The sequence below is a fragment of the Helicobacter pylori genome, assembly GCF_030062585.1.
Lineage (GTDB): Bacteria > Campylobacterota > Campylobacteria > Campylobacterales > Helicobacteraceae > Helicobacter > Helicobacter pylori_CN.
In genome coordinates, this window is the sequence record NZ_CP071935.1 from 519,044 (window position 1) to 576,714 (window position 57,671).

Below are 57,671 nucleotides of genomic sequence, written 5' to 3' on the forward strand. Positions count from 1 at the left end.
AGAAGCCTTACAGCAACTGCGCTCTTAAAAAAAGGTTTTTGGTTTAGCGTGCATAATAGAATAGCCTAATAAGATAAAGTAGGGAGCGAATGAAACAGAAGCCAAAGATTACGCCATAAATGTAATTAAAACGATACCAGAAGTGATTGACAAAGGCGTTAAGGTTGAACAAAACGGCAGAGTAGCTATTGAATACGAAAATATAAGAGTAGGTTTAAAGGATAATTGGAAAGGAGAAAAATTACCTAATCATTGGGTGATAACAGGTTATGAAAAAAGGTTAGAGAATAGTGAAAGTTTATATACATCCCCACTAATTACAAAGAGCGAGATTCTGCCCTTAAACTCCATTGAAAATAACAATACACAAAAACCGCTAACAAGTCAAGAGGATTTATTAAAACGACAAGAAAATTTAAACGAAATCACACAAGAGCCTATAAATTTAAGCCCATTAGCACAAATGCGAGCATAAAAGCACGAGCTAATGCTAAAAACAATGCAAAAAAATGTATAAAACGAAATGATAAGGATAAATCTATAAAAAACATTAGCAAAATCTCAAAAATAGCAATTGACCATCAGTTATGAGCTGAGCGCTAGACATATTTGATAAAGCTAATGTATTTTGAAACTTCACCATAAAAAATTAAACACAAGGAGTAAGAAATAAAAAGGATTAAAAAACCTCACCTTGACCATACACAAGCCCTTTCGTCTTATGTGTCAGGGTCTCTTGGCACACTTAAAGTGTTTTTAGTGTGGGTTAGAAAATTATTCTCCAACCCATGCCTTGATAATATTAGCGCAAAAACATTAAACAATAGAAACAGTGGATTAGTTTTAAAAACAATGTATAAATTAAAGTCTTAAGAATAATACGAAAAGCGTTACAAGACACCAAACCCTCTAAGGGGCAACCATAGGTTGAGTTCCTATAGCGATGTCTGTAAGAATGCTACCATAAAAACCCCAACAAAGTCAAATAACGACCTAAATCTTTTCAAGGAGAACGCAAAGAGAATAAATGAAAAACAAAAAACAATACTAAAGCAGAGATTGACAAGGCGGACATTATCCACTCTTTCATTCCGCAGGATAGCTAAAAATGCTAAAAAGCAATGAGTGGGCTACCATTGAAACTATAAAAAAACTTGAAAAAGTCAAGGAAGTCAGGAAATGAAAACTAACGAAGAGTATAGCTACAATCAAATCATAGGAGAAGCGAGAAGGATAATGGATAAGGCGAATCATTAAAGAGTGAGTGGGTTATTATAGGGTTTGAAAAGAAAGCAGGAAATCTTAGAGAACAAGCTAAGTTTATAGACCCTAGCTTAATTACAAAAGATGGGGAGCGTTTAGCTTCTTCTTTAAACTCTAATAACCCTAATCCTACCACAAAAGAATAAGCAAGGCAATAAACTACCCAACCCAGTCAGTATGAGAAAAATAAGCCTAAAAACCCCTTTAAAAATTCTGGCTTTGTTCTGATCAAATGCCAATAATTGAGTTTTTAAAAAATGATTTTTTAAACTCTATAAAAATGAAATAACCCTTTTTATGGTTTAGTTTAAAGCCCAGTTGGTTTTAGTGAGATTTTCTCTGATGGAAAAAAGCTTGTCTTTGACTTCGTTACTGCTCAATTTCCTCACTTTATCAGAATTGTATTTCAAATCCTGGCTAAGAAGAGACAATCTGTTAGACAAATCGGCAATATCCACCCGTAACCCCTCATCTCTGGCTAATTTGAGCGCGGGGATTAGATCCGTATCTTTTGAAAATATCAAAATCCTATCAGCTATTTTTTTAAAGGCTATTCTTTGAATGTCAAGACCCATGAGCATATCCACCTGCTTTTGTTCCAATAACGCTCTATAACTCCCATCAAACTCCACCCTTATTGCGTTTAACTTAGTCCTCCCTAACCTTAATTCCACTTGATCCAATGAAGCCAGATCGTGTTGGAAATTTTCCACATCGCTATAAATCTTCTCCCATTTAGTCGCTTCACTGCTTTGTAAGATTTCTTCAATGTCGCTACTGGTGAAGATTTTCATTTCTGTTCCCGGATTTTTTTCATTTTGGAGGGTGTCGTTCCTCTTATCCCATAACGCATGTTCAAAATCAAAGGGTGGGGTGGTATAAAAGTAAATACGACTGATCCATTCATCATCCAGTAAAAAGCCCTGATAGTAACGATCACATCTAAAGCGATATTATAATTAACGCATTTTGTTTGTTTAATATCGCGCCTGAAATTCTCCCAATCCACTAGTATGATTGTGTTTGCTTTCATTTATTGCTCCCTTATTTATTATACGCTAAATTTTTTAAAATTCTTAATGCAATCTTGTATTTTGCACTAACAAGAAACATGGATATAATAATAGCATTTTTAAACCTTGCAATTAAATAATAGGAATGATTGATGCGTATTTTAGGAATAGACCCAGGCAGCAGGAAATGCGGGTATGCTATCATTTCTCACGCTTCCAACAAGCTTTCTTTAATCACGGCCGGGTTCATCAATATCACCACGACATGCTTGCAAGAACAAATTTTAGATTTGATAGAAGCCTTAGATTGCTTATTGGATCGTTACGAAGTTAATGAAGTGGCGATTGAAGATATTTTCTTTGGGTATAACCCAAAAAGCGTGATCAAGCTCGCGCAATTCAGGGGGGCGTTGTCTTTAAAGATTTTAGAAAGGATCGGTAATTTTAGCGAATACACGCCCCTACAAGTCAAAAAAGCCCTAACCGGTAACGGGAAAGCCGCTAAAGAGCAAGTGGCCTTTATGGTCAAACGCTTGCTTAACATCACAAGCGAAATCAAGCCTTTGGATATTAGCGATGCGATAGCCGTTGCTATCACGCATGCGCAACGCTTAAAGCCCCGCTAACTACCATTTGTAAGCCACTTCAAAACGCGCGTTAAAACCAGGCTCTGCGATCGCTCTTTTAATAGCGTCAGTGCCTGGCATATCCGGGCTCATGACATAGGGGCTTGTTTGATCCACATAGAATTTGTTGAAAACGTTATTAAACACGGCTGAAAGCAACAAACCCTTCCAGCGGCTTTTGGTTTTAGGGCTCCAATTGATATAAAAATTACTCACGCCATAACCCGGTTTATGCATATGCACTAACCCCAATTGGGATCCGCATTTGGCTAAATCGGTAGGGGTTTTGGGTTTTTCAGCTGTCCCGTAATCAGGCAAGTAAATATCAAACCCGCAATAATCTAAACCGGTAACAAAGCGGCTAAGCCATGCAAGATTGATCCCTGTTTTTGGAATGGTGTAATCCAATTTAATGATAAAAACATTACCGGTGCTTGCGGCAAGCTCATAGCTATCCGCCATTAAATACCCCCTAGTGGTGGGCCAAGTGCGCGAGATCCCTATGTTCAAACTCACGCCCTTGTATCTAAAAGTCCCACCCACTTCATAGCCATAAATCCTAATCGCTTGATTTAAATTGGTTACAATCAAATTTTGCGCGTATTGGGAGATGAAATTATCTAAAGCTTGATAGAACGCCGCAGCCCTCCCGCTAAAATACTGGCTTGAATAGTCAATATTAAATTCAGCGTTAGAGCCCACTTCAGGCTTGATATTTTTAGCGTATCGTAAATCGTTTTGGCGCATATACACGCCATCTCCTGGCATAACCCCCCTTGTAACTTGAGAATAAGTGATTTTTAAAGATAAAGGCTCAATGGGGCTTAGCACAAGAGCCGCGCTAGGGCTAAAGCCTTGAGTGTAGCGGTGGTTCCAATCCTTATCATAAAGCGTGTATGCATCCCACCTTACCCCGGCTCCAAAAGTGATGATTTTATGAGGCGAGTAATTCGCTTGCACATAGCCTCCATAAATATTCCCGTTCGCTTTCCCTCTTTGGCATAGCGTAGGGTCATTGGGGTTATTATCCACAAGAGAGCAAGCGATTTGTTTTTGCCCTTTATCATCAGTATAGACTTGATTAGGCCTGTATAATTCTGATTTGGGGATACGAGCGTCAAAAACGCTTAAATTTTGGTAGTTGAATCCGTATTCAAAAAGGCTGTCTGTGGCTTCATCAATCACATGCGCGACTTTAAGGTTTAAGCCGGTGTTGTTTAAAAACAGATTTCTAGGTTGTGAGCTTGGTTTATCCACATCAGAAAAGCTTGGGGTGCAATAAGCGCCTTCAACGCATGGGTAATTTTCTTTTTCCCATTCGCTCGCTAAAGAAGTGGGGAATTTGGCATAAACGCCATTAGGATCAAATAGGGGATCAAACTGAGCGTTCCTGATGCTTGTATAAAGGGTAAAATCTAATCGTGGGTCGCCAAAAGAATTTCCCGCTTCCCTTTTGTATTGTAAGGAAAGATTGTTAGCGCTATTAACAGAGTGATACAAATACCTAGTGAAACTATCTAGCACATTAGGACACCCTTGAGCGCCATCAGGACTAAAAGGGGCTTCACAAGGATAGGCTAACCCTATAGCGTTACTCCTTAAAGGGCGTGTAGCGTTATCTCGTGTCATGTTCCAGCTGAAAGTGAGCGTATCCCTATCGCTCAAATAACCATTCATTTTAATCAAAGCGTTGTTTTGTTCGCTAGGGGTTCCTGGCTCTTTATCGGCTTGTGTGGGATTGAAAAGGTTTTTCATCGCTGTAGCACCGCTCCTATAATAGAAAATATTTTGGTGCGTGTAGTAAGCGATAATGTCAAAATGTGCATTTTGATAAGCCGATCTAAAAGTCTCCCTGTCCCCAAAATTAGTATAAAAACTCACCGCCCCACTCGCTGCATAATTTTTCCCCCTAGGGATAAAATCAGCCGCTCCTTTAGTCTCCATTTTAATCACTCCCGCAATCGCTCCTGGTCCTGCACTCGCATTCGCCGCGCCTTTGGTAACTTCCACGCTTTTGAGCATGCCAGGGTCAATCACGGTGTTGCCTTGGTGGTGGTAGATATTGCCATTTTGCGCAGCCCCATCCACCGTAACCCTTAAAAGCCTGTCTTCAACGCCCCGCACATAGATTTTCTGCCCCATCACGCTCCCTCCGCCCACATTCACATCAGGGTTAGTCCTAAACAAGTCTTTGACTTCATTGCTTTGGCGTTGATCCAATTCTTTAGAAGTTACCTTAAACTCATTGTTATAAGTGAAAATCCTTTTGGCTTGGGTGGTAACCTTATTTAAAGTGCGCTCCTCACTATAGCAAGTCTCAGTGAGTAGGGGTAAACATAAAGCGTATCTAAGCTTTGGGTATGATCTTAAAAACATCCAACAATTCTCCTTAATCTAAAAATTCAAAAATAAAAATCAAAAAAAAAAAAAAAACAAAATCCGTCAATGCATTGAGATAGAATAGTATGATAATTATTATTAAAACCAGATTAAAAATAAAATTTTGTTTTTAATCTTTCTTATTTTCATTAATTGTTACGAATAGAAATACTTAAGGGGGTTTTTTATTCTTAAAAAAAAGATTTTTTAAGGAAATTGAATCTTGTTAGTCTTTGTATAACAAGTTATGTAATAATCACCACAAGTAATTGGCTTAGTGCTAGATTACGAAGATTTAAGATCAAATAAAGGAAAAAAGATGGTTAATAAAGATGTGAAACAAACCACTGCTTTTGGTGCTCCTATTTGGGATGACAACAATGTGATTACGGCTGGCCCTAGAGGTCCTGTTTTATTACAAAGCACTTGGTTTTTGGAAAAGTTAGCGGCGTTTGACAGAGAAAGAATCCCTGAAAGGGTAGTGCATGCTAAAGGAAGCGGGGCTTATGGCACTTTCACCGTGACTAAAGACATCACTAAATACACTAAAGCGAAAATTTTCTCTAAAGTGGGCAAAAAAACAGAATGCTTTTTCAGATTTTCTACTGTGGCTGGTGAAAGAGGCAGTGCGGATGCGGTAAGAGACCCTAGAGGTTTTGCGATGAAGTATTACACTGAAGAAGGTAACTGGGATTTAGTAGGGAACAACACGCCTGTTTTCTTTATCCGTGATGCGATCAAATTCCCTGATTTCATCCACACTCAAAAACGAGATCCTCAAACCAATTTACCTAACCACGACATGGTATGGGATTTTTGGAGTAATGTTCCTGAAAGTTTGTATCAAGTAACATGGGTTATGAGCGATAGAGGTATCCCTAAATCTTTCCGCCATATGGATGGTTTTGGCAGCCACACTTTCAGCCTTATCAACGCAAAAGGCGAACGCTTTTGGGTGAAATTCCACTTTCACACCATGCAAGGCGTTAAGCACTTGACTAATGAAGAAGCTGCAGAAATCAGAAAATACGATCCAGATTCCAATCAAAGGGATTTATTCAATGCGATCGCTAGAGGGGATTTCCCAAAATGGAAATTAAGCATTCAAGTGATGCCAGAAGAAGATGCTAAGAAGTATCGATTCCATCCGTTTGATGTTACTAAAATTTGGTATCTCCAAGATTATCCATTGATGGAAGTGGGCATCGTAGAGTTGAATAAAAATCCTGAAAACTATTTCGCAGAAGTGGAGCAAGCGGCATTCAGTCCGGCTAATGTCGTTCCTGGAATTGGCTATAGCCCTGATAGGATGTTACAAGGGCGCTTGTTCTCTTATGGAGACACACACCGCTACCGCTTAGGGGTTAATTATCCTCAAATACCGGTTAATAAACCAAGATGCCCGTTCCACTCTTCTAGCAGAGATGGTTACATGCAAAACGGGTATTACGGCTCTTTACAAAACTATACGCCTAGCTCATTGCCTGGCTATAAAGAAGATAAGAGTGCAAGGGATCCTAAGTTCAACTTAGCTCATATTGAGAAAGAGTTTGAAGTGTGGAATTGGGATTACAGGGCTGAGGATAGCGATTACTACACCCAACCAGGTGATTACTACCGCTCATTGCCAGCTGATGAAAAAGAAAGGTTGCATGACACTATTGGAGAGTCTTTAGCTCATGTTACCCATAAGGAAATTGTGGATAAGCAATTGGAGCATTTCAAGAAAGCTGACCCCAAATACGCTGAGGGAGTTAAAAAAGCTCTTGAAAAACACCAAAAAATGATGAAAGACATGCATGGAAAAGACATGCATCACACAAAAAAGAAAAAGTAACCCTTTTCTTTAAGCGTTCTTATTTTTTAGGAACGCTTTGTCTTTCAAAATTTAGGTTTTTGGATACTCATCAATCCTTTGGTGGTGTGTCCTACTTTTTCATTCATTCAACGAGTTTAAAAATTACAATAAAGAGTTATAGTTATGAAACGAAGGGATTTTATTAAAACGACTGCTTTAGGCGCTACAGGTGCTGTTTTAGGAGCACAGATTTTGCAGGCAGAAGAAAGCAAAGGGAGTGCTGCAAAATATAAAATAGAAGCTCAATACAGCATTGATTTTGATTCTGCAGAACACACTTCACTTTTCATTCCCATGCCGAGTGTTGTAGCGAGCAATGTGCATTTACAAGGCAATCATGCTAGCTATGAAAGCATGCTCAATTTTGGAGTGCCTTATTTGCAAGTGGATTTTTTAAAAAGCACTCAAAAAAAGCAAGTCCATTTGTCTTATGAGATCGCTAGCTATCAATTGAATGAGCGTTTGTTTGAAACGAGCGATTTTGTAGCAATGGGGCGTTATGAAAGAGACGATGCGAGCGTGGCTAACATTGCCAACCAGCTCAAGGGAACAACCCCTAAAGAAAGCGTCCGTAACTTTTATGCGTTCATCAAGCATGACATGCCTAAGAGACAGAAGGCTTTAGAGGGTAAAGAAAATTTACCTAAACGAGAGAGTTTGCCTTGGTTTGCAACCATTTCACAAGAGAGCATGTTTGTGTCCTTATGCCATGCGTGCGGGATTAAAAGCGCTGAAGTGCAAGGCTTGAAACTGGCTCAAAACAGCGTGGTGAAAAACGCTCCTAGAGTGGAAGTGTATTTGAAAGATTCATTTCTAGCGTTTGATTTTCAAAATAATCACAAGGAAGTCTTTATCCCGTTGAATCGTCATAAAGACATGCAGTTAGATTCTGCCTTATTGGCGACTTTTGGCGATGCCTTTGCCCTTGTGGATGGTAGGGATTTAGGCAATTACGAGAGCAAACTTTTTGAAAAAAGAGTGTCCTATACGATTGTCTAAAGGCATGAAATTTAGGAATATTCCTTGATAGCGGGCTTTCCTTTTTAGGGAGAGTTTGCAAAAAGGGTTTAAAGGGTTGTCTTTATGCGAGAATTTTTTAAGAAACTTGGCACAGAATACGCTTCCAAGCTGTTTTTAATTTATTGGCTTAGATGGATGTTGAGTGCGTTGGTGATGCTGCCTTTTATGGAGATTTTTTATTATTTTAATTTTCCGTTGTGGCTCAATCTTTTCTTGGGGCAAACCATTGGAGCGGTGATTTTTTTCAAGCTGGATAAGTTGATTTTTTCTAAAAAATGACTTTATAAGCTCAAAAAGCCACTAAGCTTTTCTTAAGCTTTTGTATTTTCCTAAGCTTTTTTGAGGAATTCAGATTTTAAAGACAGGTTCTGCCCTTCTATTTTACAATCCACATTGTGATCGCTATTGACAAGCTTGATATTTTTGATTTTGGTGCCTTTTTTAAGCACTAAAGATGAACCTTTAACCTTTAAATCCTTAATGAGAATGACCGAGTCCCCATTTTGTAAAAGATTATTGTGGCAATCTTTAACGATCAATTCTTCATCATTAGCTTCATTTTTATTCCATTCATACAAACAGCTAGGGCAAATTAGTTGCACGCCATCATGGTAGGTGTAGGCGTCGTTGCATTTAGGGCATGGGGGTAAATCTTGCATGATAATCGTCCTTATTGTGGTATCAGGTTGATGATATTACCTAAATCAAGGTTATAAAACGCTTTATTTTGACAAGTATCAACCCCCTAAGATCGCATGACGAAAAATTACCACCTGCTTAGTGCAAGCTATTTAATATTTTAAAAAATTCTTTTAGCTTTTTTAATGTTATCAATTTAAATTTTTTCTAGTTAGTATTCAAAAAGCTCTTTTTAAAAATAGGTTACTAAATGTTACCAATAAGTTAAAATTTGTTAAAATAATCATAATAATTAAAGATTTTAACCACTGTTGTAGAAAAATAACAAGAGGGTTTGTAAAAACTCCCATTAAAAACAAGGAGCAAAAAAGATGAAAAAAGCGGGCTTTCTTTTTTTAGCGGTGGTAGCTATCGCTGTTATGAGTTTAAACGCTAAAGATCCGAATGTGTTGCGTAAGATTGTTTTTGAGAAATGTTTGCCCAATTATGAGAAAAATCAAAATCCTTCGCCATGCATAGAAGTCAAACCCGATGCCGGCTATGTGGTTTTAAAAGATATTAACGGCCCGTTGCAATATTTGTTGATGCCAACAACTCACATTAGCGGTATTGAAAGCCCTTTGCTGCTTGATCCCTCTACGCCTAACTTTTTTTATTTATCCTGGCAAGCGCGCGATTTTATGAGTAAAAAATACGGCAAACCTATTCCTGATTATGCGATTTCTTTGACGATCAACTCTAAAAAAGGGCGATCGCAAAACCATTTTCACATCCATATCTCTTGCATTAGCCTTGATGCGCGCAAACAGCTGGATAATAATTTAAAAAAAATCAACAGCCGTTGGTCGCCATTATCAGGGGGCTTGAATGGGCATAAATATTTGGCGCGTCGGGTAACAGAGAGCGAACTAGCGCAAAAAAGCCCGTTTGTCATGCTTAATAAAGAAGTGCCTAATGCGCACAAACGCATGGGAGACTATGGCTTGGCGGTGGTGCAACAAAGCGATAACTCCTTTGTTTTGCTAGCGACACAATTTAACCCATTGACTTTAAATCGCGCTTCAGCCGAAGAGATTCAAGATCATGAATGCGCGATTTTGCGTTAAGGTGGGTTAGATTTTGAGCGATGACCTTTAAAAAGCGTTGTGGGGGTAGTGTTACAAAACTCCCTATCCCCTTATGAATTTGACCGATCTTTTTGATTAACAAAACTTTAAAATCCGCAACCAATCATTCTAAAAAGCTATTTAGGAACAACTTTTGCTTTATTTTGCATAGATTGAATTTCTTTAAATTAAAGGATAACCATGCTTAGGTCTTTATGGTCTGGTGTCAATGGGATGCAAGCCCACCAAATCGCTTTGGATATTGAGAGTAACAATATTGCGAACGTGAATACCACTGGGTTTAAATATTCTAGGGCTTCTTTTGTGGATATGCTCTCTCAAGTCAAACTCATCGCTACTGCGCCCTATAAAAACGGGTTAGCAGGGCAGAATGACTTTTCTGTGGGGCTTGGGGTAGGCGTGGATGCGACGACTAAAATCTTTTCACAAGGCAATATCCAAAACACAGATGTTAAAACCGATCTAGCGATTCAAGGCGATGGCTTTTTTATTATTAGCCCTGATAGGGGGATCACGCGCAATTTCACTAGAGATGGGGAGTTTCTTTTTGACTCGCAAGGGAGTTTGGTTACCACCGGCGGGCTTGTGGTGCAAGGGTGGGTGAGAAACGGGAGCGATACCGGCAATAAAGGGAGCGATACAGACGCTTTAAAAGTGGATAACACAGGCCCTTTAGAAAACATTAGAATTGATCCAGGAATGGTGATGCCAGCCAGAGCGAGTAACCGCATTTCTATGAGGGCGAATTTAAACGCTGGAAGGCATGCCGATCAAACAGCGGCGATATTCGCTTTGGATTCTTCAGCCAAAACCCCTTCAGATGGCATTAATCCGGTGTATGATTCAGGCACGAATCTTGCTCAAGTCGCCGAAGACATGGGATCTTTATACAATGAAGATGGCGACGCTCTTTTATTGAATGAAAACCAAGGGATTTGGGTGAGCTATAAGAGCGCGAAAATGGTCAAAGACATCCTCCCTTCTGCAGAAAACAGCACGCTTGAATTGAATGGGGTTAAGATTTCTTTCACGAACGATTCAGCGGTGAGCCGGACTTCAAGCTTAGTAGCGGCTAAAAATGCGATCAATGCGGTCAAAAGCCAAACAGGCATTGAAGCTTATTTGGACGGCAAGCAATTGCGTTTGGAAAACACCAATGAATTGGACGGCGATGAAAAGCTTAAAAACATTGTGGTTACTCAAGCCGGGACCGGGGCGTTCGCTAACTTTTTAGACGGCGATAAAGATGTAACGGCTTTCAAATACAGCTACACGCATTCTATCAGCCCTAATGCGGATATTGGGCAGTTTAGGACCACTGAAGACTTGCGCGCCTTAATCCAGCATGACGCTAATATCGTTAAAGATCCTAGTTTAGCGGACAATTACCAAGACTCAGCCGCTTCTATAGGGGTTACAATCAACCAATACGGCATGTTTGAAATCAATAATAAAGACAATAAAAATGTCATTAAAGAAAATCTTAATATCTTTGTGAGCGGGTATTCTTCAGACAGCGTAACGAACAATGTTTTGTTTAAAAACGCCATGAAAGGGCTTAATACCGCTTCTTTAATTGAAGGGGGAGCGTCAGCGAGCAGTTCTAAATTCACCCACGCTACCCATGCGACAAGCATTGATGTGATAGACAGCTTAGGCACTAAACACGCCATGCGCATTGAGTTTTATAGGAGTGGGGGAGCGGAATGGAATTTTAGAGTGATCGTGCCTGAGCCTGGGGAATTAGTAGGGGGGTCAGCGGCTAGGCCTAATGTGTTTGAAGGAGGCCGTTTGCATTTTAATAACGATGGATCGCTTGCAGGCATGAACCCGCCTCTTTTGCAATTTGACCCTAAAAATGGCGCTGATGCCCCCCAACGCATCAATTTAGCCTTTGGTTCTTCAGGGAGCTTTGATGGGCTAACGAGCGTGGATAAGATTTCTGAAACTTATGCGATTGAACAAAACGGCTATCAAGCAGGCGATTTGATGGATGTCCGCTTTGATTCAGACGGGGTGCTTTTAGGAGCGTTCAGTAATGGCAGGACTTTAGCGCTCGCTCAAGTGGCTTTAGCGAATTTCGCTAACGATGCGGGCTTACAGGCTTTAGGCGGGAATGTCTTTTCTCAAACCGGAAACTCAGGGCAAGCCTTAATCGGTGCGGCTAATACGGGGCGTAGGGGTTCAATTTCAGGATCTAAACTAGAGTCTAGTAATGTGGATTTGAGCCGGAGTTTAACGAATTTGATTGTGGTTCAAAGGGGGTTTCAAGCGAACTCTAAAGCGGTAACCACATCCGATCAAATCCTTAATACCCTATTGAATCTTAAGCAATAAACCAAAGGATTACTCTAATACAATATAATAGGGTCTAATTTAAAGATTAAGGTTTAGTATGCATGAATACTCGGTCGTTTCTTCTTTAATCGCTCTTTGCGAAGAGCATGCGAAGAAAAATCAAGCCCATAAGATTGAAAGAGTCGTGGTCGGTATTGGCGAAAGAAGCGCTATGGATAAGAGCTTGTTTGTGAGCGCGTTTGAGACTTTTAGAGAAGAATCTTTGGTGTGTAAAGACGCTATTTTAGACATTGTAGATGAAAAGGTTGAATTAGAGTGTAGGGATTGTTCGCATGTTTTTAAGCCTAACGCCCTAGATTATGGGGTGTGTGAGAAATGCCACAGCAAGAATGTCGTTATCACTCAAGGCAATGAAATGCGTTTGTTGTCTTTAGAAATGTTAGCGGAATAAAAACCGATGCAAGAAGAATTGAGTGCTTACCAGCAAGAAATTGAAGACACTAGAGGAGTTTTAAAAAAAATCCGTTTGGAATTGAAGCAAGTCCAAGAAATCTTGCGTAAGAAAAAGAACACTTTAAAAGGTTTGAAGCAAGAAATCTATCAAAAAAAATTAGAAAAAGAAAACTCCCACTTAAACAAAGAAGCGCAAAATACAGGAGAGGATGTAATTTTCCCTAAAGCCCTTGAAGAAGTGGAGGTTTTCACTAGTGATAATCAGGTTATCATGGCAAAACCAAGCAAGCGCGTGTTTGATGAAGGGATTTACTTGCAATACCGCAGCGTTTTGCGCGAAAACAGGCTTTTAAAAAACCATCTCTCTAAGAAAGATTTTGAAAATTCGTTGCTCAAAATTGAATTGAGGGATTTGCACAAAGAAATCAAGCTCTATCAAGTCCAAAACCTTTTGAAGGACAAATAATGCCCACGATTTTAGTGAGCGCTTTAGAAGCGAGCTCTAATATGCATTTAGAGGAGTTACGGCGCAATTTGCCTAAAGATTATCGTTTCATTGGCGTGTTTGAAAGCAAAGACGCGCTCTATAGCCCTAGAGAATTTTCTGTCATGGGTTTTAGAGACGTGATAGGCCGTTTGGGGTTTTTACTCAAAGCCCATAAAGAAATGGTCCAATTAGCTAAACAAGCGGACATGGTGCTTTTAATGGATTCTTCTTCTTTCAATATCCCCTTAGCCAAAAAAATCAAAAAACAAGATCCGCATAAAAAAATCATGTATTATATTTTACCGCAAGTTTGGGCATGGAAAAAATGGCGCGCTAAAAGCCTTGAAAAATACTGCGATTTTTTGGGAGCGATTTTGCCTTTTGAAGTGAGCTATTACCAAAAAAAAGCCCAATATGTAGGACACCCTTTATTAGATGAAATTAAATATTATAAAAAAGATATTAAGGGCGAAACTCTAGTGTTTATGCCAGGAAGTCGAAAAAGCGAAATCGCTAAAATGTTCCCTTTGTTTGTCAAAGTGGCTCAAATTTTAGAACAAAACGAAGGGTTTAAAAGGCGTGTGTTAGTGGTGCCGAGTTTCTTTAAGGGGTTGGATTTGAAAGCCCTTTATGGAGAAGACATTCAATTATTTGAAATTTCTTATGATGCGCATAAGAGTTTGTTTGAAGCGGAGTTTGCGTTCATTTGCAGCGGCACAGCGACTTTAGAGGCCGCTTTGATTGGCACGCCTTTTGTGTTAGCGTATAGGGCTAAAACGATGGATTTTTTGATCGCTAGAATGCTTGTCAATTTGCATTACATAGGTTTAGCGAACATCTTTTATAACGCCTTAAATAATGAAACTCCAGGGCTTGGGGAGAGCCAATTGCACCCAGAATTGATCCAGCATTTTTTGAGCGTAGAGGGTTTGTTAAAAGCGTATAAAGAAATGGACAGAGAGCGCTATTTTAAAGAAAGTTTGAGATTAAGGGAATATTTAGCCAGTGGGAGCGCGAGAAAAATCGCTAATGAAATGGCTTTTTTGCTGAATTTAACTTAATTTTTACTATAATCTCTACTGAATAAGCTTAGGAGATTAAATGAATAAAGAACCTATGAGTATGCATGGATACAATAAGATTTGCGCGGAATTAAAGCAATTAAAAGAGGTGGAACGGCCTAATATTGTGAAAGAAATTGATATTGCTAGAGGGCATGGGGATTTGAAAGAAAACGCTGAATACCATGCCGCTAAAGAAAAACAACGCTTCATTGAAGCGAGGATCGTGGATTTAAGCGAAATTATCGCTAACGCTCAAGTGATTGATCCGAGCGCTTTAGCCCATAATAAAGTGAGTTTTGGGAGCACGATTAAAATCCTTAATTTGGATAACGATAAAGAGTTTTCTTACACGATAGTAGGAAGCGTGGAGAGTGATCCGGATAAAGGGTTAATTTCTTTTGGTTCGCCGATCGCTAAGAGTTTGATAGGCAAGAGCAAGGGCGATGCGGTGAGCATTCAATTGCCTAATGGCGAAAGCGATTTTGAAATTTTAGACATTTATTATAAAGAGATTTGTTTTGATGAAAATTAAAATCCAAAAAATCCACCCAAACGCCCTTATCCCTAAATACCAAACCGATGGTTCTTCAGGCTTTGATTTGCATGCTGTAGAAGAAGTAATGATCAAACCTCATAGCGTGGGGTTGGTGAAAATAGGGATTTGTTTGTCTTTAGAAGTGGGGTATGAATTGCAAGTGCGCACCCGTAGCGGTTTGGCTTTGAACCATCAGGTGATGGTATTAAATTCTCCTGGCACGGTGGATAATGATTATAGGGGCGAAATTAAGGTCATTTTAGCGAATTTGAGCGATAAAGATTTTAAAGTCCAAGTAGGGGATAGGATCGCTCAAGGGGTGGTTCAAAAAACTTATAAAGCCGAATTTATAGAATGCGAACAATTAGATGAAACTTCAAGGGGTAGTGGGGGGTTTGGCAGCACAGGAGTGAGCAAGGCATGAATATTAAGGAAAATTTAGAGCAAGTTAGAAACGAATTTAAAAGCGATGAAAAGCTTTTAGAGGGGGCGTTTAGATTAGAAAAGTTTTTCAAACGCTACAAGTGGGTGTTGTTGTTTATCGTGGTGGCTTTTATCGCTTATTTAGGGGATACAAAATTACAAGATTATAAGCATGAGCAAACGAGGGAGCGGATCACTCAAATTTATAATGAAGTGCTAGAGAGTCCTAATAATATAGCTTTGCAAAAAAGATTGAAAGAAGTCGCCCCAGAGCTGTATGATTTGTATCAATTCGCCAGAGCGAGTGAAAGAAACGATGCAAACGAGTTTAAAAAACTTTCGCAATCTTCTAATGAAGTTGTTAAAGCGTTCGCCCAATATTCTTACGCATCGCTTTCTAGAGATAAAAACCTACTTGAAAAAAGCCCCGTTCTTAAAGAAATGAGCGCTTTACAAGAAGTGAACTTGTTGTATGAAGAAAATTCTAAAGACGCAATCAAAAAAGCACATCAAAGTTTATCCACTATCCCTATAAGTTCTTCACTCTATGCTATAATCTCTGTTTTAAAACACTATGGAATGTTAGAAGATATTCAGCAAAACCCTTCCAAACCAACTAATCTAAAAAAAGAAACTATTCAAGGAACGCATTGATTTGATGAATAAACCATTTTTAATCTTACTCATAGCCCTAATTGTCTTTAGCGGCTGTAACATGAGAAAATATTTCAAACCCGCTAAACACCAGGTTAAAGGCGAAGCGTATTTCCCTAACCATTTGCAAGAAAGTATCGTTTCGTCTAATCGTTATGGAGCCATTTTGAAAAATGGAGCGGTTATAGGCGATAAAGGTTTAACGCAGCTAAGAATCGGTAAGAATTTCAATTACGAAAGCAGTTTTTTAAATGAGAGTCAAGGGTTTTTCATCCTTGCGCAAGATTGTTTGAACAAGATTGATAAAAAAACAAGCAAAAGCAAGGTGGCTAAGACTGAAGAAACGGAATTGAAATTAAAGGGTGTTGAAGCGGAAGTCCAAGATAAAGTCTGTCATCAAGTGGAATTGATTAGTAATAACCCTAACGCCAGCCAACAATCTATCGTTATCCCTTTGGAAACTTTTGCCTTGAGCGCGAGCGTTAAAGGGAATCTTTTAGCGGTGGTGTTAGCGGACAATTCAGCGAATTTATACGACATCACTTCTCAAAAATTGCTTTTTAGCGAGAAAGGTTCCCCAAGCACCACGATCAATTCTTTAATGGCGATGCCTATTTTTATGGATACGGTCGTGGTGTTTCCCATGCTAGATGGGCGTTTGTTGGTCGTGGATTATGTGCATGGAAACCCTACGCCTATTAGAAACATTGTTATCAGCAGCGATAAGTTTTTTAACAATATCACTTACCTTATCGTAGATGGCAATAACATGATCGCTTCTACAGGGAAAAGGATACTCTCAGTCGTGAGCGGTCAAGAGTTCAACTATGATGGGGATATTGTGGATTTGCTTTATGATAAGGGGACTTTATATGTGCTCACGCTAGACGGGCAGATTTTGCAAATGGATAAGAGTTTGAGGGAATTAAACAGCGTGAAACTACCCTTTGCTTCGCTCAACACGATTGTATTAAACCACAATAAATTGTATTCTTTAGAAAAGCGTGGGTATGTGATAGAGGTGGATTTGAATGATTTTGATTCGTATAATGTCTATAAAACGCCGTCTATAGGCAGTTTTAAGTTTTTTTCATCTAATCGTTTGGATAAAGGGGTGTTTTATGATAAAAATCGGGTGTATTATGATCGCTACTATTTAGATTATAATGATTTTAAACCAAAACTTTATCCCGTTGTGGAAAAATCTGCATCTAAAAAATCTCAAAAAGGCGAAAAAGGGAACGCTCCTATTTATTTGCAAGAAAGGCATAAAGCTAAAGAAAAGCCTTTAGAAGAAAACAAAGTTAAGCCAAGAAATAGCGGGTTTGAAGAAGAAGAAGTTAAAACCAGAAGGCCTGAGCCTATTAACAATCAAAATAACGCTATCCAAAAAGGCATAAAAGAAAATCAAGAAAACAAAAACGCTCCTGTTTCAAAAGAGGATAACGAAAAAGGCGCAGAAAACGCTCCTGTTTCAAAAGAGAATAACGCTATTAAAGAAGCGCCAAAACTCAGCCCTAAAGAAGAAAAACGCCGCTTGAAAGAAGAAAAGAAAAAAGCCAAAGCCGAACAAAGGGCTAGAGAATTTGAACAAAGAGCGAGAGAGCATCAAGAAAGAGATGAAAAAGAGCTTGAAGAAAGAAGAAAAGCTTTAGAAATGAATAAGAAGTGAGTCTATGTCAGCTGGGCGATCTTTTACAGATTTGAAAAACCTGGTTTTATGCGATATAGGCAATACGCGCATCCATTTCGCGCAAAATTATCAGCTCTTTTCAAGCGCTAAAGAAGATTTAAAGCGTTTGGGTATTCAAAAGGAAATTTTTTACATTAGCGTGAATGAAGAAAATGAAAAAGCCCTTTTAAATTGTTACCCTAACGCTAAAAATATTGCAGGATTTTTTCATTTAGAAACCGACTATGTAGGGCTTGGGATAGACCGGCAAATGGCGTGTTTAGCGCTAAATAATGGCGTGGTGGTGGATGCGGGGAGCGCGATTACGATTGATTTAGTCAAAGAGGGCAAGCATTTAGGAGGGTGTATTTTGCCCGGTTTAGCCCAATATATTCATGCGTATAAAAAAAGCGCTAAAATTTTAGAGCAACCTTTCAAGGCCTTAGATTCTTTAGAAGTTTTACCTAAAAACACCAGAGACGCTGTGAATTACGGCATGATTTTGAGCGTCATTTCTTGCATCCAGCATTTAGCCAAAAATCAAAAAATCTATCTTTGTGGGGGCGATGCGAAGTATTTGAGCGCGTTTTTACCCCATTCTGTTTGCAAGGAGCGTTTGGTTTTTGATGGGATGGAAATCGCTCTTAAAAAAGCAGGGATACTAGAATGCAAATGATGCAGAATTTGAGTTTTTTGGGCATGTTTTTAGCCGCTTTGAGCATGTCTTTAGGGCATTGTGTGGGCATGTGTGGGGGGATTGTGAGCGCGTTTAGTCAAATAAGATTTTCTAAAGTTACAAGCTTTTCTTACCAGCTCACTTGCCATGCCCTTTATAATGTGGGGAGGATCAGCACCTACATGCTTTTAGGGGCTATAACGGCAGGTTTAGGGCATAGTCTTAGCGTGAGCATGGGTTTTAGAGGTGTTTTATTGATGAGCATGGGAGTTGTTTTAATCCTTTTAGCGCTCTTGGGAGCTAAAGTGGAAAAATTAAGCTTTCAAGTCCCTTTCATCTCTTTTTTGATGAAAAAAACCTTGCAATCTCAAAACATTCTAGGGCTGTATTTCTTAGGCGTGTTGAACGGATTTTTACCCTGCATGATGGTGTATTCGTTTTTAGCGAGCGTGATTCTCAGTCATAGCGCGCTTATGGGAGCGATGCTAGGCCTTTCTTTTGGGCTTGGCACTAGCGTGCCGTTGTTTTTAATGGGGATTTTTTTAAGCAAAATTTCCATTTCTTACAGGAAATTTTTCAATCTTTTGTCTAAAGGTTTAATGGGGGTTTTTGGGCTTTATGTCCTTTATATGGGGATCATGCTCATTAATCATAAAATGCCTCATGCTATGCATCATCAAAACAACACCACTCAGCATGATCATAAAGGAGTGCATTCGCATGAACACTAACAAAGCCCTTTTTTTGGACAGAGACGGCATTATCAATATTGATAAAGGCTATGTGAGTCAAAAAGAAGATTTTGAGTTTCAAAAAGGGATTTTTGAATTGCTAAAGCATGCGAAATCTTTAGGCTACAAACTGCTTTTAATCACCAACCAATCCGGGATCAACCGAGGCTATTACACCCTTAAAGATTTTGAACAACTCACCCAATACCTCCAAGAAAGCTTGCTCAAAGAATTGGGTTTTAATTTGGATGGCATCTATTTTTGCAGGCACGTCCCAGAAGAAAATTGCGCTTGCAGGAAGCCAAAACCCTCTTTGATTTTACAAGCCGCTAAAGAGCATCAAATTTGTTTGGAGCGATCTTTTATGATAGGCGATAAAGAGAGCGACATGCTAGCCGGCTTGAACGCTAAAGTTAAAAATAACCTTTTGCTCACTCAAAACCATTTAAAAACTCCTCATTCTTGGATACAATGCAAAAATCTTAAAGAGATGATTGATTGGATTAAATAAGGACAAGAATGCGTTATATTGATGATGGATTAGAAAATCAAACGATTTTAATCACCGGTGGGGCTGGCTTTGTAGGCAGTAATCTGGCCTTTTATTTTCAAGAGAACCACCCTAAAGCTAAAGTAATCATTTTGGATAAGTTTCGCAGTAACACGCTTTTCAGTAATAACCGCCCGAGTTCTTTAGGGCATTTTAAGAATTTAATCGGTTTTAAGGGTGAAGTGATCACGGCTGACATTAATAACCCCTTAGATTTAAGGCATTTAGAAAAATTGCATTTTGATTATTTGTTCCACCAAGCGGCTGTTTCTGATACGACCATGCTGGATCAAGAATTAGTGATGAAAACCAATTATCAGGCTTTTTTAAACCTTTTAGAAATCGCTCGCTCAAAAAAAGCTAAAGTGATTTACGCTTCTTCAGCGGGCGTTTATGGCAACACCAAAGCCCCCAATGTGGTAGGCAAAAACGAAAGCCCTGAAAATGTCTATGGCTTTTCCAAGCTTTGCATGGACGAATTTGTCCTTTCTCATTCAAGCGATAACATTGTGGGCTTAAGGTATTTCAATGTCTATGGGCCTAGGGAATTTTATAAAGAAAAAACCGCCTCCATGGTTTTGCAACTCGCTTTAAGCGCGATGGCGTTTAAGGAAGTCAAGCTTTTTGAATTTGGCGAGCAATTAAGGGATTTTGTCTATATTGAAGATGTGATCCAAGCGAATGTGAAAGCGATGAAGGCTCAAAAAAGCGGGGTTTATAATGTGGGTTATTCGCAAGCCAGAAGTTATAATGAAATCGTTAGCATTTTAAAAGAGCATTTAGGGGATTTTAAAGTGAGCTATATTAAAAACCCTTACGCTTTTTTCCAAAAGCACACCCAAGCGCATATTGAACCTGCTATTTTGGATTTGGATTACACCCCTTTATACGATTTAGAAAGCGGTATTAAAGATTATTTGCCCCATATCCATGCGATTTTTAAAGAACAATGCGCATGAAAAAAATCTTAGTCATAGGCGATCTGATCGCTGATTATTATTTGTGGGGGAAGAGCGAACGCCTTTCTCCTGAAGCCCCTGTGCCTGTTTTAGAAGTCAAAAAAGAGAGCAAGAATTTAGGCGGAGCGGCCAATGTGGCTAATAACCTTATCTCTTTAAAAGCTAAAGTCTTTTTATGTGGGGTAGTGGGCGATGATTTAGAGGGCAAGCATTTTATTAGCGCTTTAAAAGCAAGAGGGATTGACACTTCAGGCGTCTTAATAGATAAAACCCGTTGCACCACGCTTAAGACGCGCATCATCGCACAAAACCAGCAAATCGCGCGCGTGGATAAGGAAATCAAAGATCCCTTAAGCGCTGATTTAAGAAAAAAACTTTTAGATTTTTTCATAGAAAAAATCCAAGAAATAGACGGCGTGATCCTTTCAGATTACAATAAGGGCGTGTTGGATTTTGAACTCACTCAAACCATCATCACGCTAGCTAACCAACACCACAAGCTCATTTTATGCGACCCTAAAGGGAAAGATTATAGCAAATATTCTCATGCGAGTTTGATCACGCCTAATCGTTTTGAATTAGAGCAAGCCCTCCATTTAAAATTAGACAGTCATGCGAATTTATCAAAAGCGCTCCAAATCTTAAAAGAAACTTATCAAATCGCTATGCCTTTAGTAACTTTGAGCGAACAAGGCATCGCTTTTTTAGAAAAAGGCGAGCTAGTCAATTGCCCCACTATCGCTAAAGAGGTTTATGATGTAACTGGGGCAGGCGATACGGTGATCGCGTCTTTAATGCTCTCTTTATTAGAATCAAAGAGCCTAAAAGATGCTTGCGAGTTTGCCAATGCGGCTGCGGCGGTGGTGGTGGGTAAAATGGGGAGCGCATTAGCGAGTTTAGAAGAAATCGCTTTGATTTTAAACCAAACGCACCCCAAAATCCTCCCTTTAGAAAAGCTGTTAGAAACTTTAGAACACCATCAGCAAAAAATCGTTTTCACCAATGGCTGTTTTGATCTCCTCCATAAAGGGCATGCGAGTTATTTGCAAAAGGCTAAAGCTTTAGGGGATATTCTCATTGTAGGGTTAAATAGCGACGCTTCCGTTAAAAGGCTTAAGGGGGATAAACGCCCCATAGTGAGCGAAAAAGACAGAGCGTTTCTTTTAGCGAGTTTGTCTTGCGTGGATTATGTCGTGGTGTTTGAAGAAGATGCGCCCATCAAATTAATTCAAGCCCTAAAGCCTGATATTTTAGTCAAGGGAGCGGACTATCTCAATAAAGAAATCATAGGGAGCGAGTTTGCTAAAGAAACCCGTTTGATGGAGTTTGAAGAAGGTTATTCCACAAGCGCTATCATAGAAAAAATTAAAAGGACATGCAATGATTGATGGTTTAATTAAAAAAGAATTTTTAGCCCATAAGGAAGCGTTAGAAAAAAGTTTAGAAAGTTTGCAAGAAGCGTTAAAACAAAGCGTTTATCTTTTGATAGAAACTTTAGAAAATCAAGGGAAAATCCTTATTTGCGGTAACGGGGGGAGCGCGAGCGATGCGCAGCATTTTGCCGCTGAATTGACCGGGCGCTATAAATTGGAAAGGAAAGGCTTGAGCGCGATAAGTCTTAATACCGATACCTCAGCCCTTACCGCCATTGCGAACGATTATGGTTATGAAGAAGTGTTTGCCAGACAAGTAGAAGCGTTAGGGGTAAAAAACGATGTTTTGATAGGGATTTCTACAAGCGGTAATTCCAAAAATGTCCTAAAAGCTTATGAAAAAGCCAAAGATTTAGGGATGAAAACGCTTAGTTTAGCGGGGCGTGATGGGGGGAAAATGAAGCCTTTAAGCGATATGGCTTTGATTGTCCCTAGTGATGATACCCCACGAATCCAAGAAATGCACATTCTTATGATCCACATCTTATGCGATTGCATTGAAAGGCATTTCGCTCATAAAAATTAGCCCTAATTTTGAATTTCTTTAGGGATTTGATAGTCTTCTATCGTTTGGATGAGTTTTTGCTTGAAGGAATCAATGTTATTGGGATTGAGTAGGTATTTCTTGCTCGCTATGGCTTGCAAGACTTCTTTGGAACCTATGGGATCATAATGCCCTATATCCTTATAGCGTTTTATCTCTTTAGCTAATGGCATGGTGCGCAAGTCATGGATTTCTACATTAGGGTATTTTAAAAGCGCCTTTAAGGCATTGTGGATGGTGTTTAAATTGCGCGTTAAAATGGCATGATTACAAACCTTATATTTTAAAAGCGAGTCCGTTCTTGTCCATAAAATAAAATGTTTATCGCTGTGTTTTTGAATAAAATCCCCTAGCTGTTTGGTGATTTTATAAGCATTTTCTTCATCTATGGCTAATTGATTAGGATTTTTTAACGCTGATAAATAGGATCTTTTCACATTATCCAGCGTATAGTCATAGGGGTTATTATGACCAAACATGAAATTATAATCATAACGATTTAAAACGCTATTGCAAAAATCATATAATTGGAACCAAGAATTGAGTTTGCAAAAAGATTTTTCTTTAATTTTGAGGTAATCTTTAGAAAAGTAGAAAAACGCGTTTTTAAAGACTCTAAAGTTATATAAATACACAAAACCTCCAGTAAAATAGGGGTATTCAAAAAAGTATTTGGATTCCTTGTTCAAAATAAATTCAAAAAAAGCCAAATCCATGGCAACGGTATTGACTGGTTGGTGCTTGAAAGCAAAAGGAAGCAATGATAATATTTCTCCAATATTCATACCAGAGACGGTTAGTTTGATAGGATCTTTCAACCCCAGCAAGTCATGGATGTCTTTTAAGCTAAAATTCAAACTGATGCTTGTTCCTATCAAGATATTGTTATAAGGGTAATGCTTGATCACCCCCTCAAAAGACAATAAAGTTCCCCCAACTCTTTCATGCCAATCAATGGGGTATTTTGCTTTCCTGAAATACTCAAAAGGATCGATTAGGTAATTAAACAATCCAACGCTTATAAGAAGAGAGAGGCAAAAAGAAACAACGATTAAAGTCTGTTTTTTATAAAACTCCATGCTAGTGTCCTAAAAATTAAAATACAAAAAGACGGATTGAGAACTGGCAAAAATAAATAAAAAACCTACAGAGAGCAACAAACAAGCGCTTGTTGTTTTAATCCAATCCATTTGATTGGATTGGTATAAATGGGAACTATTTTTTAAACAAAAAGAGATGATTACCATCAAAACACACATTTTAAATGTGGGGGATGCATACATCATGGTGTGCATGATCATGTTATCATTGACACGATTTAAAAACTCTGATGCCTCTTTTGAAAGATGACAAAGCGAAACGCCATTCAAACCAACCATCCCCTTTAAAACCTTCAAAGCGCTTTCTAAATTTTTGGCTCTAAAAAACACCCATGCAAGATTGATGAAATTAAAAGTGATGAGCCATGCTAGAATCTTTGGCATAGTGAAATGAAATTTTCTAGCGGTATGAGAATACGCTCTATGAACGCTCAAAGCAATCCCATGCAATAGCCCCCAAATGATAAAAGTCCAACCAGCCCCATGCCAAAACCCCCCAATCAAAAACACTAAAATTAAATTCCTATACACGATTAATTCTTTCACCCTATTACCCCCTAAAGGGATATACAAATACTCTTTTAAGAATCGGCTCAAAGTGATATGCCATCTCCTCCAAAAATCTTGGATATTCAAAGCCTTATAGGGGCTATTAAAATTGATAGGGAGTTTGATATTAAAAAAGAGGGCAATGCCTATAGCCATATCGCAATAACCGCTAAAATCAAAATACAGCTGGAACGAATAAGATAAAGACGCCATCCATGCTTGAATAAAACTTAAGCTAGCCGCCTTATCAAATCCAAAATCGGCAAAATGAGCGATATTATCCGCAATCACGACCTTTTTAAACAAACCGATAGAAAAGATAAATAAGCCTAAAGCGATATTTCTGTAATTCAAAAATTGATTATTTTTATCTTTAAATTGAGGCATCATCTCGATATGATGCACAATGGGTCCTGCAATGAGTTGAGGGAAGAAACTCACAAATAAAGCGTAATCTAAAAAATGCGAAAATGAAAAAAATGAAGGAGGGGGGTTTAATAAAAAATAGGAGCGTTTTCTCTCTCTCTCTCTCGTTTTGGGCTGCATGATTTGATTTTGCTTATAAGTGTCCATCAAGTAAGCGATTTGTTGCAAAGTGAAAAAGCTGATCGCTAAAGGCAAGATTAAATGCAAGGTTTCAAAATGGCTCTTCCATATTAGATTGAAGTTGGTTAAGAAAAAATCAGTGTATTTGAAAAATCCTAAAAGTGAAACATTAGCGATCAGACCCAAAATAAGCCATAATCTTTTATAGGCATTGGGCTTGGTGATTTTCAAAGCCACAAAATAATTAAAAATAATAGAGCCAACCAATAAGGGCAAATACTTCACATTCCAAAAAGCATAAAAAAACAAACTAGCCAATACGAGCCATAGTTTAGGGAACAGGGGATTTTTAGCATAAGCTTGCAAGATAAAATACCCTAAAAAGACAACAGGCAAAAAAGCAAAGATGAATAACGGCGTGTTGAATAACAAAACAAATACCCTTAAGATTGAGATGATGGAGGCTAACATTATATAAAAAAAAAAAAAATGATCCTACAAGAAATGAGAATAAAGAAAGGATTAAAAACAACAAAAACCCAAGTCAAAGCAAATGGCTTGAAAAAGAGATTGAATACCCTTTTTTCTGTCTTCACTTTCATTGATCTTTTTTAGATCGTATCCCCATTGAAAATTGAATTTTTCACAATCACATAATCCACTTTTCGAATCGCTTCAAGGTCTCTCCCGCCTGCATAGGAGATTGACGATTGCAAATCTTGATGCATTTCAACCAGCGTGTCCTTTAACGAGCCTTTATGTTGGATCCAAATTTTCTTGCCTTCAATATTTTTCCTTTCACCTTTTTGGAACTCTGATGCCGAACCGAAATATTCTTTATATGCGACACCATTTTCTATTTTTGTTTCTCCAGATGACTCTTCATGCCCTGCAAAAAGCGAGCCAATCATTACCATTGTCGCACCAAAGCGTATTGATTTTGCAATATCCCCATGCGTGCGAATACCGCCATCTGCAATAATGGGCTTTCTTGCTGCTTTAGCGCACCACCTAAGAGCCGCCAGTTGCCAACCACCCGTGCCAAAGCCTGTTTTGATTTTAGTGATACACACTTTCCCAGGCCCGATGCCAACTTTTGTAGCGTCAGCACCGGCGTTCTCTAATTCACGGACTGCTTCTGGCGTGCCAACATTCCCGGCAATCACAAAAGTTTCGGGAAAACGCGTTTTGATGCGTTGGATCATTTCAATGACAGAATTTGAATGGCCATGCGCAATATCGATTGTGATATAGTCTGGCGTTAATCCTTGTTTGGCTAACTCTTCTATCAAAAGATATTCTTCCTTTTTCACCCCAACGCTGATCGAGCTAATTAATTGGCGTTCTTTCATCTTTTTGACAAACGGGATTCTTGTCGATCCATTAAAGCGGTGCATGATATAGAAATAGCCATTTTCTGCTAGAAATTCTGCGATCGGTTCGTTGATGATTGTTTGCATGTTGGCTGGGACTATGGGCATTTTAAATGCGTGTTTGCCCAGAATAACGGTCGTATCGCACTCTGAACGGCTATTCACGATGCATTTATTAGGAATGAGTTGGACATCTTCGTAATCAAATACTTTCAATGACATGATCCTTTTTTGCTTTAAAACATTATTTTTACCTTAATTTGAATAAAAAATCAAGAGGAAATGATAGATATAGGCTCGATCAAATTTTGGGCGTCAAAGGCCTTATGAATAACCATAATAAGCAAGGGTTACAATATTGCAAAGAAAACGCTACAATAAACTTTCTCTAATCACAAAAAATAAGGAAATCATAAGATGCTACAAACCATCAACTTAACGCAACGCTATGCGACTAAAAAATTGTTTGAAAACGTGAATATCAAGCTGGATAAAAACAAGCGCTACGGGCTTATTGGGGCTAATGGTGCAGGAAAGTCCACTTTTTTAAAGATTTTAAGCAAGAGCATTGATTGTAGCAGTGGGGAAGTCATCATCACAAGCGGGATGAGAATGGGGGTTTTAGGGCAGGATCAATACGCTTTTGAAGATTTGAGCCTTAAAGATGCGGTTTTGATAGGCAATAAGCGTTTGTATGACGCTATCAAAGAAAAAGAGCGCTTATACACCGAAGGCGATTTGAGCGATGATAAAGTGAATGCGAGATTAGGGGAGTTAGAAACCATTTGCGTGGAAGAAGATCCCATGTATGAATGCGAAGTGGTGATTGAAAAAATCCTAGAAGATTTAGGCATTCCTAGCTCTAGGCACAATGATTTGATGAAAACCTTGCCAAGCAGCGATAAATTTAAAATCCTTCTCGCTCAAGTCTTATTCCCTAAACCGGATATTTTGCTTTTAGATGAGCCGACTAACAACCTGGATTTAAACGCCATTGAATGGTTAGAAAACAACCTCAAACGCCATGAAGGCACGATGGTAGTCATCAGCCATGACAGGCATTTTTTAAATGCGGTATGCACGCATATTTTGGATTTGGATTTTCACAGCGTGCGCGAATTTAGCGGGAATTATGACGATTGGTATATCGCTTCTACCTTGATCGCTAAACAGCAAGAGGCCGAACGCAATAAAAAACTCAAAGAAAAAGAAGAGCTGGAAAAATTCATCGCTCGTTTTAGCGCTAACGCTTCTAAAGCCAAGCAAGCCACCAGCCGCCAAAAACAACTGGATAAATTAGACATTCAAAGTTTAGCGGTATCTAGTAGGAGGGATCCTAGCATTATTTTCAAACCCAAACGCACCATTGGTAATGAAGCTTTAGAGTGCGAAAACATCTCTAAAAGTTATGATGGGCAAATTGTTTTAAATCAAGTGAGCTTGAAAGTGATGCCTAAAGACAAGATCGCCCTCATAGGGCCAAACGGCGTGGGTAAATCCACGCTTTGTAAGATTTTAGTAGAAGAGTTAAAGCCGGATACGGGCGTGGTGAAATGGGGAGCGACGGTTTCAAGAGGGTATTTCCCTCAAAACGTGAGCGAAGAAATTAGCGGGGAAGAGACCTTGTATCAATGGCTCTTTAATTTCAATAAAAAGATTGAAAGCGCTGAGGTGAGAAACGCTTTAGGGAGGATGCTGTTTAATGGTGAAGAGCAAGAAAAGTGCGTGAACGCTTTAAGCGGGGGCGAAAAGCATAGAATGGTTTTATCCAAGCTCATGTTAGAGGGGGGGAATTTCTTAGTCTTAGATGAGCCAACTAACCATTTGGATTTAGAAGCCATTATCGCACTAGGTGAAGCGCTCTTTAAATTTGATGGGGCAGTGATTTGCATAAGCCACGACAGAGAGCTCATTGATGCGTATGCTAACCGGATCATTGAATTAGTCCCAAGCCCTAAAGGCGCTTCAATCATTGATTTTAAAGGCAGTTATGAAGAGTATTTAGCGAGCAAAAAATGAAACCGCAAGACATTGAAATCGTTCAAAGCGTTTTAGAGATTACAGGACCGATTAAGGTTACTGAAGTTTATGATAAAGCCAAAGAGCTTTTTGAAAAAGGTGAGATTACAAACATGTTTGATTGTGGGGGCAAAACCCCACACCAAAGCGTTAGCGCCTTTATTTATACAGCCTTAAAAAAGGGCGAAGAAGTGCCTTTTTTGAAAGCGCAAGAAAAGCCGGTCTTAATCGCTTTAAAAGATGTGGCTAAAGAGCCGGTTTTAAATACTGAAAAAATAAGCGTTTCAAGCGCTAAAATCGCGCATAATAAAATCATGCATGAAATCATGCATGAAAGGGATTTACACCCTTTTTTAACTTACATGGCTATTCATAATGAAAATTTGAAATGCTACACGAAAACCATTTTTCATGAAGAGAGTTTGAAATCGCCAAAAGGCATGGACAGGTGGCTTTATCCGGACATGGTGGGGGTTAGGTTTTTGCATGCTGAATTGTCTAATGAAAATTTAATCGCTTTTTCTAAGAAATTTGACACTTTGCCCGTTAAATTGGTGAGCTTTGAATTGAAAAAAGAAATCAGCGTGAATAATTGCAGGGAGTGTTATTTTCAAGCGATTTCTAACAGCTCGTGGGCTAATGAGGGGTATTTGGTGGGCCGTCATATTGATACGCATAATCCCCAACTCATGGATTTGTTGAAGCGTTTGCATGCGAGTTTTGGGATTGGCGTGATTGATTTAAGAATGGATGAGGATAAAAGCGCTATTTTATTGAACGCTAAATACAAAGAAAAAATTGATTACACTATGGCTCAAGAACTTAGCGACAAAAATAAAAAATTCAGCGGTTTTTTAAAGAGCGTTGTGGATTATGACCCGGCTCACTCATACCGCTATAAAGATGAATTTGATGAGGTTAAAAAGAAAGAGGAGCTATACCCTAACTCATAAACTTTCTTTTTAAAAAACGAGGTTTTAAAAAACGCTTTAAGCGTTTTTGTAAAAAATAGCAAAGAGCTTGATTTTAATCAAGCGATAGCTTATTGAAAAAGCGGTCTTGGGGGTTAGGGGGTTTCTTAAGGGGGTTAAGGGGGTATTATCGCAAAATACCCCCTATCCCCTTAAGAGAATGAGTTTTATCAAAAAATAGAATTCTAAAAATTTTAGTTGTCAGTGTTTGGTTAAATAAAGCCTTTATTGATTATAAGGGCGTTTCAAAAACCCCAAATAAAGCGCTAAAGAGCAACACGACCAAGCAATCCCCAATAAAAACCCTCCTAAAACATCGCTAGGGTAATGCACCCCCAAATAAACCCTATCATACGACATTAAAAAAATCCAAAAAAGCAAAACCACAGCAATAATCGTTTTAATGCGATTGTTTGCGTTAGAGTAGCATAACAACAACGCCAAAGAGCCATAAAAAAGCGCTGAAGCCAAAGCATGCCCACTGGGGAAACTAAAGCCATGCGCGAAAACCAATTCGCCATTGGTTACAGGCCGTGGGCGCGCCACTAAAAGCTTAAGGGATTTTAAGGTGAATTCACCTAATAAAATGCTAAAGAAAAACCACACCCCCAAAGCGATGCGTTTTTGAAACCCAAACCACAAGCCAATGAGTAAGGCTATAGGAGTGGTGAGCTTGCTTTGCGCAAACCATGTGCTAAAAAACACGAAAGAAAGCCATGCGCTCCCTTGAATGGGTGCAGGGTTGCGGATCAAGTCTATAAAAAATAAATCCAATTGTTGCACCCACTCTTTTTGAAAAGCCACCCCGCTTATTACGATGCCAAACAAAATAAAAAAGACGATCCCCACAATCCCAAGCGTTTTAGCCACTTTTTTTTCTCTTACGCTGATTGTTCTGTCAAATACCATTCAAACCCCTTTTAAAAATGAATTTTAAAAGGGCGATTATAGCTTATTTACCCCAAAAACGCACAGAAAACGCAAGGAATAAAAAAATAATATTCTTTGCTATAGTAAAACCTTTAAAGGGTGCGCGCCCAACGCCAAACAAAACCGCCAATCAAAACGCAAAAAAGGGGCTTATATCATGGAAAACACAAACAAAGCGAGCGCGAAATTTAATAACCATGCTTCATTAGAGCGCAACGAATTGCACAACACCATTTGGAAAGTGGCGAACGAATTGAGAGGCTCAGTGGATGGTTGGGATTTCAAGCAATACGTTTTAGGCATTCTTTTTTACCGCTACATTTCAGAAAACATGGCTAATCACCACAATGAATACGAGCGAAAGCTTGATCCTAGCTTTGATTACGCTTCATTAAGCGATGAAGAGGCTGAAATCGTAAGAAAATCAACCATTGAAGAAAAAGGCTTTTTCATCCCGCCAAGCGCTTTATTTTGTAATGCGCTAAAAAACGCGCCCAATAATGAAGATCTCAATGTAACCTTACAAAATATTTTTAACGAAATAGAAAAATCCAGCCTTAACACTCCATCAGAAGAAAACGTCAAAGGCTTGTTTGCGGATTTAGACGTCAATAGCAACAAATTATGAATATTTAATGGCCATGTATGCGAGCAATGCCGGCAAAAGCGGAGGGGAATTTTTCACCCCCCAAGAAGTGAGCGAACTGCTCGCTAAAATCACCCTGCACAATCAAGAGAGCGTCAATAAAGTTTATGACCCATGCTGTGGGAGCGGGAGCTTACTCTTACAATTTTCTAAAGTGCTAGGCGATAAAAACGTCTCAAAAGGGTATTTTGGGCAAGAAATCAATTTGACCACTTACAACCTTTGCCGCATCAACATGTTTTTGCATGACATCAATTACTCTAAATTCCACATCGCACATGGGGACACGCTTTTAGACCCAAAGCATGAAGACGACGAGCCTTTTGATGCGATCGTTTCCAACCCTCCTTATTCCACTAAATGGGTGGGCGATAGTAGCCCCCTTTTAATGAATGATGAGTGCTTTAATAAAGCCGGTGTGTTAGCGCCCAAAAATGCCGCCGATCTCGCCTTCACCATGCACATGCTTTCTTATTTATCCAATAGCGGCACTGCTGCGATCGTGGAATTTCCCGGGGTGCTTTATAGAGGGAACGCTGAAGCAAAAATCAGAGAGTATTTAGTGAAAGAAAATTTCATTGACTGCGTGATCGCTTTACCTGAAAACCTCTTTTTTGGAACGAATATCGCTACTTGCATTTTAGTGCTTAAGAAAAACAAAAAAGACGACACCACGCTTTTTATAGCTTAGTTTTAACTTAATTCTATAATATTATTTTAGTTCAACATTATAGCAATGTTACCACTTCGGCGGGCGGTGTTATAATTTTGTTACTTTGTAATAAAGTAAGAATTTTGATTATTTAGTAGGGCGTGTTATAATTTTGTTACTTTTCAGATCGTATCTTTTAGTGATGTGCCTTTCAAACCCTTCCTTATTCGCTTCATAAACACGAGAACTTTCTTTTATCCCACCATTGGCAAAGAAAGCGACATCTTCTTTGCTGTTATCCTTATATATTCGTTTTTCAAAGCTTAAATACTTTGCCCATTCAATAGGATTTCTAGAAATCATGCTTGCTGTATTGATCTGAGTTTTCACGACATAAGGGAGTGGATCTTGTATTTCATTGGCCTTGTCTGATTCTTCAGCAGGATTGTTTATTGCAATATCGCCATTATCTAAGATATTGAATAAGTTGGGTTGCTCTCTTAATTCTTTTAACTTCTTTTTGTTAGGTTTGTAAGCCATTTGTTGCTCCTTTTAAAATTTAACTTTGGGTGCTTTGTGTAACTTCTTGTTCGCTTTCTTCATCGCCTTGTTGCATTTTCTTAAACAAGGCTCTTTTCTCTTCCATACTGATTTCACTCAGTGGCTTTTTTAAAATCTCATCAATTTCATTGTGATTTCCTTGCTCTATATTTTCATTAGCATTTTCTAAGGTAATGGGACTTTCATTGTCTTTCTCGCTTTCTTTTAAGTTTGAATTTTCAAGCTCTTGTGGTGTAATGGGATTATTCTCGTTAGGTTATAATGCACCACGCCTTTTAAGATTTTCAAATCATCATCGCTATAATATTTTCTAATCATCGCATAATCTTGCGTGATGAATAAGGGAACGACATTATAAGAGCGACAAAGTGCAGGCATTTCTAACAAGAAAGGCAATTTACCAAATCTAACAAATTCATCAGCAATGATAAAAATACGCTCTTCAGGTTTAGAGCTTTCTTTGACCATAAGGTTTTTAGCAATACTCTCTAAAAAGGCTCTTACTAAAGAAGAAAGTGTGCCTATATCAATTTGAGCGACTACAATATAAATACTGATATTGCCCGTTCTTAATTCTTCATAATCAAAGCTCATTTTAGAAGTAGCTTCACGCACTTTTGGGTCTTTATAGACATACATAAAACGCTTAAAAGAAGACATAATGCTCCCAAATTCATCATCAGGGGTGTTTGCCCAACTCCTAGCATCTGTCCTTATAATCTCATCTAACGCCCCTTTTGTTCCATAAGGGGGTTCAGGTTCTCTTGGGTCATAGTTTTTTTCATCATTCATATCTATGTATTTTTGGTCAGCCACTTGATTTAAAAAGAGTTTTAAAACATTAGCTTGGGGATTTTTCATGGGGGCGTTAGTTTGTGGGTCTAAGATAACTTCGCCTGTCTTTTTATCGTGTTGGTAAAGTTGCTTGTAATAAGGGCTTTTAGGGTGTATTAAGGGGGCATAATCATTAGCTGGTGCGATAGAGACATCATAAAAAGAGCTATGCCCTTTGGTTACTACTTGTAAAAGAGCAAAAAAGACAAAAAGCTCTTTAGCTTTAGATACCCAATGGTCTTCTTCATCTACAAAAATACCATCGCCTACTGCTTTAACATGCCTTAATTGCTCCGCAAAGGTCATCTTTTCAACAATCCTTTTATCAAAAGGATTGAAATAGCAAGTGTTATCATAAGGATTAAAAATTAAAATTCTATTGTTTAAGAATTTTTGTCTATAACCTGCGGTCTTATCTCTTAGTTCGCCTTTAATATCAGTGATAATACAGCTATTAGGCAAAGTCAATAAATTTGGCAAAGCCACACATGCAGTTTTTCCAGCACCAGGGGGTGCAACAATCATCGCTCCTAAGGGCTTGTCATAGCACACATTTCTAAGCTTTGGAAAACCAAATTTACCTAGAATAAAGCCATTATCAAATTGCACCCCTAATCTATGCACTACCTTACAAAAGCCCTCTTTGCTAAAAATTTTAAAGCATTCTATATCTTTAACATTAGCCCATCTCGCATAGCCATGCGAAGTTTCTGTGGTTTTTGGGAAATTGATATAAATCGTAGCCACAAAGGGCATTAAAGAGATTAGCATAGTAAGATAGACTTCAAATTTTAAATCTAAGATACTCGCCCCCTTATAAAGCCCTATAAACACGCTTTGAGAAAAGAAATAAGCCTGTCTCAACGACTTTAAGGCATCAAAAGTGTAATAATTTGCCAAGATAAAAAATAAGGGGATAAGTAAAATGCTAAAAAGCACGCAAAAAGCCTTCACAAATTGCATTTTCATGCGTTGTCCTTTTTTGGCTCAGTAGTAGATTGTTTTTCATTAAGAGCGTTGAGAATTTTTGAAATGGCGTTAAATTCTGTTTGGCTTTTTTGTTCTTTGTAAATTTGAAGTAATAATTCCAAAGAGACTTTTTTGCAATCTTCTATGTTTTTATTGAGCGTATCCATAGTCTTAAAAATCTCTTCTAAGAATGCTAAATTCTGCAAATAAAAGGGTTTGTTATACTTAATGGCAATGTTAGTGTTTTTAGTTAATTGATTGAGATTATTACTATTAGCAATGAGTTCTCTATAGACATGCTGATTGATACTAATGACTTTAAACAAGCTTTCATAAAATTCTTTTGTTTTTAGTGTTTCTTTGCTAGGGTCTAGGGCTAATAAAAGGCTTTCTATACACTCAGTAACGCTAATTTTTTTGACTTTTAAATAATTTTCTAAAATGTCCTTACATTCATTTGAAATAAAGCAATTGATACGCTTACCCAATTTTCGCTTGTTTTGATACTTTTTCATAAGCTACTTTCTAATTCTTTGGTGGGTAAGATTTCTTGAATATATCTAGTGTTAGTGGCTTTATCAAGCACAATTTGAACGACAATATCTACACTGCTTTCAAAGAATTTTCTTGCTACACTGACATCTAAACCACTTTTATTCATCTGTAGATTTAAAGCAATCGCCTCTATAACCCCATGCACACTATCTGCATGTAAAGTAGAAACCATTCCTTTATGTCCTGTGTTGCCAAACCTTAAAAAAAGCAAGGCATTTCGTGTGTCAATCTCGCCTACCATAAGTCTATCAGGACTCATTCTCATTGCCATATTCAAGGCGTTTTCATAGGTAAATTTAGAGCTTTCTGTCTTATCCACTAACAAGGATTTATGATTTTCAAACGCTCTTAAATCTAATTCTTCGCTATCTTCAACGCTTACTATTCGTGTGTGTTTGGGGATAAACTCAATTAGAGCGTTTAAAAAACTCGTTTTTCCACTGCCTGTGCCTCCACTAATGAGTAAGTTTTTGCCCTCAATCATTAAGTTTTGTAAATACTCATAATCGTATTGACAGATACTAGAAAGCTTGAAAGCTTTTAAATCAAACTTTTTATCACTTGGCACTCTAATATTCAAACTCAATTCATTATCCGCACTAATAGCAAAGTGGTTCATGCTCACTCTGTATCTAGAAGTAGGAATGGAAGTATTAAGGGTGGGGTAATTAGCATTAAAAAACAAATCTCTAAAACTTGCTAATTGTTCCCCAAACCCCAGAATAAAGGCTTTGTCTAAATTTTCATCAAAGACTTTTTCTCTTACTCCATTAAGCTTATAGAGCCAAATTTCTTTTTCTTTATTCATAATTAGCTCTGTAATACCGCTATCTAAATAAGGCAATAGCCTTAAAATAGCGTTTCTTAAAGCCCTATAATCTTTGAGTTTGTCTAAGTCCATAGAATTACTTTCTTTTTAATTCTTCAATATTGTTACTAAGCGTTTCAATCTTGTTATCCAAGTGCTTAATGCGTCTTTCAAACTCTCTTTGCAAGCTTTCACGCTTATTGATAGCCTTATCTAACTCATCAGTGCGTCGAACAATTAAATTGGCGTTGTTTTTTAATTCCTTAGCTTTTTGAATATTATTCAATGGCATTTTTTCTACTTCCTTTGGCTCTTGGTTTTGATTATTGGAGTTAATTTCTAACTCGTTTTCTTGCGTGATTTCATCTGACATCATTGGCTCCTTAAAATTAAAATAAATAAGCGTAGTTGAACGCTATGTAGCTAGAATTAGTCGCTTTGGTAAGAAAATTAGAAAACAAGACCTCGCCCTTAAAATTCCCGTTTTGAACGACAATTTTGCTAGGCACAACTGACTGATAGTTAATTGCTCCTCCAAAGCGATAATTCACTTCAAATTGATGATGGTTTAAGTAATAATGTAGTCCAATAGTGGGATAAAAACCATGATTAAAAATATCTTTAGGTTTATTAGTGATAAACTCACTATGGCTGGTTTTTATGGGGTCTATTTTTGCAAAATAATATTGCATATGCCAGCCAAAGCCCACACTTAATCCTAGTGTATGGCGGTTCTTTTTAATGACATTTAAAAAATCAAACAAATACTTCACATCTATGCCAAAATTTAAAGGCGTGTAATTAGCGCTAACTTTAGATTGGTAAATTTTTATGTCTGTGCTTACATCACTAGGTGTGCCTCCATACAAATGGCTTGAGATTTTAATCCCATGCCTTTTACTAGCTCCAAAATAATGCTGATAACCTATTAATAGTCCCATATTAAAATTAGCGTTTTTAAAAGTCTTGCTATAAGTGAGTAAATCATCTGTAGCATTAGAAATAAGGCTTAAACTTTGTTTTAAACTTGTGCCTGTAATAGCAATTTCTGAGCCTAAGAAAAAGCCATTTTTAGTTTGCATAGCTACTAGGTGTTTTTGAGACTTTTTTTGCTCTTTAACTTCTCTTTTAACTTGACTTTGTAACAACTCAGCACTTTGTAAAGGAGCTGATTGTTGCTTTTTAAGGGTATTTTGTGGAGCAATTTTTTGCTCCATTTTGTGTTCTAATTTCTGTTCTTGAGAAATGTCTTCTTGTTTATTTTCATCAGGCATAATGGCTAAAAAGCCCTCATTAGCTTGCAAATAACCAAGAGTAGTTAAAAACAAGGCTTTCTTTAAATTAGTGTTCATTTTTTTCCTTTCTTAATTGTTTGGGACAACCCAATTGTTGTGCGAAGCGCATGAGTAATTAGCATTAGGCGTCTGCGCCCATGAGCAATATTTACCCTTAGTGCTAGGTTTCCAAGCATTTCCAGAGCTAAAGTTATAACTCATACAAAGATTGCCATTCCCATTAGGGCGATAATAAGTCGCTTGCCAATTGGTAAATTCTTGTGTGTTAATGAGTTGTTTAACACCATTATTGAGATTAAGATTTTGGCTTAATACAGTGAGTTCAAAATTTTTGCGATACTCATCGCTTAAATTAGGGGTATTCACATAGATAGTGGATGGAAAGCGTTTGAGTGTTTTTTGAGCTTGTGAGACATAGTAATACTTATAGGTGTCATACACAGCATCACTATCGCCCTCATTTCTAGGGCGGATATATCCAATCGTAGTGCCTTGATTGATAGTCTGATATCGTGTAACCCACTTAGCTAGGGTGCGTAAATTACCTTGAGAATAGCCTGTATAGCTGTGTGTTTTAGTCCAAGACCCCCATCCATCATCACAATAAGAAGTGGTTATCCATTGACTGCTATTTAAAGACATTTCTTGAATTTCAAAAGTGGTATATTGTGGCAAATCATAATTTGAGCCACTAATAGTGTCTAAATCGCCTACATCTTCGCCTTTAACGCTACTTTCTACATTGATTTTGGTATAAGGTTGGATAATTTTAGGCACTTTACCCATATCAGAAGTGTAATCACAGCCTGTTACATTGTAGTATTGGTTAGACACCGTATCAAAGATACGAATTTGAGTGGGGCGATAAGCCTCTAATTTAGCGTTATCAAACTGCCATTTACCGCACGCATAAGTTTGGTAGCTAAATTTTAAAGGACTAACCACATCATGACTGATAAAGACTTTTTCTTTAGTAATGGGGTTAATATAGTATTGATCAATCACTCTTTGAACAGTGCGAGTGCTTGGGTCATTATCGTATTTAACTAATTGTTCTTGCACATTTGCAAAATCAGTGCAAGGTTTAGCTACATGGATTAAGTTATCAAGCCCACGAAATAAAATTTCTGTTTGAAAAAAACTTGCCATGCCACTTCCATAGCCTTTATTAGTGGTGGTATCTAGCTTGCATTTATTGGCATCTTCATACATAGGAAATTCAAATTGCTCCCCATATAAATCCACACAACCCCCAATGTTAATACTTTTGTTTTCTCTGTTGATAAAATAAAATTGTGTTTGCTTAATGGCTTTCATATTTTCAAAGTCGTAGTTGTATTGACAGACATTGTCATTTCTAAAAGCTTGCATTTTAAAGCAAGAGCCATTTCTATCCACAATGTCTATATTCATCGTATTGCCATTTCTAATAGGAGCGGTGCAAAATTCATTGGTATAATGGCTATCTGTACTAGCAGTGCCTCCATTAGCACTATTACTCCCATTAGCTCCGCTTGTGCCATCAATTCCATTAGTGCCATTAATTCCATTAGCACCACTACCATTTTGAAGTCCGGGAGAATAAGGGAAAGGAATAAAGCCCCCTCCCATGCCTCCTATACCTCCGTCTCCACTCATAAAGGGGGTATAGCCACTATTAGAACTCCCACTAGAGCCATTTCCACTCCCAGCAATTGGGGGGAATGGGTTAGAGCCTACGCCTTGATAACCACTTGTGCCATTAGCTCCATTTGCTCCACTACTTCCATTTTCCCCTTTAGCCCCATTATCACCAGAAGTGCCATTTACTCCATTTGCACTTGTACCATTAGAGCCAGCGTTATTGCTTGTGTCTCCATAACCACTTGCATATCCCATGCCACTTGCCCCACTCCCACTAAAACCTTTGCCATTTTTACTAGAGACATAAGCACTTTTACTCACCCCTATGGCATTAGACATCTCACTATCGTTTTCACCGCCTAAGACAATCCTTGTGCCTTTTTTAAGAACCAGTTTGCTTTTAATTTCTTTAATGGCGTTTGGGGGGCTTTGTAAGGTCTTATAATCATTGCCCTTTTTAATATGCGTTACACTAATAGAAAGATTAGCTCTGTTTTTAGAAACCTTGTAATTACCCATAGCAATGGTATTTTCTTGCACCTTATTACCCACAACAACTAAAGCCTTAAATTCGCTATTTTTTCTTAAATTCCAATCTTGCATAGTCTGAATGACAAGAGCATGGCTATTTGAAAGTGCTACACATAAACTCATTAAAATTTTAAACACATTAGATTTCTTCTTCATTGTTAATTTCCTCTTTTGTTTTGATTGGGGGTTTTTTCTCTTTAAAGAACTCCGCTAAAACCTCCCCATCTTTTGGTTTAGGGATAAAGATGTCTAAATTAGGGCTAATAAACACTCTGCTCCCCTCTCTAATGATGATAATGGGGTTTTGCGCTCCATATTGCCTTAGCATTTGATTGATAACTTGATTGATGCCCATGCCTGTATTTCTAGTGAGTTGCATAAGCAAGTAATCCCCAAAAAAAGGGTTGCCATCACCATTTCTATTTTGCCTATTAGCTAAGGCTGAAGTAATTCCTATTAAAAGACCATTAGAGAGCGTGTTAGTGAGTAAGGGGATACCATAGCGTTGAAAGTTTCGGCTAATGTATTTGCCTACTAAGCCATTATAACCCTTCACATCAGCCCCCCTTGCGTTAGTGAGCATGATGTTTATGCCTTGAGGCGTGATAATTCTAGTCCAAGCAATGTTAAGGCGGTATTGTCCAATTTGATTGTTATTATTGTAATAGCCTATAACCTTAGAGCCTTTAGGGATTAGCACCGCTCTACCCATAGAAGCAAATATATCGCTCTCTACTTGGGCGGTTACTTTTCCAGCAATTTGAGAGCTAATAGGCGTGATTAAAAAGGCTGGTATCATTCTATCAGCGGTTATAGTTCTTAAAAGCTTATGCTCATTAGTGCCGATGTCTTTATATTTTAAATTAGTAAAACTATCCACGCCGTATTCCGTCTCAGGCTTAGCGGCTGGTTTAGTTGGTTCTAAAGGTTTAAGGCGTGTGTTTAAAAATTCTAATTGCTCTTTAGTATGCTTTGGTTTAGGCTTTATTTTAGAGGGGCTTTGTAAAACTTGTTGTAAATGCGTGATAGTATTATTTTGCTGATTAAGATTGTTGTTAAGATGACTATAATCTTTAATGTTAGGATTAGCTGAAACACTAGGATTGGGGCTAGTTTGTGTTGTAGGCTCTTGGGTAGTTACTTCTGGTATTTCTTTGGCTTTTTCTTTTGGCTCTTCTTTGACTTCTTCAAAGAAATAATCACTTAAAGGGAATTTACTCTCACTTACCTGGAAGATTTCTTCTTTATTGTTATTGTTTGAGCCTTTATTAGCAAGCAATCCTAATGCCATTAAAACAACAAAGCCCCCAACACCTAAGCCTATCTTTTTAAGCAAGGATTGTTTCATCTTGCCCTCTTTGCTATCTTTTCTATACAAAGATAGGCTTTACCAAGCTTTAAATTCCATTGATTTGAGACATCTTCAGCGATTAAGTAATCGCCTACTACTCTGCTATTAACAGGATTATCATAGCCATCTATAACTTTATAAACTACAGGGAATTTACTTCTAGCATTAGAGCGGTTAAATTTAAAATAGGTAAATTGCTCATCATTAAAGATTTGAGTGGGTAAATCATCTTTGTATTTGGATTTGACAACCTTTTTACACATCCATAAGCAATACCATTTGCGTTTTTTCTTGTCTATAATGACATAGCCATATTCCATTTTTTTCTTGTTGATATAGATGTGATTGACATTGTCCCCAATTTTAATGAATTTGCCATCATCTTTGATTTTGGCGGAGTAATCCACATATTTCATTTCATCTTGGCTGTGTCTATGCTCTTTGAAAGTTTTAGTTTGATTGCTAATCACTTTAAAATTTTCTGAAGCCTTTCTAGAATTAGCTAAAGCGTTACTAGGTGGATAGCTAGGGGATTTGAAACGATTTAAAGAAATGGGAGCATTTGCTAACGCTATTTTAGTGGTAGTAGGGTTTTTAGATTTTGTAAGTGGGTTTTGCTCTTTAATATTTGGTGATTTTTTAGTTATCTTTTTAGGGACATTATGGCTTGTTTTAATGTCTTTGTTTTGGGTGCTATGAGTGGGTTTATTTTCTTTGTTGATTTCTTTCTTAGTGGTAGTGAAATTTTTAAAATACTCTTTAGAAGAAATATACACCATTAAGGCTGGGTTTTTAGAGCTAGTATATGTGGTTGAAAACATATAAAAGCTATAGACCTTACCGCTTTTTCCAATGATAGTTAAATTGCTATCTACGCCAATTTGCAAGGGCTTAACGAGTAAGATATTAGAAATTAAATGCTCTTTATCTTCGCCAAGCATTTTAGTAGAAAAGCCTATATCATCGCCTAGAACCACTTGTGCGATTGGCTCATCAAAAATAAAAGTGGTTGTCATAGCATATCTTAGGCGAATATTGAAAGTATCGCCTATGGTGTAGTGGATAAAGTGGGTGTTATCTTTGATAGAGCGATTTTTAGCAAAAAAATTGGCTTGGATGGCATTGAAGTTTGTCATAGGTTTTAAAGAATTATCTTCATCGCTATTATCATCGCTTAAAACTTCATCGCTCTTTTGAGTTTGTTTGGAGTTTTCTTTATTTGCATAAGGGCTATTAGCACTAAACGCACTAATAGGCGCATCATTAGGTTTTGGGGTGAGTTTATCATTAACATAATTAGTGGCGTTAGTGATAGTTTGCTTGGTTTTATTAAGAGCGTTATTAGTGAATTGCTTGGCGTTATTTAGCATTGTTTGAGTTTGTGTGTTATTTGGTTGGTTATTTTGTATAGGTGTAGTGGGTTGTGAATAAGGGTTTTGATTTGGCATAGGTGTTTGCATAGAATTGGGCTGTGTGTTGTAGTTAGTGCTAGGTTGTGTTTCTTGGTTAGTCTGGTTAGTGAATTACCCAATCGCTTTAGCGGTTGGGTAATTCACAACTCTCTAATTGCGTGTTTATGCTAGATGTGATACTTTCTTGCAACTTATGCGTAACAATGCGTTTTAACTTAGGCAAAACCCTTTCTTGAATTTTATTCTCCCATTTTTCAAAAGAGATTTTTTCTAACTCTTGGTTTTTAGCAATGCTTGTTTGAATGCTTTTAATTAGCTCTTCTTGATTTTCTTTGGTATCTTGTTCTAAAAACTCTTCTTGTTGGTTTTTTTCTTGTTCTTCTAAAAACATGCTTAAACTCATAAAAAAGCATTTAGCGTATTCTTTAATATTTTCTTTAGTAAAAGAGCCTATTTCAAAGGAATTTTCTAATTCTTTTAAATGCTCTCTAAGTTCTTGCAAATTAGACATGTGTCCCCCTTAAAAAAGAGTTGTTTAAGTCCTTTAACGCACAAGGGGATTTTTTCATTTCTATGAATTTCTCTGAGCATGCACATAGAAACATAGCCACTATCACAAAAACTAAACGCATGATGTTTTTCATTTAAGCACCTTTTCTAAGTGTTTTTTGTCATCAAAATTTTCGTGTTTGTTACTCACAAAGACTTCTCGCCAAGTTTTAGGGTAATGCTTAATGAGATTATCAATGTGTTCTACCATGCTAGAATTAGAGCTAAAGATTTGTAGGTAATTACCCAAAGAACTTAGGCTCACATCTATAATGTTAGATGAGCCATCATTCATGTTTTTGAGTAAGACTTTGTATTCATTAACGGCGGTGTTTTCTAAAAAATGTTTTTCTGTATCGCTTAGTCTAATGCCAAATTTATCGTTTAAATCTTTGGTATCAATATTTCTTTGGGGATACAAAATCAATTGCCCCATATTTTTTATAAAGCTTTGAGCGTTTCTCACTTCGCTTAGTTGGTTAATGTCTTGTAAGGCTAGAACAATCACCCCATTAGCCTTTCTAGCTTGAGTAATGATTTCATTGATTTTTTTATTCATCATTTCATTTTGAGCGTAAGACTTAAACTCATCAATAAAGCATAAAAACCCACGATTGATTTTTAAGGCTCTGTCAATCATCTTATGAAAGACATAGTAGGCTAAAAGCCCAGCGTCATCATCATTATGTAAAATGCTATCGGTATTTATGGTGCTAATACGAGTTTTAAAATCTAGACTATCCATTCGGCTAGAAAATAAGGAAGATTTTAAATAGTCTTCAAAACTACTATCTAAAATGTCTGTATTGGTTTTAACAATGGCATTGACAAACTCTTTTAAATCAAAAGGAAGAGGTAATTCTTGGTTGCTAAATTTGGCTTGTTTGACTTCATCGTTATAATTTCTATACATCGTATCAATAGCATTTAAAATGGCTGTTCTATCTTCTACTTTATCCTTATGGTCATCATAACTATCCACTTTTGCCATTTGGGCATAAAAATGCAATAAAAAGGCTCTATTAGTTGCACTATCTTCTAATGAAAAAGGGTTAATATGAAAGTTTTCGCCTTGATTATAAATCCCATCAAAATACTTGGTAAAGGAATACAAACCATTTAGTCTATCAAGAGCTAAAATATCAATGTTAGAATATTTTAAGGCACTCATCATCAAATAGCTAATGAGTGTGGTTTTACCAGCACCTGTTGCTCCTATAATCATGGTATGTCCCACTACTCGTGCGACATTGTGGGCTAACACGCCCTTATGTTTGACTTCTTGATTATGAAAATTAAACAAATAAGGGCTATGGTCTAGGTTCTTAAACACAGATAAGGGCATATCCCCCCAAGAATTTGCTCTAAAACCTGTATTATTTTTCTCAAACAAAATCAAAGATGCTATGACTTGGGAAGTTTGATGTCTCATTCTAGGGTTGATATTGGCGTTATTTGGGAAGAATGAAAAATAAGATGGTTTTAGCCCTATAGTTTCTGTAACACTGCCTAGTCCAGCATTATTAAGCAAGGATAAAATCTCTTTTAAAGACTTGTCTAATTTAGCTTTACTTTTAGCCCTTATAACTAAGTTTAAAGCACACTCTTGCATGCTCAAACGATTGGCTTGCACTAATTCTATATAATTATCAATATCAGCTTTTACTATTTTAGAAAGCGTGAGCTTTTTCTTAGTTTTTAAAAAATTCAGGCTTTCAAATTGCCCTAAAGAGCGGATATGAAAGATTAAATCTAGTTCAATTTGGGTGTGTAAAAGAGTAGATATAGGGAGCGAAGAAATTTCTTCGCTCTCATAAGCCTTAATCCCCACACACGCACAAAAGGTGTTTTGATTTTGAAATTCAATGACAAAGTAATCTTTCTTAAAATGCACATTAGATGCAATATAGCTATCGCTTAATCGCTTTAATTTAGGATTAAAGGCGATGTATTTGCCATTGATGTATTCTGCGTAGAAATTTAATACTTCTTTAGAATTTAAGAGAGTGGGTTTAAACTCTCTTAATGCGTTTTTCACTCTTTCTATGGTTTGAATGAGTAAGGCTCTTTTACTTGTGGTGCTAAAGGTTATCTTTTTTTTTGAACTTGTTTTTCTTGTCTTTTTTAGAGCTTGTGTTTGAATGAGTTTCATTGGAGCTATTTTCATTCTCTTGTTTATCTTCTTTAGAGCTTTCTTCTAACTCTTCATTAATTGAAGTAGTCATTTCCAATTTCTTTTTTTCAAAGAAAGACTTGACATTAGAAGTGATAGTTTCAAACACTAAAAAATACTCTGTTTTATAGATTTCCTTGCTTTCAAATTGTGTGATAATAGCTTTGGCATAAATATTGTCAATATTTGGACTTTGATTGATAAATTCCTTACGCCTTTTAGCCACAATTCTTAATTGAATGTCTTTACTAATGGTGTTGAGAACATTTTGTCTAGTATCAAAATAGCCCTCTAAGTCTTTTTGCATTAAATTAGAATAGCTTAGTCCTTGTAAGGATATAATGCCTACTAGATTTTCTTGTTTGGTAATAATGAAAGTATCATCATACAAGCCTAAAATATTGCACTCCTGTGCCATAGAATAGGTTTTTGGCACAAACCCTGCTAAAAGGTCTATGGCTTTTTCCTTGCAATATTTAAGGGCGCTTTCTAACATTAAGAAGACTTTCTTTTTCTTTTAGGGGTGTTTTTATTGCTTTGATTAGCTAAAACAACTTCTTTATGCAACTCATCTACAATATTTCTAATATTAGTAACAAGAATATAGGCATCTAAATGAGCTTCTTTTTTCATTAACGCATTCACACTTGATTTTAAGCTAGAGATAGCTTGTTCTAAGTTGTAAGAAATGGTTAATGGATTAGGTTTTTCTACTAAGACTTCTTTTTGCATATTTTTTCCTTTTAAGCGTAAAATGAATTAGCTTTGGTTTTAATTTTGGAATGAGCGATTAAAATGTCACTTATATCTTCATCAAAGAACTCCGCTATGCTAAAAATTAAGAGAAAGCACACATAAAGCACAAAAGAGTTCAATATATCTAGCCAAGGCATCATAATAAAAGGCACAAATCCTGAGAGTAAAAAACTCTTAGCATTGAGCCAAAGAAATTTTTCTTTGGAGCTGATTTCTTTGAGATTAGAAACTGAAATACCAACTAATTGCATGGGGACTTCTTTTAAAAAATACTCATAAACCAGTTAGCTAAGGCTGGGGCTTTAAAAAAGATTGCAGCACCAATTGCAATAGCAAGCACGGTCATTAAAATTTCTTTCCATCTATCTAAGTTTTTCCATATGAAAATAGCAAGTCCTAAAAAAATAACCATTAAAATGCCTTTAGCCGTAGGGCTAGTGAGCTGTTGTTCAATGGAATTAAAAAAGGTAGTCATATCCGCTTGTAATAAAAGAGGTGAAAAACCTAAAAAGGCGATAAGCTTTCTAAAATGCCTTAATTTTTTCATGCAATGTTCCTTTCTTTTTTAATCACGCAAAATTTCGCTAACACTTTGTAAGTATTTTGATTGAGCTTAAAATCTAAGTGATAAATAACAAGTTCTTCATCAAACTCTAAATTTTCTTCATTGACAACTTGCGTTAAATGAATGATTTGATTTTTTAAGGCTTGTGTCATTTCATAGGTAATAACCTTTAAAACACCGATTTGTTTGATTTGAGCTAAATTCAAAGGCTCTTTGTCTTTTAGTAGGGCAAACTCACTCTCAAAAGTAAAATGCCCTAAGCTATTTTCTAAATGCTTTTCTAGCAATGAAAAATCTTTATCCCATAAATAACTGCAAGTAAGCTCTGTTTGGCTCTCTAAGGTTTTTGCGATTGTCTCTTGTTTTTTGTTTGAATAAAACTTTTCTAAATACTCTTTTACATTCAGCAATGTTTCATCAATTTGTATGGACTTCTTGTGTAAGATTAGTTCAATCATTGTTTTCCTTTAGTAAATTTGAAAACTCTTCTCTTGTTAATTCATTCTTAGTTTCAGTTGTTGTTATCCAATAAGCTTGTAGATTTTTTTGTAAAGCTTTTTCAAACAAATCCGCTAAAAACTTTTCTTGTGTTTCGGTATACATTTGCGAAAAATCAATTTGTAAAATCAGTTTGCTGTTTTTCTTATTGAAACAAATATTTAAAGTTGTGCTTGGTGTCATTCTTAAGCACTCTCTTGAAAGTAGTTTGAAACTTTGGGTGAGTTGTTAATAGGTTCGCCTACACATTCTTTGTCTTTTAAAGCCTTTAAGAGATTTTTCTTCACAATGGCTGTTTGATAGAAACAAAGATTAGAAGGAATGTCTTTGTTTGTTAAATCCTTGTATGATAAAGTGTAAGTGGTATTAGGATTAGAAATAGGCGTGAATTTTAAAACAACATTATTAACTCTTTGCATAAGCTCTTGGCTAGGAATATGCATAACACATTCTTTGTTGTTAATTTTTACTCTCTCAATTTCTTTGGCAAACTTTTCTAAGAAACGCATAATCTGTAAGAAAAAAGGCGATGGGATATTGTTCTTTTGATTAGTTCCTACGTAGTTATAGCCCTCTAATTCTCTGTAATCTTTAAGATACACATACAAGTATCTTTGTTTTCCTTTAATGACTTCAATAAAACCTTGCTCTTCTAATATATTGACATTCTTTCTTAGAGTTCTTGCTACAACTTGCAAAAACATTTTGGCGTAATGTCTATCTAGGGCAATCTTATTAGACTTAGCATTAAATGCGAGCTTGTAGAGTATGTCTAATAATCTTTTAGCTCCTTGTCCGCCTACAAAGCTTATAGAACCTTGCTCATGCATAATGCTAGGATTAAAGAGTTTGTAGTCTAAATCTTTTTTAAATTTGAAATAATGCTCATGCGTGTTTTTAGCATAAGCAAGATTTGCCTTATAAAGTGTGTTTAACTCATCTTTATCTAAATTAGGTTTTAATGTCTTTGCCATAGTTTTCAAGTCCCTTTCTATGAGACTTAGAGACAGAAACTAACATTCTAGTAAGAATGTAATTTATAAAAAATCAATAATAAGGAGCCTATTTATAAAAAAAGAATAAAAAAGATATATATAATATAGTAATTGCAATTATATAAACATCTCTCCCCTATTAATAATAAAATTGTAAAGAAAAATTTTTCCGATTTTTATTCTATAAACAAAATTTCAAAATTTATGGTAGAATACAGAAATAGTTTTTAAAAAGTTAGCATTAGAAAATTAAGAAGCTTAGAGCTAGCTAAATAATTACATTCTTTTAATGATAATGAGTTGAGCGAAATCGTTATTAGAGAACAACAATACGGCTCTAAAACCCAAGCCATGCTGTATTTTTGCTTTTCTATTTTGGAGTTAAAAACCGCTACCCCCTTATTAAACAGAACGGCTGCACTCAAAGAGCATGCTCTTTTGATTATCCATAAAACCAACACTCTTGTGTTTTTAGAAATGCTTAAAATTTTTGGACTTTTAAGCCAAGCGCACCATAACGATGTGTTAAAGATTTTAGAAAAAATACTTCAAAATTAACTGATAATACGGATTGATTAGAAAGGGAATAAATATCCAACGCTATAAAGGTCTAGGTGGGATAAAACCATTTATGGGGAATAACCATGTATCAATAAAACGCGCTTCATAAAGCTATAAAAACAAGGCTGGGCTTTAAACTTGTATCGTTTTTCTTTAATGGCTTATGTTATACTAATAAAATACAGATTCAATTGAAGGCATTAAACGACTGCATGGTATTTTTTCATAAGAAAATTATTTTAAATTTTATCTATTCTTTAATAGTTGCTTTTTTATTCCCTTTATCCTATGGGGTTCTTTTAAAAGCCGATGGAATGGCTAAAAAGCAAACTTTATTGGTGGGCGAAAGGCTTGTGTGGGATAAGCTCACGCTGTTAGGGTTTTTAGAAAAAAACCATATTCCCCAAAAACTCTACTACAACCTAAGCTCTCAAGATAAAGAATTGAGCGCTGAAATCCAAAGCAATGTTACCTACTACACTTTAAGAGATGCAAATAACACGCTCATTCAAGCCCTTATCCCTATAAGCCAGGATTTGCAAATCCATATTTACAAAAAAGGGGAGGATTATTTTTTAGACTTTATCCCCATTGTTTTCACTCGTAAAGAAAGAACCCTCCTTCTTTCCTTACAAACTTCGCCCTATCAAGATATTGTCAAAGCCACCAATGACCCCCTTTTAGCCAACCAATTGATGAACGCGTATAAAAAAAGCGTGCCTTTTAAACGCCTAGTGAAAAACGATAAAATCGCTATCGTTTATACAAGGGATTATCGTGTGGGGCAAGCGTTTGGCCAGCCGACCATTAAAATGGCAATGGTTAGCTCTCGTTTGCACCAATACTATCTTTTTTCCCATTCAAACGGGCGTTATTATGACTCAAAAGCACAAGAAGTAGCAGGGTTTTTACTAGAAACCCCGGTGAAATACACCCGCATTTCTTCGCCTTTTTCTTATGGGAGGTTCCATCCTGTTTTAAAAGTCAGACGGCCTCATTACGGCGTGGATTATGCGGCTAAACATGGCAGCTTGATCCATTCAGCATCAGACGGCCGTGTGGGTTTTATAGGGGTTAAGGTAGGGTATGGGAAGGTGGTTGAAATCCATTTGAATGAATTGCGCTTGGTGTATGCTCACATGAGTTCTTTTGCTAAGGGGTTGAAAAAAGGCTCGTTCGTTAGAAAAGGACAAATCATAGGCAGAGTGGGAAGCACGGGTTTAAGCACCGGGCCGCATTTGCATTTTGGCGTGTATAAAAACTCCCGCCCTATCAATCCTTTAGGCTATATCCGCACCGCTAAAAGCAAATTATACGGCAAGCAAAGAGAGGTTTTTTTAGAAAAAGCTCAGCATTCTAAGCAAAAATTAGAAGAACTTTTTAAAACCCATTCTTTTGAAAAAAATTCATTTTATCTTTTAGAGGGTTTTTAATGTCTTATTTTAAGAATATTTTCAATCAAAAATCTTTAGTGGATGATTCCAGTGTGTATTTAGAGCCTTGTTCTGGCTCTAATTTTATAGAATTAAAGCGCATGCATTATAATGAAGAGAATACTAAGAAAACATGGGATATTATTAAGTCTTTAGACAGCGTGGCTATTTTGCTTTATGAAAAAGAATCCGATTGCTTTGTGATTGTGAAACAATTCCGCCCAGCCATTTATGCTCGTAATTTTTATTTTAAGCGCGATCAAGATCAAAATATTGACGGATACACTTATGAATTGTGCGCGGGGCTTGTGGATAAGGCTAATAAGAGTTTAGAAGAAATCGCTTGCGAAGAAGCGCTAGAAGAATGCGGTTATCAAATTAGCCCTAAAAATTTAGAAACCATAGGCCAATTTTATAGCGCGACCGGCTTGAGCGGGAGTTTGCAAACGCTCTATTACGCTGAAGTGCATAAGAATTTGAAGGTTTCAAAGGGTGGGGGGATTGATGCAGAAAAGATTGAAGTGCTGTTTTTAGAGCGATCAAAAGCTCTTGATTTTATAATGGATTTTCAATACGCTAAAACCACCGGATTGTCTTTAGCCATTTTATGGCATTTAAAAAAGTTTAAAAATGTTTAAAAGGAATTGTATGTTAAGGCTTTTGATAGGACTTCTTCTAATGAGTTTTATAAGCTTGCAATCAGCCTCTTGGCAAGAACCCTTAAGAGTGAGTATAGAATTTGTGGATTTGCCTAAAAAAATCATTCGTTTTCCGGCTCATGATTTGAAAGTGGGGGAGTTTGGTTTTGTCGTTACTAAACTTTCAGATTATGAAATCGTTAATTCTGAAGTGGTCATTATTGCCGTTGAAAATGGCGTCGCAACGGCTAAATTCAGAGCGTTTGAGTCTATGAAACAAATCCATTTACCCACTCCAAGAATGGTCGCTAGAAAGGGGGATTTAGTCTATTTTAGGCAATTCAACAACCAAGCGTTTTTAATCGCTCCTAATGATGAACTCTATGAGCAAATCAGAGCGACTAACACCGATATTAATTTTATTAGCTCTGATTTGTTGGTTACCTTTTTGAATGGGTTTGACCCAAAAACCGCTAATTTAAGGAAAGCGTGCAATGTTTATAGCGTGGGGGTGATTTATATTGTAACCACGAACACGCTCAATATTTTAAGCTGTGAGAGTTTTGAAATTTTAGAAAAAAGAGAGCTAGATACAAGCGGTGTTACTAAAACTTCCACGCCGTTTTTTTCTAGGGTTGAGGGCATTGATGCAGGCACGCTAGGGAAACTTTTTTCAGGCAGTCAGTCTAAAAATTACTTCGCTTACTATGACGCTTTAGTAAAAAAAGAAAAACGCAAAGAAGTGAGGATTAAAAAGCAAGAAGAAAGGATTGATTCTAGAGAAATTAAACGAGAAATCAAGCAAGAAGCCATTAAAGAGCCTAAAAAAGCCAATCAAGGCGCAGAAAACGCTCCCACTTTAGAAGAGAAAAACTACCAAAAAGCAGAGCGAAAACTTGACACTAAAGAAGAAAGGCGTCGTTCAAGAGATGAAAGGAAGAAAACTAAAGCCACCAAAAAGGCTATGGAATTTGAAGAAAGAGAAAAAGAGCATGATGAAAGAGACGAAAAAGAGACTGAAGGAAGAAGAAAAGCTTTAGGAATGGATAAAGGCAATGAAAAAGTCAATGCCAAAGAAAACGAGCAAGAAATCAAGCAAGAATCCGCTAATGAGCCAAGTAGTGAAAACAACGCCACTCCAAAAGACACAGAAAACACTCCTGTCTTAAAAGAAAACGCCTCTAAAAAAGAAGCGCCAAAACCAAGCTCTAAAGAGGAAAAACGCCGCTTGAAAGAAGAAAAGAAAAAAGCCAAAGCCGAACAAAGAGCGAGGGAATTTGAACAAAGAGCGAGGGAACATCAAGAAAGAGATGAAAAAGAGCTTGAAGAAAGAAGAAAAGCTTTAGAAATGAATAAGAAGTAAGCCCATGTTAGAGAAGCAACACATCCAATACTTTAAAAACCTGGTAGGGGGAGAGGATTTTTTCACCGATTTAGCGCATTTGAACGCTTATTGCTATGACGCTACCAAAGAAAGGCATTTGCCTAGCGGTGTGATTTTCCCTAAAAATGAGCAAGAAATCAGCCAGATCTTAAAATATTGCAACGAGCATCGCATCATCGTTGTGCCTAGGGGGGCTGGGAGCGGTTTTACAGGGGGGGCGTTGAGCGTGAGCGGGGGGCTAGTTTTAAGCGTAGAAAAGCATTTGGATAAGATTTTAGAGATTGACACTAAAAATTTAATCGCTAGAGTAGAACCGGGCGTGATTAACAAGCATTTCCAAAACGAAGTGGAAAAGTTGGATTTATTCTACCCTCCAGATCCAGCGAGCGAAAATCAAAGCACTTTGGGGGGGAATGTCGCTGAAAATGCCGGTGGCATGCGCGCGGCTAAATACGGCATCACTAAAGATTATGTCATGGCTTTAAGGGTGGTTTTAGCGAATGGCGAAATCATAAGGGCGGGCAAAAAAACGATTAAAGATGTCGCCGGCTTTAATATCGCAGGGCTGATGATCGCTAGTGAGGGATGTTTGGGCGTGATTTCTGAAATCACTTTAAAGCTTTTAGCCAAACCGCCCCTAAAACAAAGCGCAATGGGGGTTTTTAACCATATTGAAGACGCCATGAACGCTGTTTATAAGACAATGAGCAGTGGGGTTACGCCTGTGGCGATGGAATTTTTGGATAATTTGAGTATAAGGGCTGTGGAAGAACGATTTTCTAAAGGCTTACCCAAAGACGCTGGAGCGATACTCATCACTCAAGTGGATGGCGTGGTAAAAGAGCAGATTGCATGGCAACTCAATGAGATAGAAAAGCATTTCAAAGTCAATGGGTGCGTGGATTTTAAGATCGCTCAAAACGAACAAGAAGAGCAGGATTTGTGGTTTTCAAGGCGTAACGCTTCTCAAAGTATTAGCGTTTATGGTAAAAAGAAGTTGAATGAAGACGTGACCGTTCCTAGGGCGAGTTTGCCGAGTTTGTTGCAAGAAGTCGCCAAAATCAGCCATAAATACGGCTTTAAAATCCCTTGCTTTGGGCATACGGGCGATGGTAATGTGCATGTGAATATCATGCTAGAAGATCCTAAAAGAGATTTAGAAAAAGGGCATAAGGCTATGGAAGAGATTTTTCAGGCCGCTATTAGTTTGGAGGGGACTTTAAGCGGGGAGCATGGCATAGGCTTGTCTAAAGCCAAATTCATGCCTTTAGCGTTTAATCATAGTGAAATGGAGCTTTTTAGGAACATTAAAAAAGCCCTTGATCCTAATAATATTTTAAACCCTTTTAAAATGGGGCTGTAAGGTTTAAAAGCAAGGAAAGCGCATGAAAATCGGTGTTTATGGAGCGAGCGGTCGTATAGGGAAACTGCTCTTAGAAGAATTAAAGGGGGGGTATAAGGGATTAGAGCTGTCTAGCGTGTTTGTCAGGCAAAAATGCGAAACGGATTTTAGCTCTTTTTCACACGCCCCTTTAGTAACCAATGATTTAAAAGCGTTTGTGAGGGCATGCGAATGCGTGATTGATTTTTCTTTACCTAAAGGCGTGGATCATTTGCTAGAGGCTCTTTTAGAATGCCCTAAAATTTTAGTTTCTGGCACAACCGGTTTAGAAAAAGAAACGCTAGAAAAAATGCAAAAATTAGCCTTAAAAGCGCCGCTTTTGCACGCGCACAACATGTCTATAGGGATTATGATGCTTAACCAATTAGCCTTTTTAGCTTCTTTGAAATTAAAAGATGCGGATATTGAAATTATAGAAACGCACCACAATCTCAAAAAAGACGCTCCGAGCGGCACAGCGTTGAGTTTGTATGAAACTTGCGCTAAGGCTAGGGGGTATGATGAAAAAAACGCCCTAATCACTCACAGAGAAGGTTTGCGCTCTAAAGAAAGCATTGGCATAGCCGCTTTAAGGGGGGGCGATGTCGCCGGGAAGCACACGATAGGGTTTTATTTAGAGGGCGAATACATAGAGCTTAGCCATACGGCGACTAACCGATCTATTTTTGCTAAAGGGGCTTTAGAAGTGGCTCTATGGCTTAGAGATAAAGCCGCTAAAAAATATGAAATCAGCGAAATGTTTGGTTGAACGCTTGAACCTTTTTTGTGTAGATGGTTCATGCTTCTATAATGGGAATACCGCTCTTTGTTAGCCTTATTAAAGGGCTTTTACTATACTATAAGGCTTGCATTAAAAGGGTTTGTTTTGTAAGGATTGATCTTGCCTTGGGTTAGTAACATATATAATATTTGGCATTTTTTCATTAATATTGAAAAAGTCCGATCGTTGCAAGCGTCTAAAGGCTAGGGACGATTCACATTTTTACCCACAATTAACAAAAATTTGCTAAAATAGAAAAATTTTAACAAGAATAAGAAATAAGAAATAAGAAATAAGAAATAAGAAATAAGAAATAAGAAATAAGCCTTTTTGAAGAAATCAAATGCAACGCTAAAGATGGTTGGAGAAATGGCTGGGAGCAAGGTGGGTGCATGAAGCGTTCTAAAAATAGTTTGGTTTGTGTGTCATGCTTACTATAGCATGTAAGCATGTATTTGTAATTAAGCGTTTGTGATCCACAGATCCACATGGGAAACAAAATGGAAAACAAATCAATAGGACAGATTTTCAAAGACAGCTTCAAAAAAAGTTTCTTTAGTGGTCTATGGAGTTGCTTAAAATGGAGCTTTATCCTCACTCTGATCAGCTTGGGTTTGTTTCTGCTTGTTTTTAGGTTTCAACCTGAGACGATTAAAAAATACATCAAAGATCCTAAAGATCTACAATTCTACAACGACTTGAGAAAGAAAAATGGTTGGGACAAGTAGGTTTATTGTTCCTAAATTATGCCAGTTGCCAAACAAAAGCGTCGGTTTTGATTTGAATCAAAAAGGATACACGCTAGACCAGTTAATCTAGTAGTGCTTGCGTGAAAGTGTAAAAATATTTTTTTTATGGTATAATAACACCATTTATTCCAATCTGAAAGGAAACGCATGAAATTTCTTACAAGAATCACTGACAGCTACAAGAAAGTTGTAGTAACTTTAGGGCTAGTGATAACAACCAATCCTTTAATGGCGATCAACTCTCCTGCAACAGGCGTTACTGAGACTAAAACTTTGGTTATTCAGATCATTTCTGTTCTAGCGATCGTAGGTGGTTGCGCTCTAGGGGTCAAAGGCATAGCGGATATTTGGAAAATCTCTGATGACATCAAAAGAGGTCAGGCAACTGTTTTTGCTTACGCGCAACCCATAGCTATGTTAGCGGTGGCAGGCGGTATTATCTATTTGAGCACTAAGTTTGGCTTCAATATTGGCGAGAGTGGAGGAGCTAGCTAAATTGATCAACAATAATAGTAATAAAAAACTAAGAGGCTTTTTTTTGAAAGTTCTCTTAAGTCTCGTTGTTTTCAGTTCGTATGGGTCAGCCAATGATGACAAAGAAGCCAAAAAAGAAGCGCTAGAAAAAGAAAAAAACACTCCCAATGGGCGTGTTTATACGAATTTAGATTTTGATAGTTTCAAGGCGACTATCAAAAATTTGAAAGACAAGAAAGTAACTTTCAAAGAAGTCAATCCCGATATTATCAAAGATGAAGTTTTTGACTTCGTGATTGTCAATAGAGTCCTTAAAAAAATAAAGGATTTGAAGCATTACGATCCAGTTATTGAAAAAATCTTTGATGAAAAGGGTAAAGAAATGGGATTGAATGTAGAATTACAGATCAATCCTGAAGTGAAAGACTTTTTTACTTTTAAAAGCATCAGCACGACCAACAAACAACGTTGCTTTCTGTCATTGCGCGGAGAAACAAGAGAAATTCTATGCGATGATAAGCTATACAATGTTTTATTGGCTGTATTCAATTCTTATGACCCTAATGATCTTTTGAAACATATTAGCACCGTAGAGTCTCTCAAAAAAATCTTTTATACGATTACATGTGAAGCGGTATATCTATAAAGAGAGGGGTGTTTGTGGCAAGCAAGCAGGCTGATGAACAAAAAAAGCTAGTTATAGAGCAAGAGGTTCAAAAGCGGCAGTTTCAAAAAATAGAAGAGCTTAAAGCAGACATGCAAAAGGGTGTCAATCCTTTTTTTAAAGTCTTGTTTGATGGGGGGAATAGGTTGTTTGGTTTCCCTGAAACTTTTATTTATTCTTCTATATTTATATTGTTTGTAACAATTGTATTATCTGTTATTCTTTTTCAAGCCTATGAACCTGTTTTGATTGTAGCGATTGTTATTGTGCTTGTAGCTCTTGGATTCAAGAAAGATTATAGGCTTTATCAAAGAATGGAGCGAGCGATGAAATTTAAAAAACCTTTTTTGTTTAAGGGCGTGAAAAACAAAGCGTTCATGAGCATTTTTTCCATGAAGCCTAGTAAAGAAATGGCTAATGACATCCACTTAAATCCAAACAGAGAAGACAGACTTGTGAGCGCTGCAAACTCCTATCTAGCGAATAACTATGAATGTTTTTTAGATGATGGGGTGATCCTTACTAATAACTATTCTCTTTTAGGCACAATCAAATTGGGGGGTATTGATTTTTTAACCACCTCTAAAAAAGATCTCATAGAGTTACACGCTTCTATTTATAGCGTTTTTAGGAATTTTGTTACCCCTGAATTCAAATTCTATTTTCACACTGTTAAAAAGAAAATCGTTATTGATGAAACCAATAGGGACTATAGTCTTATTTTTTCTAATGATTTCATGCGAGCCTATAATGAGAAGCAAAAGAGAGAAAGTTTTTATGATATTAGTTTTTTTCTGACCATAGAGCAAGATTTATTAGACACTCTCAATGAACCCGTTATGAATAAAAAGCATTTTGCAGACAATAATTTTGAAGAGTTTCAAAGGATTATTAGAGCCAAGCTTGAAAACTTCAAGGATAGGATAGAGCTCATAGAAGAGCTATTGAGCAAATACCACCCCACTAGATTGAAAGAATACACCAAAGATGGCATTATTTATTCCAAACAATGCGAGTTTTATAATTTTCTTGTGGGAATGAATGAAGCCCCTTTTATTTGCAACCGAAAAGACTTGTATCTCAAAGAAAAAATGCATGGTGGGGTGAAAGAAGTTTATTTTGCTAATAAGCATGGAAAAATCTTAAATGATGATTTGAGTGAAAAATATTTTAGCGCTATTGAGATCAGTGAATACGCCCCTAAATCACAGAGCGATTTGTTTGATAAAATCAACGCTCTAGACAGCGAATTTATCTTTATGCATGCTTATTCGCCTAAAAACTCACAAGTTTTAAAGGACAAACTGGCTTTCACCTCTAGAAGGATTATTATTAGTGGAGGCTCTAAAGAGCAGGGCATGACTTTGGGTTGCTTGAGCGAATTAGTGGGTAATGGTGATATTACGCTAGGCAGTTATGGTAATTCTTTAGTGCTGTTTGCTGATAGCTTTGAAAAAATGAAACAAAGCGTTAAGGAATGTGTCTCTAGTCTTAACGCTAAAGGTTTTTTAGCCAACGCAGCGACTTTCTCTATGGAAAATTACTTTTTTGCCAAACATTGCTCTTTTATTACGCTTCCTTTTATTTTTGATGTAACTTCTAATAATTTCGCTGATTTTATCGCTATGAGGGCTATGAGTTTTGATGGCAATCAAGAGAATAACGCTTGGGGCAATAGTGTGATGACGCTAAAAAGCGAGATCAATTCGCCTTTTTATCTGAACTTCCACATGCCTACTGATTTTGGTTCAGCTTCAGCAGGACACACTTTAATACTTGGCTCAACAGGTTCAGGTAAGACAGTGTTTATGTCAATGACTCTAAACGCTATGGGGCAATTTGCCTATAATTTTCCTGCTAATGTCAGCAAAGACAAGCAAAAGCTCACTATGGTCTATATGGATAAAGATTATGGCGCTTATGGGAATATTGTCGCAATGGGTGGGGAGTATATCAAGATTGAGCTAGGGACAGATACAGGATTAAATCCTTTTGCTTGGGCGGCTTGCGTGCAAAAAACAGATGCAACAATGGAACAAAAACAAACAGCTATTTCTGTTGTCAAAGAGCTTGTGAAAAACCTAGCGACCAAAAGCGATGAAAAAGATGAAAATGGCAACAGCATCTCTTTTAGCCTAGCAGATTCTAACACGCTTGCAGCGGCAGTAACCAACCTTATCACAGGAGATATGAACCTAGATTATCCCATCACTCAACTTATCAATGCTTTTGGAAAAGACCACAATGATCCTAATGGGCTTGTCGCACGATTAGCGCCTTTTTGCAAATCAACCAATGGTGAATTTCAATGGCTTTTTGATAATAAAGCAACAGATCGCTTAGATTTTTCAAAAACGATTATTGGCGTTGATGGGTCAAGTTTCTTAGACAATAATGATGTTTCACCCTTTATTTGTTTTTACCTTTTCGCTCGTATCCAAGAGGCAATGGATGGGCGTAGATTTGTCTTAGATATTGATGAAGCGTGGAAATATTTAAGCGATCCAAAGGTCGCTTATTTTGTGAGAGACATGCTAAAAACTGCAAGGAAAAGAAACGCTATTGTCAGACTTGCGACTCAAAGCATCACTGATCTTTTGGCTTGCCCTATTGCTGATACGATTAGAGAACAATGCCCTACAAAGATTTTTTTGAGAAACGATGGGGGTAATCTTTCTGATTACCAAAGATTAGCTAATGTTACAGAAAAAGAATTTGAAATCATCACTAAGGGGCTAGATAGGAAAATTCTCTACAAACAGGATGGAAGCCCTAGCGTTATCGCTAGTTTTAATTTGAGAGGCATTCCTAAAGAATATTTGAAAATTTTATCCACAGATACTGTATTTGTCAAAGAAATTGACAAGATTATCCAAAACCATAGTATCATAGATAAATATCAGGCCTTGAGGCAAATGTATCAACAAATAAAGGAGTATTA

The 57,671-nt window shown here is 37.3% G+C and carries 51 protein-coding genes and 9 pseudogenes (2 of these 60 running past the window's edge); 35 read left to right on the plus strand and 25 right to left on the minus strand.

The genetic code is table 11. The features are described 5' to 3' along the window. The 3 genes from ruvA to J5F42_RS07885 all read left to right on the plus strand — a co-directional run. On the plus strand, positions 1 to 28 hold the 3' end of the coding sequence (ruvA, locus tag J5F42_RS02465) for a Holliday junction branch migration protein RuvA (protein ID WP_283491496.1). 524 nt of this gene lie to the left of the window's left edge; only the last 28 of its 552 coding nucleotides appear in the window; its start codon lies beyond the left edge, outside the window; it ends in the stop codon at positions 26 to 28. 114 nt (positions 29 to 142) lie between these two features. After that, entirely contained in the window at positions 143 to 475 is a 333-nt protein-coding gene (locus J5F42_RS02470) for a DUF3519 domain-containing protein (protein WP_000565665.1), read from the plus strand. A gap of 194 nt (positions 476 to 669) precedes the next feature. Beyond that, positions 670 to 873, plus strand: coding sequence for a hypothetical protein (locus J5F42_RS07885; RefSeq protein ID WP_077643313.1), 204 nt, complete (start codon positions 670 to 672; stop codon positions 871 to 873). 692 nt (positions 874 to 1,565) lie between these two features. Here the strand turns inward: J5F42_RS07885 and J5F42_RS02475 are convergent. After that, positions 1,566 to 2,296: pseudogene (locus J5F42_RS02475) on the minus strand (NYN domain-containing protein). Positions 2,297 to 2,428: 132 nt separating this feature from the next. On the opposite strand from J5F42_RS02475, the gene ruvC reads away from it, so the two are divergent. Further along, positions 2,429 to 2,902: a crossover junction endodeoxyribonuclease RuvC gene (gene ruvC, locus J5F42_RS02480; protein WP_283491497.1), complete on the plus strand. Its 474-nt coding sequence runs from the start codon at positions 2,429 to 2,431 to the stop codon at positions 2,900 to 2,902. On the opposite strand, the gene J5F42_RS02485 is transcribed toward ruvC, so the two are convergent. Continuing rightward, positions 2,903 to 5,278 (minus strand): TonB-dependent receptor, encoded by a 2,376-nt coding sequence (locus J5F42_RS02485; protein WP_283491498.1) that lies wholly within the window; start codon positions 5,276 to 5,278, stop codon positions 2,903 to 2,905. It abuts the gene before it with no gap. Positions 5,279 to 5,600: 322 nt separating this feature from the next. Between J5F42_RS02485 and J5F42_RS02490 the strand changes: the two genes are divergently transcribed. The 3 genes from J5F42_RS02490 to J5F42_RS02500 all read left to right on the plus strand — a co-directional run bounded on the left by J5F42_RS02490 (position 5,601) and on the right by J5F42_RS02500 (position 8,438). After that, entirely contained in the window at positions 5,601 to 7,118 is a 1,518-nt protein-coding gene (locus J5F42_RS02490; protein WP_283491499.1) for a catalase, read from the plus strand. Positions 7,119 to 7,262: 144 nt separating this feature from the next. Next, a complete protein-coding gene (locus J5F42_RS02495; RefSeq protein WP_283491500.1) occupies positions 7,263 to 8,138 on the plus strand; it encodes a twin-arginine translocation signal domain-containing protein in 876 nt (291 codons plus the stop codon). A gap of 84 nt (positions 8,139 to 8,222) precedes the next feature. Continuing rightward, positions 8,223 to 8,438, plus strand: coding sequence for a hypothetical protein (locus J5F42_RS02500; protein ID WP_001206517.1), 216 nt, complete (start codon positions 8,223 to 8,225; stop codon positions 8,436 to 8,438). 50 nt (positions 8,439 to 8,488) lie between these two features. Here J5F42_RS02500 and J5F42_RS02505 read toward each other — a convergent pair whose 3' ends face one another. Beyond that, positions 8,489 to 8,818, minus strand: a complete 330-nt coding sequence (locus J5F42_RS02505) for a zinc ribbon domain-containing protein YjdM (RefSeq protein WP_283491501.1) — start codon at positions 8,816 to 8,818, stop codon at positions 8,489 to 8,491. Positions 8,819 to 9,014: 196 nt separating this feature from the next. On the opposite strand from J5F42_RS02505, the pseudogene cdh reads away from it, so the two are divergent. The 15 genes and pseudogenes from cdh (at position 9,015) to gmhA (ending at position 22,386) form a co-directional block, all read left to right on the plus strand. After that, positions 9,015 to 9,904 (plus strand): annotated as a pseudogene (gene cdh, locus J5F42_RS02510) (CDP-diacylglycerol diphosphatase). 201 nt (positions 9,905 to 10,105) lie between these two features. After that, entirely contained in the window at positions 10,106 to 12,262 is a 2,157-nt protein-coding gene (gene flgE / locus J5F42_RS02515; RefSeq protein ID WP_000946402.1) for a flagellar hook protein FlgE, read from the plus strand. 58 nt (positions 12,263 to 12,320) lie between these two features. Next, the gene (gene hypA / locus J5F42_RS02520) at positions 12,321 to 12,674 is read left to right on the plus strand and encodes a hydrogenase/urease nickel incorporation protein HypA (RefSeq protein ID WP_283491502.1); all 354 of its coding nucleotides are present in this window, start codon (positions 12,321 to 12,323) and stop codon (positions 12,672 to 12,674) included. A 6-nt stretch (positions 12,675 to 12,680) separates the two neighbouring features. Beyond that, on the plus strand, positions 12,681 to 13,142 hold the full coding sequence (gene mua, locus J5F42_RS02525; RefSeq protein ID WP_283491503.1) for a nickel-binding protein Mua: 462 nt from the start codon (positions 12,681 to 12,683) through the stop codon (positions 13,140 to 13,142). Beyond that, positions 13,142 to 14,224: a lipid-A-disaccharide synthase gene (lpxB, locus tag J5F42_RS02530; RefSeq protein ID WP_283491504.1), complete on the plus strand. Its 1,083-nt coding sequence runs from the start codon at positions 13,142 to 13,144 to the stop codon at positions 14,222 to 14,224. The genes mua and lpxB overlap by 1 nt, the downstream gene beginning before the upstream one ends. 40 nt (positions 14,225 to 14,264) lie before the next feature. After that, positions 14,265 to 14,759, plus strand: coding sequence for a transcription elongation factor GreA (greA, locus tag J5F42_RS02535; RefSeq protein WP_283491505.1), 495 nt, complete (start codon positions 14,265 to 14,267; stop codon positions 14,757 to 14,759). After that, on the plus strand, positions 14,749 to 15,186 hold the full coding sequence (dut, locus tag J5F42_RS02540; RefSeq protein ID WP_000694145.1) for a dUTP diphosphatase: 438 nt from the start codon (positions 14,749 to 14,751) through the stop codon (positions 15,184 to 15,186). The genes greA and dut overlap by 11 nt, the downstream gene beginning before the upstream one ends. Continuing rightward, complete coding sequence (locus J5F42_RS02545; protein WP_283491506.1) at positions 15,183 to 15,839, plus strand: hypothetical protein; 657 nt, start codon at positions 15,183 to 15,185, stop codon at positions 15,837 to 15,839. The genes dut and J5F42_RS02545 overlap by 4 nt, the downstream gene beginning before the upstream one ends. A 4-nt stretch (positions 15,840 to 15,843) precedes the next feature. Continuing rightward, entirely contained in the window at positions 15,844 to 17,511 is a 1,668-nt protein-coding gene (gene pgbB / locus J5F42_RS02550; RefSeq protein ID WP_097699241.1) for a plasminogen-binding protein PgbB, read from the plus strand. A 4-nt stretch (positions 17,512 to 17,515) separates the two neighbouring features. Further along, positions 17,516 to 18,187 (plus strand): type III pantothenate kinase, encoded by a 672-nt coding sequence (locus tag J5F42_RS02555; RefSeq protein ID WP_283491507.1) that lies wholly within the window; start codon positions 17,516 to 17,518, stop codon positions 18,185 to 18,187. Then, positions 18,178 to 18,918 carry a sulfite exporter TauE/SafE family protein gene (locus J5F42_RS02560; protein ID WP_283491508.1) on the plus strand — a complete coding sequence of 247 codons (741 nt, stop codon included), beginning with the start codon at positions 18,178 to 18,180 and terminating at the stop codon, positions 18,916 to 18,918. The genes J5F42_RS02555 and J5F42_RS02560 overlap by 10 nt, the downstream gene beginning before the upstream one ends. Next, a complete protein-coding gene (gene gmhB, locus J5F42_RS02565) occupies positions 18,908 to 19,429 on the plus strand; it encodes a D-glycero-beta-D-manno-heptose 1,7-bisphosphate 7-phosphatase (RefSeq protein WP_283491509.1) in 522 nt (173 codons plus the stop codon). Before J5F42_RS02560 ends, gmhB begins: the two co-directional genes overlap by 11 nt. A gap of 8 nt (positions 19,430 to 19,437) precedes the next feature. Continuing rightward, positions 19,438 to 20,427, plus strand: coding sequence for an ADP-glyceromanno-heptose 6-epimerase (gene rfaD / locus J5F42_RS02570; protein WP_283491510.1), 990 nt, complete (start codon positions 19,438 to 19,440; stop codon positions 20,425 to 20,427). Continuing rightward, positions 20,424 to 21,815 carry a D-glycero-beta-D-manno-heptose-7-phosphate kinase gene (rfaE1, locus tag J5F42_RS02575; RefSeq protein ID WP_283491511.1) on the plus strand — a complete coding sequence of 464 codons (1,392 nt, stop codon included), beginning with the start codon at positions 20,424 to 20,426 and terminating at the stop codon, positions 21,813 to 21,815. The genes rfaD and rfaE1 overlap by 4 nt, the downstream gene beginning before the upstream one ends. Beyond that, positions 21,808 to 22,386, plus strand: a complete 579-nt coding sequence (gene gmhA / locus J5F42_RS02580; RefSeq protein ID WP_097714321.1) for a D-sedoheptulose 7-phosphate isomerase — start codon at positions 21,808 to 21,810, stop codon at positions 22,384 to 22,386. Before rfaE1 ends, gmhA begins: the two co-directional genes overlap by 8 nt. 2 nt (positions 22,387 to 22,388) lie before the next feature. Here gmhA and J5F42_RS02585 read toward each other — a convergent pair whose 3' ends face one another. From J5F42_RS02585 to J5F42_RS02595, 3 genes are all read right to left on the minus strand, one after another. Then, complete coding sequence (locus J5F42_RS02585; RefSeq protein WP_283491512.1) at positions 22,389 to 23,483, minus strand: hypothetical protein; 1,095 nt, start codon at positions 23,481 to 23,483, stop codon at positions 22,389 to 22,391. Between the two features lie 9 nt (positions 23,484 to 23,492). Then, positions 23,493 to 25,031 (minus strand): MBOAT family peptidoglycan O-acetyltransferase PatA, encoded by a 1,539-nt coding sequence (gene patA, locus J5F42_RS02590; protein ID WP_283491513.1) that lies wholly within the window; start codon positions 25,029 to 25,031, stop codon positions 23,493 to 23,495. A 179-nt stretch (positions 25,032 to 25,210) separates the two neighbouring features. Next, entirely contained in the window at positions 25,211 to 26,188 is a 978-nt protein-coding gene (locus J5F42_RS02595; protein WP_283491514.1) for a GMP reductase, read from the minus strand. Between the two features lie 201 nt (positions 26,189 to 26,389). Here J5F42_RS02595 and J5F42_RS02600 point away from each other — a divergent pair, with 201 nt between their 5' ends. Together J5F42_RS02600 and J5F42_RS02605 are read left to right on the plus strand one after the other, a co-directional pair. Further along, positions 26,390 to 27,991 carry an ABC-F family ATP-binding cassette domain-containing protein gene (locus J5F42_RS02600; RefSeq protein WP_202142581.1) on the plus strand — a complete coding sequence of 534 codons (1,602 nt, stop codon included), beginning with the start codon at positions 26,390 to 26,392 and terminating at the stop codon, positions 27,989 to 27,991. Beyond that, positions 27,988 to 28,944 carry a COG2958 family protein gene (locus J5F42_RS02605; RefSeq protein WP_283491515.1) on the plus strand — a complete coding sequence of 319 codons (957 nt, stop codon included), beginning with the start codon at positions 27,988 to 27,990 and terminating at the stop codon, positions 28,942 to 28,944. The genes J5F42_RS02600 and J5F42_RS02605 overlap by 4 nt, the downstream gene beginning before the upstream one ends. A 243-nt stretch (positions 28,945 to 29,187) precedes the next feature. Here the strand turns inward: J5F42_RS02605 and J5F42_RS02610 are convergent, their stop codons facing one another. Beyond that, complete coding sequence (locus J5F42_RS02610) at positions 29,188 to 29,871, minus strand: phosphatase PAP2 family protein (RefSeq protein WP_283491516.1); 684 nt, start codon at positions 29,869 to 29,871, stop codon at positions 29,188 to 29,190. A gap of 178 nt (positions 29,872 to 30,049) precedes the next feature. Here J5F42_RS02610 and J5F42_RS02615 point away from each other — a divergent pair. Beyond that, positions 30,050 to 31,223 (plus strand): annotated as a pseudogene (locus J5F42_RS02615) (type I restriction-modification system subunit M); the annotation flags it as partial. 150 nt (positions 31,224 to 31,373) lie between these two features. Here the strand turns inward: J5F42_RS02615 and J5F42_RS02620 are convergent. The 18 genes and pseudogenes from J5F42_RS02620 to J5F42_RS02705 form a co-directional block, all read right to left on the minus strand. Beyond that, positions 31,374 to 31,730: pseudogene (locus J5F42_RS02620) on the minus strand (helicase); the annotation flags it as partial. Positions 31,731 to 31,749: 19 nt separating this feature from the next. Beyond that, positions 31,750 to 33,554, minus strand: a pseudogene (locus tag J5F42_RS02625) (type IV secretory system conjugative DNA transfer family protein). Then, positions 33,551 to 34,069, minus strand: a complete 519-nt coding sequence (locus tag J5F42_RS02630) for a replication regulatory RepB family protein (RefSeq protein ID WP_097699742.1) — start codon at positions 34,067 to 34,069, stop codon at positions 33,551 to 33,553. Before J5F42_RS02630 ends, J5F42_RS02625 begins: the two are co-directional and overlap by 4 nt. Next, positions 34,066 to 35,010, minus strand: coding sequence for a CpaF/VirB11 family protein (locus tag J5F42_RS02635; protein ID WP_097699743.1), 945 nt, complete (start codon positions 35,008 to 35,010; stop codon positions 34,066 to 34,068). Before J5F42_RS02635 ends, J5F42_RS02630 begins: the two co-directional genes overlap by 4 nt. A 4-nt stretch (positions 35,011 to 35,014) precedes the next feature. After that, positions 35,015 to 35,290, minus strand: a complete 276-nt coding sequence (locus J5F42_RS02640) for a hypothetical protein (protein ID WP_001278752.1) — start codon at positions 35,288 to 35,290, stop codon at positions 35,015 to 35,017. A gap of 16 nt (positions 35,291 to 35,306) precedes the next feature. Beyond that, complete coding sequence (locus tag J5F42_RS02645) at positions 35,307 to 36,269, minus strand: hypothetical protein (protein ID WP_097699744.1); 963 nt, start codon at positions 36,267 to 36,269, stop codon at positions 35,307 to 35,309. 12 nt (positions 36,270 to 36,281) lie between these two features. Continuing rightward, on the minus strand, positions 36,282 to 38,522 hold the full coding sequence (locus tag J5F42_RS02650; RefSeq protein WP_283491517.1) for a dermokine domain-containing protein: 2,241 nt from the start codon (positions 38,520 to 38,522) through the stop codon (positions 36,282 to 36,284). Beyond that, the gene (locus J5F42_RS02655) at positions 38,506 to 39,714 is read right to left on the minus strand and encodes a DNA type IV secretion system protein ComB10 (RefSeq protein WP_097699677.1); all 1,209 of its coding nucleotides are present in this window, start codon (positions 39,712 to 39,714) and stop codon (positions 38,506 to 38,508) included. The genes J5F42_RS02650 and J5F42_RS02655 overlap by 17 nt, the downstream gene beginning before the upstream one ends. Then, positions 39,711 to 41,240: pseudogene (locus J5F42_RS02660) on the minus strand (TrbG/VirB9 family P-type conjugative transfer protein); the annotation flags it as partial. The pseudogene J5F42_RS02660 and the gene J5F42_RS02655, both read right to left, overlap by 4 nt. A gap of 34 nt (positions 41,241 to 41,274) precedes the next feature. Beyond that, positions 41,275 to 41,640, minus strand: a pseudogene (locus tag J5F42_RS02665) (hypothetical protein); the annotation flags it as partial. Next, a complete protein-coding gene (locus J5F42_RS02670; protein ID WP_000789926.1) occupies positions 41,633 to 41,773 on the minus strand; it encodes a hypothetical protein in 141 nt (46 codons plus the stop codon). The gene J5F42_RS02670 and the pseudogene J5F42_RS02665, both read right to left, overlap by 8 nt. After that, positions 41,770 to 44,347, minus strand: a pseudogene (locus tag J5F42_RS02675) (VirB4 family type IV secretion/conjugal transfer ATPase). The gene J5F42_RS02670 and the pseudogene J5F42_RS02675 overlap by 4 nt, the downstream one beginning before the upstream one ends. After that, complete coding sequence (locus tag J5F42_RS02680; RefSeq protein ID WP_001168532.1) at positions 44,347 to 44,583, minus strand: hypothetical protein; 237 nt, start codon at positions 44,581 to 44,583, stop codon at positions 44,347 to 44,349. Before J5F42_RS02680 ends, J5F42_RS02675 begins: the two are co-directional and overlap by 1 nt. 11 nt (positions 44,584 to 44,594) lie before the next feature. Then, positions 44,595 to 44,858: a hypothetical protein gene (locus J5F42_RS02685; protein WP_001177718.1), complete on the minus strand. Its 264-nt coding sequence runs from the start codon at positions 44,856 to 44,858 to the stop codon at positions 44,595 to 44,597. Between the two features lie 11 nt (positions 44,859 to 44,869). Next, complete coding sequence (locus tag J5F42_RS02690; protein ID WP_000736106.1) at positions 44,870 to 45,154, minus strand: TrbC/VirB2 family protein; 285 nt, start codon at positions 45,152 to 45,154, stop codon at positions 44,870 to 44,872. Beyond that, entirely contained in the window at positions 45,151 to 45,630 is a 480-nt protein-coding gene (locus J5F42_RS02695) for a hypothetical protein (protein ID WP_097699675.1), read from the minus strand. Before J5F42_RS02695 ends, J5F42_RS02690 begins: the two co-directional genes overlap by 4 nt. Continuing rightward, a complete protein-coding gene (locus J5F42_RS02700) occupies positions 45,623 to 45,853 on the minus strand; it encodes a hypothetical protein (protein ID WP_079359218.1) in 231 nt (76 codons plus the stop codon). Before J5F42_RS02700 ends, J5F42_RS02695 begins: the two co-directional genes overlap by 8 nt. A 2-nt stretch (positions 45,854 to 45,855) precedes the next feature. Beyond that, on the minus strand, positions 45,856 to 46,644 hold the full coding sequence (locus J5F42_RS02705) for an integrase (RefSeq protein ID WP_143429347.1): 789 nt from the start codon (positions 46,642 to 46,644) through the stop codon (positions 45,856 to 45,858). Positions 46,645 to 46,941: 297 nt separating this feature from the next. On the opposite strand from J5F42_RS02705, the pseudogene J5F42_RS02710 reads away from it, so the two are divergent. The 10 genes and pseudogenes from J5F42_RS02710 to cagE form a co-directional block, all read left to right on the plus strand. After that, positions 46,942 to 47,223 (plus strand): annotated as a pseudogene (locus tag J5F42_RS02710) (R.Pab1 family restriction endonuclease); the annotation flags it as partial. A gap of 215 nt (positions 47,224 to 47,438) precedes the next feature. After that, on the plus strand, positions 47,439 to 48,659 hold the full coding sequence (gene csd3 / locus J5F42_RS02715) for a peptidoglycan DD-metalloendopeptidase Csd3 (RefSeq protein ID WP_097699890.1): 1,221 nt from the start codon (positions 47,439 to 47,441) through the stop codon (positions 48,657 to 48,659). Further along, positions 48,659 to 49,297 (plus strand): NUDIX hydrolase, encoded by a 639-nt coding sequence (locus J5F42_RS02720; RefSeq protein WP_097699891.1) that lies wholly within the window; start codon positions 48,659 to 48,661, stop codon positions 49,295 to 49,297. The genes csd3 and J5F42_RS02720 overlap by 1 nt, the downstream gene beginning before the upstream one ends. 10 nt (positions 49,298 to 49,307) lie before the next feature. Then, positions 49,308 to 50,660 (plus strand): plasminogen-binding protein PgbA, encoded by a 1,353-nt coding sequence (gene pgbA / locus J5F42_RS02725; protein WP_097699892.1) that lies wholly within the window; start codon positions 49,308 to 49,310, stop codon positions 50,658 to 50,660. 4 nt (positions 50,661 to 50,664) lie between these two features. Further along, positions 50,665 to 52,044 carry a glycolate oxidase subunit GlcD gene (glcD, locus tag J5F42_RS02730; RefSeq protein ID WP_283491518.1) on the plus strand — a complete coding sequence of 460 codons (1,380 nt, stop codon included), beginning with the start codon at positions 50,665 to 50,667 and terminating at the stop codon, positions 52,042 to 52,044. Between the two features lie 22 nt (positions 52,045 to 52,066). Beyond that, a complete protein-coding gene (gene dapB / locus J5F42_RS02735) occupies positions 52,067 to 52,831 on the plus strand; it encodes a 4-hydroxy-tetrahydrodipicolinate reductase (RefSeq protein ID WP_283491519.1) in 765 nt (254 codons plus the stop codon). A 512-nt stretch (positions 52,832 to 53,343) separates the two neighbouring features. Beyond that, the gene (cagB, locus tag J5F42_RS02740) at positions 53,344 to 53,571 is read left to right on the plus strand and encodes a cag pathogenicity island protein B (RefSeq protein ID WP_000428886.1); all 228 of its coding nucleotides are present in this window, start codon (positions 53,344 to 53,346) and stop codon (positions 53,569 to 53,571) included. A gap of 168 nt (positions 53,572 to 53,739) precedes the next feature. Beyond that, a complete protein-coding gene (gene cagC / locus J5F42_RS02745) occupies positions 53,740 to 54,087 on the plus strand; it encodes a cag pathogenicity island type IV secretion system protein CagC (protein ID WP_283491520.1) in 348 nt (115 codons plus the stop codon). A 1-nt stretch (position 54,088) separates the two neighbouring features. Then, positions 54,089 to 54,712 carry a cag pathogenicity island type IV secretion system protein CagD gene (gene cagD / locus J5F42_RS02750; RefSeq protein WP_283491521.1) on the plus strand — a complete coding sequence of 208 codons (624 nt, stop codon included), beginning with the start codon at positions 54,089 to 54,091 and terminating at the stop codon, positions 54,710 to 54,712. A gap of 8 nt (positions 54,713 to 54,720) precedes the next feature. Next, on the plus strand, positions 54,721 to 57,671 hold the 5' portion of the coding sequence (gene cagE / locus J5F42_RS02755; protein WP_283491522.1) for a cag pathogenicity island type IV secretion system ATPase CagE. It continues 1 nt past the right edge of the window; 2,951 of the gene's 2,952 nt are visible here — the first part of the coding sequence; its start codon is at positions 54,721 to 54,723; the stop codon is cut by the window's right edge — 2 of its three bases fall inside, at positions 57,670 to 57,671.

Excerpts from the sequence above, each read along its gene's own strand:
- ruvC (WP_283491497.1), top strand. The coding sequence starts at position 2,429 with ATGCGTATTTTAGGAATAGACCCAGGCAGCAGGAAATGCGGGTATGCT.
- J5F42_RS02485 (WP_283491498.1), bottom strand. The coding sequence starts at position 5,278 with ATGTTTTTAAGATCATACCCAAAGCTTAGATACGCTTTATGTTTACCC.
- J5F42_RS02490 (WP_283491499.1), top strand. The coding sequence starts at position 5,601 with ATGGTTAATAAAGATGTGAAACAAACCACTGCTTTTGGTGCTCCTATT.
- J5F42_RS02495 (WP_283491500.1), top strand. The coding sequence starts at position 7,263 with ATGAAACGAAGGGATTTTATTAAAACGACTGCTTTAGGCGCTACAGGT.
- J5F42_RS02500 (WP_001206517.1), top strand. The coding sequence starts at position 8,223 with ATGCGAGAATTTTTTAAGAAACTTGGCACAGAATACGCTTCCAAGCTG.
- J5F42_RS02505 (WP_283491501.1), bottom strand. The coding sequence starts at position 8,818 with ATGCAAGATTTACCCCCATGCCCTAAATGCAACGACGCCTACACCTAC.
- flgE (WP_000946402.1), top strand. The coding sequence starts at position 10,106 with ATGCTTAGGTCTTTATGGTCTGGTGTCAATGGGATGCAAGCCCACCAA.
- hypA (WP_283491502.1), top strand. The coding sequence starts at position 12,321 with ATGCATGAATACTCGGTCGTTTCTTCTTTAATCGCTCTTTGCGAAGAG.
- mua (WP_283491503.1), top strand. The coding sequence starts at position 12,681 with ATGCAAGAAGAATTGAGTGCTTACCAGCAAGAAATTGAAGACACTAGA.
- lpxB (WP_283491504.1), top strand. The coding sequence starts at position 13,142 with ATGCCCACGATTTTAGTGAGCGCTTTAGAAGCGAGCTCTAATATGCAT.
- greA (WP_283491505.1), top strand. The coding sequence starts at position 14,265 with ATGAATAAAGAACCTATGAGTATGCATGGATACAATAAGATTTGCGCG.
- dut (WP_000694145.1), top strand. The coding sequence starts at position 14,749 with ATGAAAATTAAAATCCAAAAAATCCACCCAAACGCCCTTATCCCTAAA.
- J5F42_RS02545 (WP_283491506.1), top strand. The coding sequence starts at position 15,183 with ATGAATATTAAGGAAAATTTAGAGCAAGTTAGAAACGAATTTAAAAGC.
- pgbB (WP_097699241.1), top strand. The coding sequence starts at position 15,844 with ATGAATAAACCATTTTTAATCTTACTCATAGCCCTAATTGTCTTTAGC.
- J5F42_RS02555 (WP_283491507.1), top strand. The coding sequence starts at position 17,516 with ATGTCAGCTGGGCGATCTTTTACAGATTTGAAAAACCTGGTTTTATGC.
- J5F42_RS02560 (WP_283491508.1), top strand. The coding sequence starts at position 18,178 with ATGCAAATGATGCAGAATTTGAGTTTTTTGGGCATGTTTTTAGCCGCT.
- gmhB (WP_283491509.1), top strand. The coding sequence starts at position 18,908 with ATGAACACTAACAAAGCCCTTTTTTTGGACAGAGACGGCATTATCAAT.
- rfaD (WP_283491510.1), top strand. The coding sequence starts at position 19,438 with ATGCGTTATATTGATGATGGATTAGAAAATCAAACGATTTTAATCACC.
- rfaE1 (WP_283491511.1), top strand. The coding sequence starts at position 20,424 with ATGAAAAAAATCTTAGTCATAGGCGATCTGATCGCTGATTATTATTTG.
- gmhA (WP_097714321.1), top strand. The coding sequence starts at position 21,808 with ATGATTGATGGTTTAATTAAAAAAGAATTTTTAGCCCATAAGGAAGCG.
- J5F42_RS02585 (WP_283491512.1), bottom strand. The coding sequence starts at position 23,483 with ATGGAGTTTTATAAAAAACAGACTTTAATCGTTGTTTCTTTTTGCCTC.
- J5F42_RS02600 (WP_202142581.1), top strand. The coding sequence starts at position 26,390 with ATGCTACAAACCATCAACTTAACGCAACGCTATGCGACTAAAAAATTG.
- J5F42_RS02605 (WP_283491515.1), top strand. The coding sequence starts at position 27,988 with ATGAAACCGCAAGACATTGAAATCGTTCAAAGCGTTTTAGAGATTACA.
- J5F42_RS02610 (WP_283491516.1), bottom strand. The coding sequence starts at position 29,871 with ATGGTATTTGACAGAACAATCAGCGTAAGAGAAAAAAAAGTGGCTAAA.
- J5F42_RS02630 (WP_097699742.1), bottom strand. The coding sequence starts at position 34,069 with ATGAAAAAGTATCAAAACAAGCGAAAATTGGGTAAGCGTATCAATTGC.
- J5F42_RS02635 (WP_097699743.1), bottom strand. The coding sequence starts at position 35,010 with ATGGACTTAGACAAACTCAAAGATTATAGGGCTTTAAGAAACGCTATT.
- J5F42_RS02640 (WP_001278752.1), bottom strand. The coding sequence starts at position 35,290 with ATGTCAGATGAAATCACGCAAGAAAACGAGTTAGAAATTAACTCCAAT.
- J5F42_RS02645 (WP_097699744.1), bottom strand. The coding sequence starts at position 36,269 with ATGAACACTAATTTAAAGAAAGCCTTGTTTTTAACTACTCTTGGTTAT.
- J5F42_RS02650 (WP_283491517.1), bottom strand. The coding sequence starts at position 38,522 with ATGAAGAAGAAATCTAATGTGTTTAAAATTTTAATGAGTTTATGTGTA.
- J5F42_RS02655 (WP_097699677.1), bottom strand. The coding sequence starts at position 39,714 with ATGAAACAATCCTTGCTTAAAAAGATAGGCTTAGGTGTTGGGGGCTTT.
- J5F42_RS02670 (WP_000789926.1), bottom strand. The coding sequence starts at position 41,773 with ATGAAAAACATCATGCGTTTAGTTTTTGTGATAGTGGCTATGTTTCTA.
- J5F42_RS02680 (WP_001168532.1), bottom strand. The coding sequence starts at position 44,583 with ATGCAAAAAGAAGTCTTAGTAGAAAAACCTAATCCATTAACCATTTCT.
- J5F42_RS02685 (WP_001177718.1), bottom strand. The coding sequence starts at position 44,858 with ATGCAATTAGTTGGTATTTCAGTTTCTAATCTCAAAGAAATCAGCTCC.
- J5F42_RS02690 (WP_000736106.1), bottom strand. The coding sequence starts at position 45,154 with ATGAAAAAATTAAGGCATTTTAGAAAGCTTATCGCCTTTTTAGGTTTT.
- J5F42_RS02695 (WP_097699675.1), bottom strand. The coding sequence starts at position 45,630 with ATGATTGAACTAATCTTACACAAGAAGTCCATACAAATTGATGAAACA.
- J5F42_RS02700 (WP_079359218.1), bottom strand. The coding sequence starts at position 45,853 with ATGACACCAAGCACAACTTTAAATATTTGTTTCAATAAGAAAAACAGC.
- J5F42_RS02705 (WP_143429347.1), bottom strand. The coding sequence starts at position 46,644 with ATGGCAAAGACATTAAAACCTAATTTAGATAAAGATGAGTTAAACACA.
- csd3 (WP_097699890.1), top strand. The coding sequence starts at position 47,439 with ATGGTATTTTTTCATAAGAAAATTATTTTAAATTTTATCTATTCTTTA.
- J5F42_RS02720 (WP_097699891.1), top strand. The coding sequence starts at position 48,659 with ATGTCTTATTTTAAGAATATTTTCAATCAAAAATCTTTAGTGGATGAT.
- pgbA (WP_097699892.1), top strand. The coding sequence starts at position 49,308 with ATGTTAAGGCTTTTGATAGGACTTCTTCTAATGAGTTTTATAAGCTTG.
- glcD (WP_283491518.1), top strand. The coding sequence starts at position 50,665 with ATGTTAGAGAAGCAACACATCCAATACTTTAAAAACCTGGTAGGGGGA.
- dapB (WP_283491519.1), top strand. The coding sequence starts at position 52,067 with ATGAAAATCGGTGTTTATGGAGCGAGCGGTCGTATAGGGAAACTGCTC.
- cagB (WP_000428886.1), top strand. The coding sequence starts at position 53,344 with ATGGAAAACAAATCAATAGGACAGATTTTCAAAGACAGCTTCAAAAAA.
- cagC (WP_283491520.1), top strand. The coding sequence starts at position 53,740 with ATGAAATTTCTTACAAGAATCACTGACAGCTACAAGAAAGTTGTAGTA.